The sequence below is a fragment of the Pseudoalteromonas sp. APC 3694 genome (assembly GCF_030407565.1).
Lineage (GTDB): Bacteria > Pseudomonadota > Gammaproteobacteria > Enterobacterales > Alteromonadaceae > Pseudoalteromonas > Pseudoalteromonas tetraodonis.
Genome location: NZ_JASDDE010000014.1, coordinates 1 through 48,697 on the forward strand (window position 1 = coordinate 1; position 48,697 = coordinate 48,697).

The following is a 48,697-nucleotide window of genomic DNA, read 5'->3' on the forward strand; positions in this document are numbered from 1 at the left end:
TTAAACCGCCCCTAGTTTGAACAAATTTTAATCCGCAAAGGTCAACAGACCCTAATAGGAGTGACTATGACAGAGCATAAAAAACCACTGGTATTAATGATTTTAGATGGCTGGGGATACAGAGAAGATGAGCAAAGCAATGCTATTTTAGCTGCTAACACCCCTGTATTAGATGAGCTTTGGGCCACACGTCCTCATACATTAATTTCAGCATCGGGTTTAGATGTGGGTCTTCCTGGTGGTCAAATGGGTAATTCTGAGGTTGGCCATGTTAATTTAGGCGCAGGCCGTATTGTGTATCAAGATTTTACTCGCATCACCAAAGCCATTGATGATGGAGAATTTGATACAACCCCTGCACTTGTTGAAAACATTGATAAAGCCGTTCATGCCAACAAAGCTGTACACATTATGGGACTGTTAAGTCCAGGTGGCGTGCATAGCCACGAAGATCATATTGTTGCCAGTATACAACTGGCTGCAAAACGCGGCGCTAAAGAGGTGTACTTTCATGCCTTTTTAGATGGACGCGATACACCACCGCGTAGTGCTAAAGCGTCTATTGAGCGTATAGAAGCCTTATTTAGCGAACTTAAATGTGGCCGTTTAGCCTCACTAATTGGCCGTTACTATGCCATGGACAGAGACAACCGCTGGAACCGTGTTGAAAAAGCCTATAATTTAATCACCTTAGGTGAAGGCGATTTTGATTATGAAGAAGGCGTAAGTGCACTAAATGCCGCTTATGAGCGCGATGAAAATGACGAATTTGTAGCAGCCAGCACGATCACTCCTAAAGGCAGCGAATCTGTAAAAGTAAATGATGGCGACACCATTATATTTGCAAACTTTAGAGCAGACCGCGCACGCGAAATAACCCGCGCCTTTGTAGAACCAGGCTTTGACGGCTTTAATAAGAAAAAATCGCCTGAGCTTAGCGGCTTTGTGATGATGACTGAATACGCAGCCGATATAGATGCGCCTGTTGCTTTTGGCCCCACACCGCTTAATAACGTACTTGGCGAATGGTTTGAAAAACAAGGTAAAACTCAACTGCGTATTTCTGAAACTGAAAAATATGCTCATGTTACCTTTTTCTTCAGTGGTGGACGAGAAGATGAGTTTGACGGCGAAACTCGCGAGCTGATCCCATCTCCTCAAGTAGCAACGTATGATTTACAGCCAGAAATGAACTCAAAAATGCTTACCGATAAGCTAGTAGAAGCAATAAAAAGTGGAAAATACGATGCCATTATTTGTAACTACCCTAATGGCGACATGGTCGGTCACTCAGGTGTATTTGAGGCTGCAGTTAAAGCCTGTGAGGCAGTAGATAACTGTATTGGCCGTGTAGTGGATGCATTGAAAGAATATGGCGGCGAAGCACTTATTACCGCCGATCATGGCAATGCAGAGCAAATGGCAAACCTTAAAACAGGCCAAGCGCACACAGCACATACCAGTGAGCCCGTGCCGTTTATTTATGTAGGTCGCGATGCGCAAGCTTATTCAGGTAAAGCCTTGAGCGATGTTGCCCCAACCATGCTGCATTTAATGGGGTTAGAGCAACCTGCAGAAATGACAGGGTCGCCAATTATGGTGTTGAAATAACCTATGAAAAAAAGCGCATACCGCGTCATTGCGTGTATCTGTGTACTGCATTCATTAGTCACTGGCGTTGCCGTGGCTAATGAAGATCGTACTAAAAAAGACCTATCCCAAGTTCAAGTGGCTTTAGAGCAAAGCCAAGCTGAATATCAACAACAGCAAAAAGAAATAGCTAAACAGCAGCAAAAGCTAAAAGCACATGAACTCGCTATAGCGAAAAACGCTAAAGCACTCAATATGGCTGAGCAATCTGTTAAAAAAACACAACAACAGCAAGCAGAGCAACAACAACGCGCGGTAAAGCTTGAAAAACAACAAGCCCAATTTCAGCGTGTGTTAGCAGCACAGTTAAAAAGTGCTTATATGGCAGGTAGTGATGACTATTCAAAAATGCTGCTTAACCAAGAAGATACCGCTAAATTTGAACGTACGCTTAGCTATTACAACTACTTAAATAAAGCCCGCATAAAGCAGCTTGATGAACTTAAAGCGCTGCAAATAGAAATTGCGAAAAACCAAGCTGAGCTTGAAAAAACAAAAGAAAAGCTAGTTGCTTTATTTGATGAACAAAAAAGGCGACAAGCAGCGCTTCTTGACGCTAAAAATGAGCGCCAAGCCAGCCTAAAAAATCTAAAAAAGCAGTTAAATAAAACAAAAAATTCAATTAGTTACTTAGAAGAGAACGAACAAACGCTGATCGCAACTATTAAAGAACTTGAAGAAGAAAAAACCACAAAAATTGAGCTATTGGGCCTAAATAAAAATAAAGGAAGATTAAGCTGGCCGAGTAAAGGCAAACTAACGCACAAGTTTGGCCAACGTAAGCACGGCGGAATTAACTGGAAAGGCGTGTTAATTTCTGCTGCAGAGGGCACTTCAGTAAATAGCATTCATAACGGTCAGGTGGTATTTGCAGATTGGTTAAAAGGTTACGGCTGGGTGATTGTTGTGGACCACGGAGAAGGCTTTATGAGCTTATACGGGCATGCACAAACCTTACTCAAAGATGTGGGTGATATGGTCAGAGAGGGTGAAAGTGTTGCTTTAGTTGGGCAAAGCGGTGGACAAGCCGATTCTGGTCTATACTTTGAAATACGCCACAAAGGGCGTGCTGTTAATCCCATAAAATGGTGCAGACGTATTTAATCTTAAAATAACTGCATCCTAGTAGAGGCAGTTATGATAAACACACACATTTGCCAAAAAAAAGTATCGCAAGCAAAACCAATGTTTTGGTTTTGTTTGCAGTTATTTTTTTTATTGGCACTTTTTGGCTTTATAAATAATGCTCATGCCAGTTCGGTCAAAGATTTAGAAAGCCAAAAAATAAATGAAATACTGTTTAATATCCATACCTACTACGTTGATGATTTGGCACTGCATAACAGTGAATACATTGAATACAACACCTCTCAATTTGAACGCTTATACTCTAAACTCGATCCCTACTCTAAATATTTAGATAAAAATGAGCTAAATGCGTTATTTGATAATACCAATGGTCGCTATACTGGCTTAGGCATTGAGGTCAAAAATATTGAGCAGCGCACCACGATTGTTAAAGTAATTAATAATTCGCCTGCTAAACAAGTCGGCCTGCGAGCTGGCGATATTATTACAGCAGTTAATAATCAGCAGATTAAAAATAGTCCTATTGATATAGTCGCGCAGCAAATTAAAGACAGCCCCAACAATAAAGTACAACTAAGTATTATCCGAAATAACAATCTAACACCGCTTATATTTAACCTCAGCAGAAAACAAATAAAACTGGCCAGTGTAACTAAGCAACTACTTGATGCGGGTAGCGGTTATATTGCTATAAATACCTTTTCAAACCACACCTTGCATGAAGTTGCCTTACAAATAGCCGCTATGCAAAACCATTACGGCCACGCATTAAAAGGCTTAATTATTGATTTACGAGACAACCCTGGCGGGACTTTAAAAAGCGCGGTTGCTGTGGCAGATCTCTTTTTACAAGATGGTCTAATAGTAACGACCAAAGGGCGCTTTTATGATTCTAATCAGTCGTTTTACGCTAAACGCGGCGATATTTTAAAAGGCGCACCTATTGTTGTACTGATTAACGAAAACTCAGCCTCTGCAGCAGAAATACTGGCTGCAGCACTAAAAGAAAATATGCGTGCAAAAATAGTGGGGAGTCAGTCATTTGGCAAAGGGTCGGTACAATCACTCATTCCATTAGGCGATGGTGATACCGCCTTAAAACTAACTACCGCACGTTACTTTACGCCATCAGGTGAATCGATTGAAGGGATTGGCGTGACCCCGAATGTGGCGATTAATCAAACAACGCTTCCACAAACAAATAAAGCCGTTATAATAAAAAATGAACAATTAGAACATAACTCCGTTTTTAACGCTGAAGAATTAGCCGATATCCAGTTAGTAAAAGCAAAACAGCTACTTAGCATGCACTAAATTCGGTAAATTATTTTAAACACGACAAAGATAATAAAAATTATAAAACGTGAAAACTATAAATTTAATGGTGTTAGCTGGGCTGTTTTTAGCCTTATTTGCAACATCGAGTGCTGTTAAAGCCAAGCAAATAGCCATAGTGATCGATGACATAGGTTATCATCAACGTGATTTAGAATTCCTGAGTTTACCTGGGCAGTTGTCCTATTCAATATTGCCCCACACCCCCTATTCTCAAATATTTGCAACCCTTGCTAGTCAGTCAAATAAAGAGCTCCTGTTGCATGTTCCTATGCAGGCTTTAAATGATAAAAAACTCGGGCCTGGTGCGCTCACTTTAAATATGGATAAAGCACAACTTCAACAAACGCTCGGGAATGCGCTGGCCAGTTTACCGCAAGTTAAAGGAGTTAATAACCATATGGGCTCTGCGCTGACTCAACAAAGCCAAGCAATGAAGTGGACCATGGAAGTACTTAAAAAACGCCAGCTGTATTTTCTTGATAGCCGTACAACTGAATTAAGCCAAGCTCAGAATGCAGCCAACTTTTTGGGAGTGGAAAATATTAGCCGACATGTATTTTTAGACAATATAACGACCACAGAGCAACTACAATTAAGATTAGAAGAGCTAAAATCAAAAGCAACTAAGTATCAATTTGCCATTGCAATAGCGCATCCCTATCCCGAAACCATCGATTTTTTACGCCACGCTTTGCCGCAATTAAGTAAGCAAGGATTTGAACTGGTGCCAGTATCGCAACTGGTCGAACGTAAATATGTACAAATAGCCCAACAACAAGCTATTTCCTTAAACTGATGGGGTAAGTAAACACCCTACCCCGTCAGTTAATTTAACTCACTTAAACGCATTATATTTATAAAATAAACGTCGCTACTTTGGCATTTAAATCTGTAGCTCTGTCTTTTAATACTTCAGCTTGGCTTAAATGCGCAGTTGCTGAGGTAGTAATTTCATCGGTTACATCTTTAATGGCGACCGTATTTCTAGTAATTTCATTAGTCACTTGCGTTTGCTCTTCTGCTGCAACCGCTATTTGACCTGCCATATCAGAAATTTCATTCACTGCTAAGGTGATTTCCTCTAGTGCATGAGCTGCTGCATTAACATCATCCACACTATTGTTAGCATACCCCTTACTGCTGTCCATCAAGCTCACTGCTTTTTTAGTGGTGTTTTGTAAGGTTTCTATGGTGGTGTAAATTTCTGCTGTGGAGTTTTGCGTTCTTCTTGATAGTACACGCACCTCATCGGCAACCACTGCAAAGCCACGCCCTTGTTCACCAGCACGGGCAGCCTCTATTGCGGCATTGAGTGCTAAGAGATTTGTTTGCTCAGCAATTTCTTGAATGGTAGTCAAAATACTCGATATAGCCTGAGCATGTAAGCTTAGTTCGCCAATGACGGTGGTTGTTTGGTCTATTTCACCCGCAAGTGAATTAATCGTGTTTCTGGTTTTATCAACTAACAGCTTACCTTCACGGCTACTTTGCGCTGACTGCTGTGATGCCGTCGCGGTATTTTCGGCATTAGCAGCAATCTCATGGGTTGCACTCGCCATTTCTGTGACCGCAGTGGCAACCATCGCCACTTCTTGCTGCTGACGCTGCAACTCACTGACACTGTTTTGATTGGTGATTAAGCTTTTCTCTGCATCAAAATCTAAATCAGTAGCTAACTGGCGAATATGGCTTATAAGCTCATGCTGGCTGCTTACAAAGCGATTAAAACTATCAGCCAGTACCCCAACTTCATCTTGTGTATCAACACTAATACGCTGGGTCAAATCACCGTTACCATCAGCAATTGTTGATAAAGCTTGCGACACTCGGCTCAAAGGAGCGAGCAATACACCCAATAACCATGAAATAGCCAACACACTCAGTAAAAGTGCTACTGCAACCAGCACTAATTGGGTCAGCAATAAACTAATAAGCGGAGCCTCTAAAGTTTGTTTATCCAATACAAACAACAACTGCCAATTGGTATTATTTATATTTTCACCCCAAACAAGCTTCTCTCGGCCTTCATCTTTAAAATAAAGGGGAGTAAATTCACCGTTTTGACTATTAGATAAAATGAATTGGTGATTTATTTTCGAGTCAATATGCGTAATATCTGCCATTACTTTTTTAGTGTCTTTATAGGCAATCACAGTGCCATCTTGATGCATCATGATGGCATACCCATTTGCCGGTAAAGACATAGTATTAACATCATTAACTAAAGACTCAATCGATAAATCACCCGCTACCACGCCACGTTGTGTGGTTTTAGCAATAGAAACAACCAACTGATTAAACGCAGTATCTAAATAAGGTTTGGTAATTACGGCGCCATTTTTCAGCTGGCTTGTTTATACCATGGACGAGTGCGCGGGTCGTAGCCGGTTCGATCAATACTTGGATCAGAGTCAGTCATTTTCCCGATACTATCTCCAAAGTAAGTTAATTGAAAACCACCCGACACTTTGGCTTGCTGTAATGCGCTGAGCGTATTGCCCTCAACCTTACTCGCAACTGACTCTATGATCTGCTGACGACTAGCTAGCCAATCTTCAATACTCGCAGCTTGTTGCTTACCAGACTGACTTACATTATCAATACTGCTTTTTAACAGTAACGCTTTTTGAGAGGTGTAGCTATTCCACGATAGCAATACAATAATAACGGCTAGGGCAAGAACCACCGATAGCAAGATCTTTTTCTTTAGTGAATATGAGTTCATATTGAGTGTAAATACTCGCGTTAAATGAAATTGAAAGGCAATAAGCACAGCAATTAATAATTTAATTTAGGCTACGGTTTGAACGACAAGTCGCTCAGGTGCGCGAATATTTTCATATACCCAAATTAAAAACAAACTAAAATCATATATTTAAATTAAAACCAAACTTATTCATTAACTTGAACTAGGGTATATTTAATTAAAAGATATACAGATGTGACTAGAGGTAAGCAAAATAAGAAAAACGATACTTTTTGTTAACCTCTTTTTTTTAACTAAAAAAAAGCCCCGCATTTTCATGCAGGGCTTTATAACTTTTTAAGTACGATTAACTCATCGCGCTTTGTAATTTTTTCATTGCTGTTTTTTCCAGCTGGCGAACACGCTCTGCTGATACGCTGTATTTTTCAGCCAACTCTTGCAGTGTTGCTTTATCATCTGACAACCAGCGTGCGCTAACGATATCTTGAGAACGCTCATCGAGGGTTTTCAAAGCGCTAAATAATCGCGTATGCGACTGCTCTTGCCATTGTTGCTGCTCAATATCATCGGCTAAGTCAGCAGAACCATCCGTTAAGTATTGCACTGGTGAGTAAGTACTGGTTGGCGCATCGTCGTTATCGTCGCCCGTTAAGTCAAAGCCCATGTCTTGGCCGCTCATACGCGATTCCATTTCACGCACTTCTTTTTCACTCACACCTAGCTCGCTCGCTACTGTGCTAACTTCAGCTTGATTAAACCAGCCTAAACGTTTTTTGTTTTTACGAAGATTAAAAAACAGTTTACGTTGCGCTTTGGTTGTCGCAACTTTTACGATACGCCAGTTTTTAAGCACAAACTCATGAATTTCGGCTTTGATCCAATGAACCGCAAATGAAACCAAACGTACACCCACTGATGGGTCAAAACGTTTTACTGCCTTCATCAGTCCAATGTTACCCTCTTGAATTAAATCAGCTTGTGGTAACCCGTAACCCGAGTAGCTTTTAGCTATGTGCGCTACAAAGCGCAAATGCGACATAATGAGTTGCTTTGCAGCACTAAGATCGCCTTCTTCCTGAAGTTTTTTTGCAAGTTCCTGCTCTTGCTCAACTTTAAGCATAGGAATAGTACTAACAGCTTGAAGATAGCCATCCATACTTGCGCTTTGTTGCCCAACTGTAAGTGCCATTGCGTATAAATCTTTACTCATTTTTCACCTCGGTGATAAACATTTGAAACCATCTTAGCACTCTTTTAGTAAGAGTGCTAACTTGAATTTAAAACTTTTTTGAATCATAAATCAAGTGGTTTTTTTAGTGTTAAGTCAGTCTACACTAAGCGACTGAATAACCTATGAATTGATTTAGCCAAAGCAAAGATTAATCTTTTTGCTTTGGCTTTTTTATAATTTTAAACTTAAAACATGACAGTTTTAAGAATTATATTAGTGCCCTAAACCTTATCGGGTTCTATTTCTGAGATGTAACGGTTAACCGATAAGTAAGAACCAATAAAGCCTAAGCTAGTGGCCAACAATACCAACGCGCCAAATTCATTAAGGCTAAGCCCTATTAGCGTAAAGCTGGTTTGATATACCCCTGCAACACTGCTTACTGCAGCAGATAGCCACCACATCATTAATGCTACACAAATAAAGGCAAACAATCCGCCTATCACGCCATACCAAATGCCAGTCCATAAAAAGGGGGCATGAATAAAGGTATTAGTTGCCCCTACGAGCTTCATTACCTGTATTTCTTCTTTTTTATCCATAATAGATAAACGAATTGTGTTGCCTATAATAAGCGTCACTGAGGTAAGTAATAATAGCGCAATCGTAATTACACTTTCTTTTAGTAAACTGAGTAATGCATTTAAACGTTCAAGCCAAGCAATATCAAGCTTACCAAAATCAACTTCGCGTTCACCTTCAAGTTTTTTAAGCAATAGCTTAGCCGCATTAGGTTGGCTATGTCGCTGGGTTGGTGTAACTAAAACCACATTCGGTAATGGGTTACTATCTAGGTATTCTAAAGCCTGACCAAACCCAGACATTTCTTTAAATTCATCCAAAGCCTCAGTGCGAGAAATAAAAGTCACACGTTGTATTTCAGGATATAGCGCTAAGCGTTTAACTAGAGTTTGCGTTTCTTGCTCGCTCATATCCTCTTTTACAAACAAGGATATTTCGCTGGCTTGCTCAAAACCACTACTCACTTGCTGCACATTTTTAACCACTAAATATAACGTTGCGGGCAACGTTAAACTCAAACCCAGTACAGCAATGGTCATCATAGAGGCTAATGGCGTGCGCCACATTTCCCCAAGACTGTACACACCTTGGCGAAAAATATTAATAATGAAAAAGTAACCGCCAGAGAATACGGATTTTTTTTGTTTATCATTACTATTTTGACGGCTTTTGAACAGTAAACTCATAATACACCCTCAGCCAGTGGATCTTGGCTCATCCGCCCATCATGAAGCGTTAAGCTACGATACTTCATTCGTGATACTAACCCCAAGTCATGGGTGGCAATTAAAACCGTGGTGCCATGCTTATTAAAGTCTTCGAACAGGCGTAATATTTCCATTGATAACTCAGGATCAAGGTTACCGGTAGGTTCATCAGCTAATAGTATAGGAGGAGAATTAACAATGGCTCGTGCAATCCCTACACGTTGCTGCTCACCGCCAGAGAGCGTGGAGGGATGACAGCGTACTTTATCTAACAAGCCCACTTTATCGAGCGCGCCATGCACACGCTTGGCAATTTGCTTGTGGTGAGTCCCTTCAATAATTAAGGGCAAAGCAACGTTATCGAACACCGTGTATCGTTCTAATAGACGATGATTTTGAAAAATAATACCAATGTCGCGGCGTGCATACGGAATTTGTCGTGAATTTAACTTATTTAAATCCACGCCATTGATAAACACATTGCCCGCAGAAGGGCGTTCCATCATGCTAATAAGCTTTAAAAGTGTACTTTTACCGGCACCACTGTGGCCCGTTAAAAAAGCCAGTTCGCCTGATTTTATATGAAAACTCACTTTTTCAAGCGCGCGATGACCACCGGCATAGGTTTTACTTACTTGCTGAAAATTTATCATTTTTTTATTATGCCAACCTCATTAAACGTCCTAACGCAATTGGTATTCCTTGCAATTAAAAAGGGAGCAGGCTCCCTTTTGGTAAATTAAACGTCGTCCTCATCTTGGCTAAATAGCGCGTCAATAAAGTCATCGCTCTTGAAGGTGCGTAAATCATCAATACTTTCACCTACGCCAATGTAACGAATAGGAATATTAAACTTATCAGCAACGGCAAAAATAACCCCGCCTTTAGCGGTGCCATCAAGCTTTGATAGTGTGATACCCGTTAGGCCTACACATTGGTTAAATAAGTTTACTTGGCTAATAGCATTTTGGCCTGTGCCAGCATCAATTGTCAGCATCACTTCATGCGGTGCATCTGGGTCTACTTTTTTCATCACACGGGCTATTTTTTCAAGCTCTTGCATTAAGTTATCTTTATTTTGCAAGCGCCCTGCTGTATCGGCAATTAACACATCAACATTACGCGCTTTAGCGGCTTGAAAGGCATCAAATACCACTGAGGCGCTATCAGCACCAGTGTGCTGAGCTATAACAGGAATACTATTACGCTCACCCCAAACTTGAAGCTGCTCTACTGCTGCGGCTCTAAATGTATCACCGGCAGCAAGCATTACCGATTTACCTTGGTTTTGAAATTGTTTCGCCATTTTACCAATGGTGGTGGTTTTACCTACGCCGTTTACACCTACCATAAGGATAACGAAAGGTTTTTTGTCTGCTGGTATTTCTAAAGGCTGCTCTGCTGTTTTCAGCATAGTTGCCATTTCTTGCTTCATTAACTCATAAAGCGCATCACCATCTTTAAGCTGCTTGCGATCAGCGGCGTCGGTCAGGTTATCGATTAGCTTCATGGTGGTATCAACACCAAGATCGGCTGTGAGTAACTGAGTCTCTAATTCTTCAAATAACTCATCGTCAATTTTTTTACCGCTGAAAATTGAGGCAAAGCCAGAACCAATATTAACGCGTGTTTTCAGTAAGCCTTTTTTGAGGCGAGAGAAAAAACCTTCTTTTTTAGGTTTTTCCGCTTTTATAGCTTCTTCCTTTGCAAGCTCTGCGGTCAGTCGCTCTTGCTCTAGGCGTTCAGACTCCTCTTCAGCAGCCAGACGCTCTTGTTCTAAACGCTCGTTCTCAGCTTGCTCTGCTGCAATGCGCTGTTGCTCTAAACGCTCATGCTCAGCTTGCTCTGCTGCAATACGCTGTTGTTCTAAACGCTCATTCTCAGCTTGCTCTGCTGCAATACGCTGTTGCTCTAAGCGCTCATTCTCAGCTTGCTCTGCTGCTATGCGTTGTTGTTCTAAGCGCTCATGCTCAGCTTGCTCTGCTGCAATACGCTGTTGTTCTAAGCGCTCATTCTCAGCTTGCTCTGCTGCAAGACGCTGTTGTTCTAAGCGCTCATTCTCAGCTTGATCTGCTGCAATACGCTGTTGCTCTAAACGCTCATGCTCAGCTTGTTCAGCCGCGATACGCTCTTGCTCTAACAACATTTTCGCTTCTTGTTCAGCTAAACGTTTAGCTTGCTCTTGTCTTTGCTGCTCTGCATCCGCCTGTTGTTTAGCTAATAGCTCAGCGTTAGCTTGTTCAATCGCTCGTTTTTCTGCCTCCGCCGCGCGTTGTGCTTGCGCCTGTTTTTCTTGTTCTAAACGTTCAGCTTCTGCTTTTTCTGCTGCAATGCGCTCTTGCTCTAACTGCATTTGCGCTTCTTGTTCTGCTAAACGTTTGGCTTGCTCTTGTCTTTGTTGCTCTGCATCTGCCTGCTGTTTAGCTAATAGCTCTGCGTTAGCGTGTTCAATCGCTTGTTTTTCTGCTGCCGCTGCACGCTGTGCTTGCGCCTGTTTCTCTTGCTCTAAACGCTCTGCCTCAGCTTGCTCTGCCGCTAAACGTTCTTGCTCAGCTTTTTCAGCTTGCTCTTGTGCTAAACGATCTTGTTCAGCTGCAATTCGGGCTTGTTCTATACGCTCGGCTTCTGCTTCAGCTTGTAAGCGCTCTGCCTCAGCTTGCTCTGCAGCTAAACGCTCTTGTTCGGCTTTTTCTGCCTGCTCTTTTGCTAATGCTTGTTGTTTATCAGCTTCTGCTTGTTTTTTATCTGACTTGCCAAAACCGAGCCACGACATGAATTTACTTTTTTTTGCCATACTTGCTAATAACCACTTATAAAAATCTGATAAACTAACGATAATGATAGCGTGCTTTTAAGCCTAAATAATTGCTTTTAGCAACACGTTATCCTCGAGGGTGCATAATAGTAACACTTTTAGCGCAGTTGAAAAATGACACGCCGTGATATGATTGCAATATTATCTGAGCTAGATCATAGATACCAATTTTTAGTGAGTTAAATGAGAAAAAAAACCACACAAAATAACACCACTCATAAATCAGCTGATGGGGTTATTAGAATCATTAGCGGCCAATTTCGCGGTCGAAAACTGCCAGTAAAAGATGTTCAAGGTCTGCGTCCTACAACCGACCGAATTAAAGAAACGGTGTTTAATTGGTTGATGCACGATACCCGCGATGCGCAAACTCTCGATTGCTTTGCCGGTTCCGGTGGATTGGGATTTGAAGCATTGTCGCGTTTTGCAAAACACACCACATTCATAGAGCTTGATTCACAAGCAGCAAAACAATTAGAGCAAAACATTGCGACGCTTGATGCACAAAACGCGCAAGTCGTTAATACTAATACACTGACGTTTTTAGAGAGAAAAAACACCAGTGACACATTTAATTTGGTTTTTATTGACCCGCCATTTCGCAAAAATTTAGCTCAATCATGCTGTGATTTATTGGAAAATAATCAATGGCTCGACCCCGAAGCATTGATATATGTTGAAGTAGAAACCGAGCTAACCTCGTTCAAAGCACCTAATAACTGGTTGTTAATTAAAGAGAAAAAGGCAGGTCAGGTTTTTTGTAGGCTGTACCAACGCCATATAAATTAACACTGTTTTAGCTGCTGTGTTTCTGTTAATATTATCCTTTACATGTGGTGTTGCTTCGGATTACAATACCGCACCATTTTTGAACCACTTGATCAATGTTTGATCAACTTGAGCAACGCTCATAATTTAGGTAGGTGAATTTTTAATGCCAGTAATTAAAGTAAGAGAGAACGAACCGTTTGACGTAGCACTTCGTCGCTTCAAGCGTTCATGTGAAAAAGCAGGTATCCTTTCAGAAGTTCGTCGTCGCGAGCACTATGAAAAACCAACAGCTGAGCGTAAGCGTAAAAAAGCAGCTGCTGTTAAACGTCACATGAAAAAACTTTCTCGTGATAACGCTCGTCGCGTTAAATTATACTAATATATTAGGTCTTGTATAAATGAGCCTTTTAATAACGCTAAAAGATGCGCAAAAAGATGCGATGAGAGCCAAAGACAAACAACGTCTTAACCCTATTCGTATGGTACTTGCTGCAATCAAGCAACGTGAAATTGACGAGCAAATAACACTAGACGACGCAGGTATTACCTCCGTTATAGTGAAGCTTGTTAAACAACGTCGCGACTCTTACACTCAGTACAAAGATGCTGGGCGTGATGATTTAGCTGATATTGAAGCCAATGAAATTACAGCACTTGAAGCTTTTTTACCTCAACAATTGAGTGAAAAAGAAATTATTGCTCTCATTGACGCGGCTATTGCTGATACTAACGCAGCAGGTATGCAAGACATGGGTAAAGTAATGGGTATAATCAAAAGCAAAGCCGAAGGTCGTGCCGATATGGGCAAAATCTCAGGTTTAATTAAGCAACGATTAACTGCCTAATACCCCCCCACATACATTTAGTATGATTGAAGTAAACCGAGCCTTGAGCTCGGTTTCTTCGTTTAGAGATTTAGTACTTCAAAAAATTATGCATTTGTGTTCAAATCTTTGCGTATTATAATTCGTTTTCATCACTTTTCTATTTATCTTAGGGCTGTACTTTAAACAATGGCTGGAAAGATCCCACGCAACTTTATCGATGATTTATTGGCACGAACCGATATTGTCGACCTGATTGACTCAAAGGTAGGGTTGAAAAAAGCGGGCAAAGACTATCAAGCTTGCTGTCCTTTTCATAATGAGAAGTCGCCTTCATTTACCGTATCGCAAGATAAACAGTTTTATCATTGCTTTGGCTGTGGCGCTAACGGCAATGCTATTTCTTTTGTAATGGAGTATGACAAACTCGAGTTTGTTGATGCAATTGAGGAACTAGCCAGTTTACTTAACCTTAACGTTCCTCGCAAACAAGGGAGCAGTAATGGACCAGAGCGCACAGCGGCACAAAAACGTTCAGACTATGATCTAATGCTGCATGCAGCACGCTTTTATCAACATCAGTTAAAACATCACAGTAACTCTGAAGCGGTAATCGATTACGTTAAAGGTCGCGGCTTAAGCGGTGCAACCGTTAAAAAGTTTATGATAGGTTATGCGCCCAGCGAATGGGAAGGGCTCTGCCAACAACTTGGGCGAAACCAAGAACAAAAAGAACAATTAGTTGAGCTTAAACTCGCATCTGAGAAAACCCCAGGCAAACAGTTCGACTTTTTCCGTGATCGCTTAATGTTTCCAATTCGTGATAAACGCGGCCGCGTTATTGCTTTTGGTGGGCGAGTAATGCAAGCCGATCAAGGGCCTAAATATTTAAACTCTCCGGAGACGCGCATATTTCATAAGGGCTTTGAACTCTATGGCCTTTATGAAGCTAAGCAAGCACACAAGAAGCTTGACCATGTACTGATTGTTGAAGGCTACATGGACGTAGTAGCGCTGGCAGAACAAGGTATTGAATATGCCGTAGCAGCCCTTGGTACAGCGACAACCAGCGAGCACATGCACACTTTATTTAGAACCACAGATAAAGTTATTTGTTGTTACGATGGTGACCGTGCAGGTAAAGATGCTGCGTGGCGCGCACTCGAAAATGCGTTGCCTTACTTAAACGATGGCAAAGCACTGCATTTTGTATTTTTACCCGATGGTGAAGACCCTGATTCACTCGTACAACAAGAAGGTAAAGCAGCTTTTGAGCAACGCCTTGAAAACGCAGATGACTTCACTAAAGTGCTGTTTAATAAACTAAGTAAAGAGATTGATTTAACACTAGATTCCGGTAAGGCTAAGTTACTCAGTGCGGCACTGCCCCTGATTGAAAAGATCCCAAGTGAGTTTTACCAAGAAAATATCCTAGAGCAACTTGGGCGATTGATTGGCCGTACCCGTGAGCAACTCAATAATCACTTAAAAACGCCAAAACAGCAGCAAGCAATTGAACGAAAATTTAAAATTACACCCATGCGCCAAGCAATAGGGATTTTAATTCAGCACCCTAACTTGGCTAAAAGTGTGCCCTATTTACCCGATTTAGCTCAAATGAATATTGCAGGTATTGGCTTATTATTGCGACTACAACATCAAGCATTACAAAAAGATGGCATTACCACCGCACAAATTCTTGAATCATTTCGGGGCACCGATGACTACGAGCCATTAACTAAGTTAGCGACATGGCAACATCAAATAAATGAAGAGCGTTTAGAGACTGTTTTTCAAAATACTTTTAAATTTATTGAAGATCAGTGTTTAAATTATCGACTAGAGACCCTATTAATAAAAGACAAGACACAGGGCCTAAATAGCGACGAACGACTAGAATGTCATTTACTAATGACAGCGTTAAAAGCAACGAACAGCTAGTCAGATTTGATTTAGGCTGTTATACTGTGCTATTCACTGCGTCACATTATTCTGGTTAGCCTTTGAGCAAACTCCATGATGGCGCCTGTTGTATCAACTTATCAGAGTGGAAGAAACAATCTCTATGGATCCAACTCCTCAGTCACAATTAAAACTTCTGATTCAAAAAGGTAAAGAGCAAGGTTACTTAACTTTTGCAGAAGTTAATGATCACCTTCCACAAGATATTATCGACTCAGATCAAGTAGAAGATATCATTAGCATGATTAATGACATGGGTATCAAGGTTAGCGAAAACGCGCCTGATGCCGATGAATTAATGATGCAAGAAACCACGACAGACGAAGACGCAGCGGAAGCTGCCGCTGCAGCCCTTGCTACTGTAGAAAAAGAAATTGGCCGTACAACTGACCCTGTTCGCATGTATATGCGTGAAATGGGTACTGTTGAACTTCTTACCCGTGAAGGCGAAATTGTTATCGCTAAGCGTATTGAAGAAGGCATTAACCAAGTTCAAATTTCGGTTGCTGAATACCCTGAAGCGATCACTTACCTACTTGAACAGTGGGATAAGTTTGAAGCAGAAGAGATGCGTCTTAGCGATATTATCTCTGGCTTTTTCGATCCTGATGCAGAAGAAGCACCACCTATTGCTGCCACCAACATTGGTTCTGAATTAAGTGAAAAACAGCTTGATGATAGCGACGATGATGACGATGACAGCGATGATGAAGACGAAGAAGAAGTAGATACAGGTCCAGATCCTGAAGAAGCGCGCATCCATTTCGAAAATTTACGTAATTTATACACCAAAGCACGTGAAACATTCGATAAGAAAGGTCGCTCTCATCCAGAGTCTCAAGCCGCTATTTTAGAAATTGGTGAGTTGTTCAGAACCTTTAAACTTGTGCCTAAACAGTTTGATCGCATGGTTAATAACATGCGTGAAATGATGGACCGAGTTCGCGTTCAAGAACGTCTTATCATGAAGCATGCAGTACAAGTTTCAAAGCTGCCAAAGAAAACCTTTGTTAAGCATTTTGCAAACAACGAAACTGACACAGCATGGCTTGATATTGAAATTGCAGCAAACGAAAAGCATTCAGCTAAACTTGAAGAAGTTAAGCCTGAAATACTTCGTTGTATTAGCAAACTTACTTCAATGGAAGAAAGCACTGGCTTAAGCATTGAACGTATTAAAGATATAAACCGTCGCATGAGTATTGGTGAAGCGAAAGCGCGCCGTGCTAAAAAAGAGATGGTAGAAGCAAACTTACGTCTTGTAATTTCAATCGCTAAAAAATACACCAACCGTGGTTTACAGTTCTTAGATTTAATCCAAGAAGGTAACATTGGTCTGATGAAAGCGGTTGATAAGTTTGAATACCGTCGTGGTTATAAGTTTTCAACTTATGCTACGTGGTGGATCCGTCAAGCAATTACGCGCTCTATTGCTGACCAAGCAAGAACAATCCGTATTCCAGTACATATGATTGAAACGATCAATAAATTGAACCGTATTTCACGTCAAATGTTACAAGAAATGGGTCGTGAGCCAAATCCAGAAGAATTAGCTGAACGCATGATGATGCCTGAGGATAAAATCCGTAAGGTACTTAAGATTGCAAAAGAGCCAATTTCAATGGAAACACCAATTGGTGATGATGAAGATTCGCACTTAGGCGACTTCATCGAAGATACCACTATTGATTCGCCAATCGATTCGGCAACAATGGAGTCTCTTCGTGGCGCAACTAACGACGTGCTCGCTGGCTTAACAGCCCGTGAAGCGAAAGTACTACGTATGCGTTTTGGTATTGATATGAATACCGACCACACGTTAGAAGAAGTAGGTAAACAGTTTGACGTAACACGTGAACGTATTCGTCAAATTGAGGCGAAGGCACTGCGTAAATTACGTCACCCTTCTCGCTCTGATTTACTGAAAAGCTTTTTAGACGCTAAATAATCTAGCGTTACATTATAAGTTAATTTAAAAGGCCGCTGTAGCGGCCTTTTTTCTATTTCAAGGAAATAAACATGGCTTGGATCCAAATCCGTATCAATGCCAATGCTGCAACCGCTGATGCAGTAAGTGACCTATTAATGGAAGCAGGCAGTGCTTCTGTTACTTTTATTGATGCTAAAGACACGCCTATCTATGAGCCTAAAATTGGCACTGTTGTATTTTGGGCTGACACCACAGTAATTGGCTTGTTCGAAGCTAATCACGATATGAACGCAGTGGTTGCGTTATTAAAACGCCATGATGAGCTAAAAGACAATTTAGTTTACAAAATTGAGCAACTCGAAGATAAAGACTGGGAACGTGAGTGGATGGATAATTTTCACCCTATTCAATTTGGCGAAAAACTCTGGATTTGTCCTAGCTGGCGCGACATTCCAGACCCAGACGCAGTCAATGTACTACTTGATCCAGGTCTTGCTTTTGGTACTGGCACACACGCCACCACGGCACTGTGTTTAAAATGGTTAGAAAGCCAAGACTTAACTGGTAAAACCGTGGTCGATTTTGGCTGTGGCTCAGGCATATTGGGTATTGCAGCAATAAAATTAGGTGCTGAGCGCATGATTGGGATAGACATTGACCCACAAGCGCTGGAAGCAAGCCTTGATAATGCTAATCGCAATGGTGTTGCTGACAAGCTTGAAGTGTACCTGCCAGAAAACCAACCTGAGTTTACTGCTGACATTGTGGTGGCAAATATTTTAGCGCAACCACTGCGTGAGCTTCATAGTGTTATTTTAGGATTATTAAAGCCAGGCGGTAAAATTGCCATGTCTGGCATTTTAGAAGAACAAGCACAATCGGTTGCTGACATATACGCGCCCTTTATTGAGCTCGATGAAATTGCCATTGAAGGCGATTGGACCCGAGTAAGTGGCATTAAAAAAGCGTAATAGTGCGTTATTAAAAAATTTAGAGTATTAACTCAAAAGTCGTATCTAAAGCCTGTATTTAACAGGCTTTACTATTTTTTTACATAATAAAAAATAAAGATTTTTTATTATAAAAGTAACAGCCGTTCAAAATTCACACAAATAAACCGCTTCGTCATACGGTTATCAAATGTCAATACGGAAAGAGCAAAAAAAAGTCACTTTTGTTCAATTTATAGCCTTTGATTTTTGCATAAAAAGCCGTAAACTTAGCGCCCCTTGAAAAGAGGCCTATTGAATATCGTGCGTATCGGTTCATACCAACTTGAGAATAATGTCATTGTCGCGCCTATGGCGGGCATAACGGACAGACCATTTAGACAGCTATGTCGTCGTTTAGGCGCTGGCCTTGCTGTGTCTGAAATGCTGTCGTCTAATCCGAAGGTTTGGAAAACCGAAAAGTCGATGAACCGAATGGATCATTCTGGTGAGTCGGGTATACGTGCGGTGCAAATTGCAGGAGCAGACCCTGAGCTTATGGCACAGGCCGCACAATTCAATGTTGCAAACGGTGCACAGATCATAGATATCAATATGGGGTGCCCAGCAAAAAAAGTGAATAAGAAACTTGCAGGCTCAGCCTTATTACAGTTTCCAGAACTCGTGGAAGAGATTATTGATGCCGTAGTAAACGCGGTTGATATACCTGTAACACTTAAAATCCGTACCGGATGGGATCAGGACAACCGTAATGGTGTAGAGATTGCAAGAGTAGCTGAACGTTATGGCATTGCATCACTGGCTGTACATGGGCGCACGCGCGCATGTATGTATAAAGGTGATGCTGAGTACGCCACAATTAGGGATATAAAACGTTCAGTGTCGATACCTGTCGTTGCTAATGGTGATATTACATCACCTGAAAAAGCAAAGCAGGTTTTGGACTATACGGGTGCAGATGCCATTATGATTGGTCGAGCCGCCCAAGGTCGCCCTTGGATATTTAGGGAGATAGACCACTATTTGCGAACTGGTGAACATATGCAGCCACCTGCTATAGCAGAGGTGCGCAGTATTTTAATGGAGCATTTAACTAACCTCCATGTGTTTTACGGTGAGCCAATGGGAGCACGAATCGCTCGCAAACATGTATCTTGGTATTTGCAAACCCATGACAGTGACGGTCAGTTTAGGCGAGTATTTAATGCGCTCGACAATTCAGAGGCACAGGTCGTCGCATTAGAGCAATACTTTAAAACACTAGCAGCTAACTAAGAAAGAAAGAGACTTTATAATGTTCGAACAAAACGTGACTTCTCCATTTATCACTAACCCTCATGTTCAGTCACACGAGAAACCGCAGCCATTGCGTGATGCAGTGAAAAAAGCTGTTCACCACTACTTAAAGCAGCTTAACGGTCAAGATGTGCAAGACGTTTACGACCTTGTTCTTTCTGAGCTAGAAGCGCCATTGCTTGAAGAAGTAATGACTTACACACGTGGCAATCAAACTCGTGCGGCAATTTTACTAGGTATCAACCGTGGTACTTTACGTAAAAAGCTTAAAAAATACGGTATGAACTAATACCAGCTATATTGAAACCGTAATCATTCTAACGAGCTAAATAAGCCCCTAACTGCGTTAAAAATTTTTTATGTAGAATAACTACACAGCAAAATTTTTGCCTTGTTATTGACTTATTTCTCTGTCGTTATAATTGCTTACTAATCCAATACAGCTGGTACAAAGTATTTTGAGTAAAAAGCACCTTAGGGTGCTTTTTTTTATTTGTAAAATTTATTAACGAAATTGCAAAATGCTCACGCTTTATGGGTCGTTATAAGTCGTTTTTTGAGTCGTAATCAGTTAAAATACGCGCTTCTAAGCTAGCTCATTAACTGAGGAAATCAAACTACAATGGATACACATCGTCCTATACGTCGCGCACTTTTGAGTGTGTCAGACAAAACCGGTATTGTTGAATTTGCCCGTGCACTAGAAGCACAAGGTGTTGAAATACTTTCAACTGGCGGCACGTGTAAACTACTTGCTGACAATGCAATTAAAGTTACCGAAGTATCAGATCACACCGGTCACCCTGAGATCATGGATGGTCGCGTAAAAACCCTACATCCAAAAATTCATGGCGGCATTCTTGCTCGTCGTGGCCAAGATGAAGACGTAATGGCAGATAACAATATCTCTGCTATCGACATCGTTGTAGTTAACTTATACCCCTTTGCGAATACTGTCGCTCAAGAAAACTGCAGCCTTGAAGATGCTATTGAAAACATCGATATTGGTGGCCCAACCATGGTACGTGCGGCAGCTAAAAATCACAAAGATGTGACGATCGTTGTTAACGCAAGCGACTACGACCGTGTTATTAGCGAAATGCAAAATAACAACGGCTCAACAACCTACAAAACACGCTTTGACTTAGCTATTGCAGCGTATGAGCATACAGCGCAGTACGATGGCATGATTGCTAACTACTTCGGTAAAATGGTTCCTGATTACACAGAAGAAGCCGCTGAAGATACTAAGTTCCCACGTACTATCAATATGCAATTCACTAAAAAACAAGATATGCGCTACGGTGAAAATTCGCATCAAGATGCCGCGTTTTATGTTGAGAACGACATCACTGAAGCGTCAGTGGCAACAGCGACTCAACTGCAAGGTAAAGCATTATCGTTTAACAATATTGCCGACACCGATGCTGCACTTGAGTGTGTAAAAGAATTTGATGTACCTGCGTGTGTTATTGTAAAACACGCTAACCCATGTGGTGTTTCAATTGGCGAAAATATCTTAGAAGCATACGAACGCGCCTTTAAAACTGACCCAACGTCAGCATTTGGCGGTATTATTGCTTTTAACCAAGAGCTTGATGCTAAGACTGCACAAGCGATTGTTGAACGTCAATTTGTTGAAGTTATTATTGCACCAAGCGTAAGCCCTGAAGCGGCTCAAATAGTCTCGGCTAAGCAAAACGTTCGCTTATTAGAGTGTGGTGAATTCTCAGCTAAAGGCACAGGTCACGACATTAAGCGTGTAAATGGCGGTGTACTTATTCAAGACCGTGATTTAGGCATGGTAACGCAAGGCGACTTAACGGTTGTCTCTAAGCGCCAACCTTCTGAGCAAGAGCTTAAAGATTTATTATTCTGCTGGAAAGTGGCTAAATTTGTTAAATCAAACGCCATTGTTTATGCCCGCGACGGTATGACTATAGGTGTAGGTGCAGGCCAAATGAGTCGCGTTTACTCAGCTAAAATTGCCGGTATTAAAGCCGCTGATGAAAGCCTTGAAGTAAAAGGCTCAGTGATGGCATCAGATGCATTCTTTCCATTCCGCGATGGTATTGATGCAGCTGCAGAGGCTGGCATTACTGCTGTTATCCAACCAGGTGGTTCAATGCGCGATGAAGAAGTGATTGCGGCCGCTGACGAGGCTGGAATGGCAATGGTGTTTACCGGTATGCGCCACTTCCGTCATTAATCGCATAAAGAGCTAACGGGTTCAGTTAGCTCTTTTTGTTTGCACCAAATTCACGTATTCTGCTTATTCTATAACCATGACTAACAATTATAATGTGAAGGATTAGACGATGAAATTTGCACTAAAATCTCTACTGGTTGCCACACTGTCATTAAGCTCAACAATGGCGTTGGCACATAACCATGGCCACGACTCAGCATTAACAAATGCAGTTAAAGCAAGCGAGCGTAGCAGTGAACGCGATCAATACCGCAACCCTGTAGAAACACTCGAATTTTTTGGCTTTAAACCATCTATGACCGTGGTAGAAATTGCCCCAGGTGGTGGTTGGTACAGTGAAATTTTAGCGCCAGCGCTGAAAGAGCAAGGCACCTATTATGCTGCGCACTTCCCTGCTGATTCATCGGTTGGTTATTACCAACGTTCTCTTGCTGGCTTTAAGGCTAAAATCGCTGAAGATGCCCGCTTTAGTCACGTTAAACTCACTGAGTTTGCCCCATCTACACATTTAGATATTGCTCCTGCGGCTAGCGCCGATATGGTACTGACTTTTCGTAATGTCCATAACTGGTACATGAGCAAAGATAAAGAAGCTGCAAGCAATGCGTTTAAGTCTTTTTACAAAGCACTTAAACCAGGCGGCACTTTAGGTGTGGTTGAACACCGCCTACCAGAAGAGCAAGATGATGAGATGCAAAAATCATCAGGTTATATGAAGCAAAGTGTGGTTATTGCACTTGCTGAACAAGCTGGTTTTGAACTTGAAGCAAAAAGCGATATTAATGCAAACCCTCTTGATACAGCCGATCACCCTAAAGGGGTATGGACCCTTCCACCGAGCCTTAGACTTGGCGAGCAAGATGCCGCTAAATATAAAGCCATAGGTGAAAGCGACCGTATGACGCTGAAATTTAAAAAACCGCTTTAAATAGGATATTCGCCATGAATGTATTAGTCATTGGCAGCGGCGGCCGCGAACACGCACTTGCGTTTAAGGCCGCTCAAAATACAAAAGTTAACACTGTTTATGTTGCTCCAGGTAATGCGGGCACAGCTCTTGAGCCAAAACTTGAGAACGTAGCAATTAACGTTGAAGACCTTGATGGACTGCTAAGCTTTGCACAACAAAATAATGTTGAGCTAACCATTGTTGGCCCTGAAGTACCGCTAGTATTAGGGGTTGTTGATAAGTTCCGTGAACACGGCTTAGCTATTTTCGGCCCAACCGCCGGTGCTGCCCAGCTTGAAGGGTCTAAATCGTTCACTAAAGACTTTTTAGCACGCCATGCTATTCCAACCGCTGATTACCAAACGTTTGAACAAATCGACCCTGCGCTTGCCTATTTAAAAGAAAAAGGCGCACCGATTGTTATTAAAGCCGATGGTTTAGCGGCTGGTAAAGGCGTTATTGTTGCTATGGACGAACGCGATGCTGAAGAGGCTATTCGCGATATGCTTGCGGGTAATGCCTTTGGTGACGCCGGTAGTCGTGTAGTCATTGAAGAGTTTTTAGAAGGTGAAGAAGCGTCGTTTATAGTCATGGTTGATGGTAAAAACGTACTGCCGTTTGCAACCAGCCAAGACCATAAACGCGCTTACAATGGCGATCAAGGTCCTAACACTGGCGGTATGGGTGCATACTCACCAGCGCCTGTAGTAACCGATGAAATTCATCAGCGCATTATGAACGAAGTGATCTACCCAACGGTAGAAGGTATGGCTAGCGAAGGCCATCCGTACACTGGCTTTTTGTATGCAGGCTTGATGATAGATGAGACAGGCACACCAAAGGTTATTGAATATAACTGTCGTTTTGGCGACCCTGAAACACAACCTATGATGCTACGCTTACAATCAGACTTAGTTGAATTGATTGAAGCTGCTAACCGTGTAGAGCTTGATAAAACCACCATTGAGTTTGATTCACGCGCTGCAGTAGGTGTTGTTTTAGCCGCTAAAGGCTACCCAGATAGCTACCCGAAAGGCGATGCGATTAGTGGCTTGAAAGTAACTTACCCTGAAGGCGAAAAAGTCTTCCATGCAGGGACTAAGCAAGACGGCGATAGCATAGTGACTGCCGGTGGTCGTGTACTGTGTGCTACTGCACTGGGTAATACAGTTACACAAGCGCAGCAGCGTGCCTATAAACTGGTTGATGAAATCAACTGGGATGGCATGGAATACCGTACTGACATTGCTTATCGCGCAATTGCTCGTGAACAATCATAACGATTGATAACTAACGAGTAAATTTTATAAAAGCGCAGATTATCTGCGCTTTTTACTGCTACACTATAAAAAAAGTAATCTGGACATAGATTAATATTGGAATTTAAAACCTTGCGCTACCATGCGGTAGCAGTTGTAATACTTATTTTTATCTTTTTTATTATCAGCACATTGGCAACAAACTTTGTGATGCCATCACGCTATACCATAGATAAAATAACCCCTGCTTACCTCGATCATGCTTATTACATAGACAAAAGCAAAACACAAAGTTTTGCAGAAGTAATGACCAAGCAGGCACTATTTACACAGCAAGAATTTAACGATATACCTTGGAGCTTTGAACAGCAAAATTATTGGTTACGCCTCGATTTAGAAAACAAAAGCAGCCAACAAGAAGATGTGGTTGCCCACTTTGATAACCCGATGGTAGATCATCTCACCATATATAGGCTCAATAGTAACAACCAACTACTCGACATTTATAAGCTTGGCGATAAAGAGCCACGTCTTACTTTATTTAAGTACAGCGTGCCCCACATTCGCTTTAACCTCGATGGCCAATCTACACAACGACTAATTATAAAAATAGATACCGTGGGGATCAGTAAAACCCCAATTCACTTGTATCGCCATAATGTATTTGTTGACTTAGTTCGCTCACAAACAGGCATTTGGGGAATTTTCACGGGTGTATTGTTAATGGCCTCACTATATAACCTATTACTCTATTTTGGCATTAAAGACCGCGTGTACTTAGTTTATATTGGCTACATTATTAGTGCTATAGCATTAATGGGCACCGTTCTGGGGTTTGGTTTTTATTTATGGCCGCTAGAATGGCAGTTGTTTATTCACGAAAAAATAATTGTCGTTAATTACACTATTGCGTTTTTCACTCTCGCTTTTTGCACCATGTTTTTGCGATATCATAAAGACCGTTGCTGGCGTTATAGATTAAGTGTTGGTTTACTCTGGCTAATGCTAGTGCTCGGTACATTAAGCTTTTTTATTCCCGAAAATATAGCTGCCCCCATATTTTTTGTAATTTTGGGATTACTTTATATCGTCTGCTTTATTTTAATTTATAACAAATTAAAAAGTGGCTTTAGATGGGCTAAGTTTTACGTATTTTCATGGGTGCCATTGATTATTGGTGCAGCCATTCAGCCTTTAGAGCTTACAGGCATTATCACTTATAGCTTTTCAATACGTCATGCTTTTTTAATGGCCATCTTATGTGAAATTGTCCTCATGGCCATGGCACTTGCCGATCGGGTTCGTTATCAGCGTGAGCGCGCTTTATATCATGCCACGCATACCCAGCAAACAAAACTGCTCAATAGCGCAAAGTTAAAGTATGCCTTTATGGCACTCAAAGCCCAGCAACGTTCCACCACTTTATGTTTGGTTAAAATACGTCATTTTAACTCGCTAAATACCATTATTACGCCCTCCCAAGGATATGAATTAATTAAGCATGTTGCGCACGAATTAGAATGCCAATTGAGCTTTGAGAGAGAATTTTTTAACTTAAGTAGTGGCATTAATCAACCCACTAAAATTGCTGATTTAGGTAGCGGTGTTTTTGCCTGTATCTCGACTAAAAACCAAAGCCCACACACGCTCGAAGAGTTATTAAAAAGGGTAGTAAATAAGTTACCAAAAACTTATCAAATCAAAGGGCTAGACTTACAACTCAATTACAGCGTGGGGATTAGTGCCTTTGGTAAACGTGATGACTTTGAATTTTGGTTGAAACGAGGCTACTTGGTATTACATAACGCTAAACATAGTCTAAGTAAAGTAAGCTCATCATCTGCGAACAGCAGTTTAGCTATGGACGTTGCGCTTGCTGCTAAGCTTCAACAAGCGATAAGAACAGATCAGCTCGCTCTGTTTTATCAACCACAAATTAATTTAAAAGATAACAGTGTCAATGGTGCCGAAGCTCTACTACGCTGGCCTAATACTGAGTTTAAAAACATTTCCATAGAAAAACTAATTCTACTTGCCGAACACACTGGTATTATTAATGAATTAACAATTTGGGTTATTGAACAAGCCTGTAAAGACATTGCAAAGCTGGCATCCGATGGCATAAGCAATCATAGTATTAGTATTAATTTAAGTGCAAAGAATCTAGCCATTACTAATTTGACCGAAAAAGTAGAGAATATTTTGATTAAGTATCAGGTTGCTCCTCACTTATTAAAGTTTGAACTGACTGAGTCTGCTTTTGTCGAAAATCAAGATGCATTAGTCACCTTAGTTGATGAGCTTGCTACTTTGGGCGTTAAAGTAGTACTAGACGACTTTGGCACTGGTTATTCATCGCTTAGCTACTTGGTTAACTATCACTTTAGCGAACTTAAAGTAGATAAGTCATTCGTGTTTGATTTAACTGATAACCGTGCGCATCAGGTTATTGTGCAAACAGCCATAGATATGGCACATAACTTAGGCCTTACTATCACGATTGAGGGCGTAGAAACTCAAGAAGTTCACCAGCTGCTCAACACTATGAAAGCCGACCGTACCCAAGGCTACTTGTACGCAAAAGCACTCTCTTATGATAATTATTTAGACTTCTTGAACAGCCAATACCGTCTAAAAATGTTAAGCTTCCCTTTTTAACATCTTTGGGGCCAAGTAAAGATGCAAGGTACACTGCGTAAATTAAAGTCGAGCTTAACAGAGCCGGTTCAATACCACCTACCTATAGGTGATGAACTGGTTGATTTAAATGCCTTAATTGGCAAACAGCTGACCCTTACTTTTAGTGGCACAATTTTGTGCTCTAACTGTGGTAAAAAAACCAAAAAGAGCTATTCTCAAGGGCATTGCTTTGTATGTATGCGCAAGCTTGCAAGTTGCGACATGTGTATCATGAAACCTGAAACCTGCCATTACGATCAAGGCACCTGTCGCGAGCCACAGTGGGGTGAAGAAAATTGCATGATCCCGCATTATGTGTATCTAGCTAATACATCAGGGTTAAAAGTAGGCATTACTCGCTACACACAAATACCTACCCGTTGGATTGACCAAGGGGCAACCCAAGCATTACCTATTTTTAAAGTACAAACTCGTTTACAGTCGGGCTTAGTGGAAGTGGCGCTCGCGCAGTTTATTGCTGATAAAACCAATTGGCGCAATATGCTCAAAGGACAAAACGACGTTCTTGATTTAAAAGCAGCGGCTGCTGAGCTTATTCCACAAATTAGCGAAAAACTAACCGAGCTGAGTGAATTATTTGGCGCAACCGCTATTGAACAGCTTGACCAAGACGTTGTGCATCTTGATTTTCCAGTTAGTGAATACCCAACTAAAATTAGCTCATTTAACTTTGATAAAAACCCTGTTGTTAGCGGTATTTTACAAGGTATAAAAGGTCAGTACTTAATTTTTGATACCGGTGTGATTAATATTCGAAAATTCACCTCTTATGAAGTGAGCGTAGACTCAGAATAACCTTTTGCTGCTTGGTTATAAAATGCTATCCATTGCTGTCGTGTTAATGGATAGCAATAATGGTAACCCTGAATAATATTGCAGCCTATTGTTGCTAAGTGTGCCTCTTGCGAGGCATGCTCAACTCCCTCAGCAACCACATCTAACCCTAAACTTGTCGCCATGGCTATAATAGCCGCTACAATTTGGCTATTGCCGTATTCATCAGGAATTTTAGCAATAAAACTGGCATCAATTTTTAACGTGTTAAAGGGCAGTTTAGTTAAATAGCTTAATGCCGAATACCCCGTGCCAAAATCATCAAGCGCAATATGTACACCTAACGTTTTAAGCTGTTGTAACTGTTCTTTTGCCTGTGAAAAAGAACCTATAAAGCTACTTTCGGTCAGCTCTATTTCAAGTAAACTCCCAGGTAATTGATAGCGAGTAAGCATGGCCTTAATGTTATCAGCTAGCTTACCTTGGCTTAGGTGGCAAGCAGATACATTAATCGCTAAACGTCCGGGATTCATTCCTTGTGCTTGCCAAAGAGTTAACTCCTTACCGGCTTGGTTTATAACCCATAAATCGAGACGAACAACTAAACCTAACTCTTCAGCAAGCGGGATAAACTGCGCTGGTGAAATAGTGCCTAAATCAGGGTCTTTCCAACGCAGTAGTGCTTCAGCCCCCATAATCGCCCCTGTTTTTAAACACTGTTTAGGCTGAAAATGAAGCTCAAACTCATCATTTTCAAGCGCATGTTGAAAGCGGCTCATCATCGCTAAGCGCTCAAGGGAGCGGGCATTCATTGAGGGTTGAAACAACTGAAACGAATTACGCCCCACATCTTTTGAGCGATACATGGCAATATCAGCATGCTTTAATAATGTTTCACTGTCTAAGCCATCATCTGGATAAACCGCTGCACCTATAGAGGCGGTAACACCCACTTCAAATCCTTCCAATTTAAAGGGGGTATTTAAGTGATTTAAAATACCCTCTGCAAGTCTGATAACAGCTGCTACGCTTTCAACCTCACACAAAACAATAAACTCATCTCCCCCTAATCGTGCCAGTGTATCCCCCTCATTAAGGGTGTTAATAATGCGCTCAGAGACTAATTTTAATAAGGTATCACCGGCGTTATGGCCCAAGCTGTCATTTACCTCTTTAAAACGGTCAAGGTCAATAAACATTACCGCTAGCATTTGTTTATCTCTGTGAGCAGAGGCTAGGGCCATAGAGAGCCTATCGTTAAATAAGCGCCGATTAGGTAAACCGGTTAGTTCATCAAAATATGCTAGCTGCACTACTTTTTCTTCTGCACTCTTTCGCTCTGTTATGTCACTAAAAATAGCGGCATAAGTAACATCACTATGACTTGGCTCTTTTATTTCTATAATACTGAGCCACTCAATATAAATATCGCCAGATTTTTTACGATTATGAATTTCCCCCTGCCATACCCCTGTTTTGGTCAGTGAATCCCACATTTTTATGTAAAAGTTTTTATCATGACGCCCTGAACTCAACATATTGGGTCGCTTACCTATCACCTCATATTCTTTGTAACCGGTTAGATGAGTAAATGCAGGGTTTACTTGCATAATCACTCCATTCGAGTCGGTGATCATGATGCCATCTAGGGAGGAGTCGATAATTTTATTGGCTAAAAATAAGTTACGCTGCGAATGCTGCAATGCAATGTCACGCTGCTGAAGTACTTTTTCAAGCTCACAACAATAAGCCGTTTCAATTTCATTAATTAAGTTTTCAAGCGATAATACACCGTTAATTTGATTATTTTCGCTTACTACTAAATGTCGAATGTTACTTTCAGACATCAACCTGTAAGCATCAAAAAGGCTGTCTTGGGGGCTTATCTGATAAAGGGGGCGACTGGCTAAATCCCAACAAACAAGATGATTGTGCTGCTCGGTGATGAGCTTTAGTAAATCGCGCTGGGTAATAATGCCATGAACATTTTCATCCTCATTAAACACCAAAATCACTTTCTCTGCATATTCACGCATCATGCTCACCGCGTCATTGATTGCCAATGAACTCGGTACTATCCGTATGTTTTTATTATATTGATCATTAATAGGTCTAAATTGTAAGTAATGCTCTAGCCCTTGATTGTTTACAATATCTGTAATGCTGATCACGCCGCTGGGAATGTCATTTGTATCAGTGACCAACAAATGCCTTACACCCTGCTTATTAAACACCATGGCCGTCTCGGTTAATAATTGTTGGCTGGGCACACTTAGTACAGGGCTCGACATAACGCTTTCAATCGCTAACTGCCTAAGTGAGTGATTAGAAAAGTTAAGTGTTAAACAATCGGTTTCAGTCCATACGCCTATTATTTGTTGCTGTTGTTTTACAAAAATAGCGCTAACATTGTGCGCTCGCATTAGTTTCACCGCTTCAATTAAAGGGGTATCCTTAGCGCAGGCGATCACCTTATTGGTAAAAACATCGCATACTTTTTGATAGCGGCTAGTGTGAGGCATTGCTTCTACTTCCAAAATTAAACCAATTAATGATTATAAATTATTCAGTAAAAAAACAATTTGATTTAGGACAATAGATGAGCATCAGTTACCCACAAATTATTATTTATAATAATGAAATTGAGCTAATAGAGCACGCCAATGATTTACACGACTTTATTTACACTATGGAAGCAAGTGAACAGCAAAAAGTCATTATTTTAGATAAGGTTAGTGGCTATCAAAGCTTAAGCGGCCATTCGCTCACGGCGCTCAGTGCAAGCCAATTAGCAGAGCTAGTAAAAGAATATTTAGCAAAAGAAGGGCAATGCTGCTTAAGTAAAATAGAGCAGCTCACACCAAGCCAAGCGTTTGCGTTACTCGCCGAAATCAACTAACGCTTTAACGTGTGCAATCGCGCTGCGCCCGAGGGCCGACAGTGAGTACCCTCCCTCTAAATAAGAAATAATACCTAAACAATGATGCTGTTGGCTAAATTGCGCTAACTGCTCAGTAAGCCATATATAATCACTTTCAACAAACTTAAGACTGGCCATGTCATCTTCTAAATGTGCGTCAAATCCCGCGCTTATAAAAAGTAGCTCAGGCTTAAATTCTGTTAATTTTGGTAGCCATTGTTGCTCATAAAGTGCTTTTAAATCAGCACCATCACTAGCTATCGGTAAAGGTGAATTTACCAGTGTGGCATTATTTTTAATGGCGGTATTAGGATAAAATGGATATTGAAATAACGAGCACAGCAACACATTTTCATCATCCATAAAAATATCTTGAGTACCATTGCCATGGTGTACGTCAAAATCAACAATGGCAATGCGTTTTACCCCTTTGCTTTGTGCATATTTAACTGCAATCGCAAGGTTATTAAACACACAAAAACCAGAAGAGCTATCTCGGTTAGCGTGATGCCCTGGCGGGCGTACTGAACAAAACGCAGCGTCTAACTTACCCTCTAAAATCTCATCAACAGCGAGTAAGCCTGCTCCGACTGCACGCTCAATGGCCTTTAAAGAGTCGGGGCATAACCACGTATCTCCATCTAGATCGCTGAGCCCCTCAGTGGGGATCATGTCTTCTACATGCTTAATATGCTGCTCACTGTGCGCCAATAAATAATGTTCGCGCAGTGCTTTAGGGGCTTGTTTTTGCTCTATAGCCACATCCAGTCCACTAGCAAGTAAACGGTCATTAATCGCATCTAAACGCTCAGGGCACTCTGGATGATCTTCTATCATTTTATGTTTACGACAGTGAGGATGAGAAATAATCGCAGTGCGCATAGCTAACTCCAAAAATAAGTTGCTTAACGAGTATAACAAAGCCACCTTGTGGTGGCTTTGCGACTTTGGTTGATACTAAACGACTCTTTAACCAAAGTTATGGTTATTTAGCTTTTAAGTCGAGGTTTCTAAAATCAAAGCTAAAGTCGGTTACCTGCGTTGAAACTGCATTCATTTTCGCTGATTCTACGCGGTTATCGGCGCTCATAGAAAAGCGAATAAAGGCATCTGCCTCTAATAACTTTTCATCCCACTTAACAATAAAGGTATTGCCTGTGTAATGCTCCAGTTCACCTTTAAGGCGTTTTGTATGGGTAAAATCAATACGTAATTTACCATCCAGCTCTTCAACGATTACATCGCCATACCACTCATCATGCAATGTACCGGTGTAGTTTATATTAGGTAATTGCGGTTGAGTGTCTATTGGCGCTTTTGGTGCGGCATTAGCATAGGCTTTTTCTTTTCCTGCAAAATGTTTTTTAGCTAACTCTTCAACCCAATCTTTATCTTCAAGCTCGAGTACATCTTCAAGTACTTCATGGGTCACCGCCGATAATGCAGAAAATGCTTGTTGGTTGCTTAATATCACAATCCCCACGTTTTTTTCTGGCAGTAAAGTCACCTGCGATACCATACCTAAAATGCCGCCACCATGTGCCAGCTTTTTAACGCCGTGGTAATCTTCTATACTCCAACCTAATCCATAACCTCTAAATTGCTGATGATACGCTTCATAGGCACTTTTAGATGCCATTGATGTAATATGTGGATGCCACATTTGTGCTTGCTGCTTTTCACTAAATAGCTGCTCGCCATTAGGCATTTTGCCACCCGCAAGTTGAGTACGGAGCCATTGGCTCATATCATTTACGCTTGATGCAATGGCGCCTGCCCCTCGAAAGTCTTCAAGGTAATTAACAAAAAAAGGATGCAATTTGCCATCCATTGGGATGTGTCCAATCGCCCAGTTTTTGTTATTTTTTGCGATACGCGAAAAGCCAGCGCGCGAGTTAGTCATGTTAAGTGGCTGTAGAATATTTTTTTCAATGTAGTCGTTCCAGCTCATACCCGATATACGCGCAACAACTTCACCAGCGGTAACAAACATTAGGTTGTTGTAAGCATATTGGCTACGAAAACTGCTCGCGGGTTTTAAATATTTCAGCCCAGATAAAATATCGGCTACCGATTTATCGGTACTTGGCCAAATCATTAAATCGCCTTGACCAAGCCCTAAACCGCTACGATGACTAAGTAAATCGCGTATGCGCATTTCACGAGTAACGTAAGAGTCGTACAATCTAAACTCAGGAAGATGGTCAATTACGCGGTCATCCCAGCTTAACTTACCTTCATCCACCAGCTTAGCCAATGCTGCACTGGTAAATGCCTTGGTATTTGAAGCAATGCCAAATAAAGTGTCTTTATTCACCTTGCTATTCGTATCAAGGTTGGCAACACCAAAGCCTTTAGCGAATACGACTTTGTCATTTTCAACAATGGCAACGGCCATTCCGGGTACATCAAAACGTGTCATTGAGGCGTTGATCACCTCTGAAATTTTATCGGTATCAACCGCTGCAGAGCTCGTAAATGCCCAGCCAGCCAATAATGCGGCTGTGGCTAATTTTTTCAGTTTCATAGTGTTACCTTAGGTTATTATTTTTGTTTAGTCTTGATGAACCGCAAATTCTATTTCGGCGCGCGCTTTATTAGTATCTTGCTTACTCGGGTAAGCTAAAATGCGTTGACTGTAGTGTTCGGGTACGCCCGCCTCAAGTGCGCCGCGGTATACATGCTGCACGTACCAATCATAAGGTAGCAGTGTGTCGTCATGTGTGTTTGCGATGTAGCAGTGTACATTAATGTCACCGTCATCTAGAAGGCTCACGGTTAAATCAACACAGTCGTAATTAGGGCCTTCAATTTTATCTAAGATCTCTTTTTCGGCTTCATTAAGCTGATACACCACCCCATATACCACAGCATCGGGTTCATTGGTGGGCACAATAGTGCATTTACCTGAACCATCTGAAAAGGCCATATTAAAGGTTAACTTATAGCCCTTTAAAAGTGCCGTACCCACACGTTTTGCATTAGGTAAACGTGCCAATAAACGATTAGATGACATATTAGAGCCAAACGAAAAATTATATAACGCCATACTATTCCTTCTTTAAATAACAACTCGCACAGCCAGTGCGATTAAAATAATGCCAATGCCGCGGTCGAACCAATAACCACTTTGCTGAAAAAAATCACGTACACGCGCTTTTGATAACAATAGCGACAAAATAGAAAACCAAGCCCAGGTAGCAAGCGCCATATAAACGCCGTATCCCATTTGTATTATTACCGGCGTAGTTGGGCTAATCACTAAGGTAAACAACGACATAAAAAATAACGTAGCCTTAGGGTTAAGTGCATTGGTAAAAAAGCCACGTCGAAACGCGCGCCATGGTGACTCAGCTGCAAGGCTGGGTTTTGCAGCCGGTTCTGATGAGGTATTTGTAGGTTTAGCAGCGCGCAGTGCCTGCACGCCTAAATACGCTAAATACGCGCCCGCTATATATTTAAGCGCCATAAACAACGCAGGTGATTGAGTTAACACCAGCGCAACTCCCAATATACAATAGGCTATGTGTAATAAAATAGCCACACCAACACCGGCACTTGTCCATAACGCATTGCGCCTGCCGTGTTGTACACTTTGTTTAAGGACTACCGCAAAGTCGGGCCCAGGGCTTGCCACCGCAAAAAAATGAGCCACTGCAATTAATAAAAATTCATCGATATAGTTCATACTTAACTGGCTTGCTCTGGCGAAAAAGCCAATAATAATGGGTTAGCCGATTGATTAATCAAGGCTTTTATTTCTTTTTGCGCTTTTTTAAATTGGCCTCGTAAATGCGGTTTTAAATGTTTTTTGGAGTGTTTATCTTGCTTAAAGTAGCTCACTAACGCATGCATAAATACGGTATGCGTTTCACTGAGCGTCGCTTCGCGATTTGCATACGGGTTATAACATGAGCCACAGCCACCTTTAAACTGGTACACGGTATTGCTCATCATTACCCCAAAGCCTAAAAAACACGCTAAAGCATCAGTGGCTTGCGGTAAATACTCTTTACCACCTGGGGGTAATACCCCTACGTGATGAATTAATATGGTGGCAAGCGTACCGGCAAAACTCGCCACTAAATCTTGCGGTTGATTAATTTGATTAGGGTTAAACGACACATTAATAGTATGACTGGCTGGTACTATTAAATGACACTCTTCGCCACGTAAATGCTGACTAAATTCAAAGTGTGGAAACACCTGTGGTTGTAATTGTTGCGGTGCAACCAAGGTTACTGGCCATTCATTCATACCAGCGTATTGCTTAACACGCGCAAACACTTTGCTGGCCATTTCCTCAATACTTGAAACCGAGTCAGGAAAAAACTCAACCGTTGGTAAAATAACTTGGCTGTGTTTGGTAAAAAAATCCAAATCAAAGTTTTCTGCTGCCCAAATAAAGGTATCAATCAGCCATTGTTGTTCTTGTTCTGCCAATAAGGGCTTTGATTTAAATAGAGCTAACATAAACTACTCTTGCCCCTTCGCCCATTGCCATGCTTGTGTATTGTATAAAGGCACCGTAGAGAGCGCATGATGATGACTGCCCGTAGACTCTTTCGTTGAGTATGATAAATATAATAATGTATGGGTTTTAGCATCATAAATACGGCGCACTTTTAATGACTTAAACAAAATACTCTTAGATGATTTAAACACGACTTCACCGGATTTACTGCGGTCGATAGACTGTAATTGGTCTGGCGTTATTGGCCCCGTTTGACGACAGGCAATCGACATATCTGAGGGGTCTGAAAAATCTAAATTCGCCTCAATATGGCTAATATGACAGGTTACACCGGTCACTAGCGGGTCTTGCTGTGAATTAACCACCACATCTTTAGTGGTAAATAGCCCAAGACTTACTGAAGCAACATCATCAGAGCACCCTGCAAGCCCTGCTAAGCATACAATTAAACCACCCATTTTGAGATACTTCATAGCAAGTCCTTCGTTCATATTAAAAATTAAGTTACGCCTTATACTAAACGCTTTCACCGCGATAAAACAAATTTTATCCACCAACTCAATACTGTAATGGTTTAAAGGGTATCTCGCAGCAAGATACACAATAAAAAAGGCGCGCCCGAGGGAGTGCCTTTGCAAACAAATACAGCTAAAGGTTATTAAAAGCTATATTGTGCACCTAGATAAACATAACGACCGGCACCGCCGCCGTAGCCACTATAAAAGTTACCACGACCACTTGGGTAAAATGCCCCTTTGTCGTCAAATACATTGTTAATACCGCCAAATACACGTAAGTCACTTTTATCAGTCAGTGCCAGAGTGTAAGACGCTGATAAACTATGCTATAAAAATGAGCCATAATCTTGATACGCAAGTGGCTCTGGGTTTGCAATACAACCGGCATCGCCCGCAGCACAGCGCTCATCGTTTGCAGCAACATACTCAAGGTAGTCTTTCTCATCTTCTTGGCTTGCTTTAAACGCGCCTACGTAATTTGTACGCCAGCGGATACGTAAATCATCCATTTTCCATACAATCGACATAGCGGCTTTATCTTTTGAGCGCCCATAACCTGCATACTGTGAAGTAACACTGTTACCAACTAACCCTTCATAGGTTTGCGAGTTTTCAATAATGTGATTGTAATAAAGCTTAAATAACAAGTTGCCATAGCTGCCGATGTCATATTTGTAAGTTGCAACGACATCGTAACCGCGCGCAGTTAACTCATCCAAGTTATGTTCACGCTGTAGAGTTTTTACAATGTTACCTTCGTCGTTACGGGTAATATCGCTACAGTATTCGTTATCACTGCCCCACGCAGCCTCTGAGTCATAACATTCGCGCATGATGTTTTCGTTACTTATTTCATCAATTGCAATTACAAATACCAACTGGCTTGTGTGCTCTTCGTATAAGTCACCACAAATTGACATAAAACGTATCAACCAAAAATATTTGCCATAATAAATCTAAAATTAAACACGCTACAGGTCTTGTAATTGCTTAAATAGTTTATTGCTAAAAATATGTTCAAGCCACATTTTTAAAAATTAAGCGTTATGGGGTTAGCGTGTACAAACCCGTTTGGTATAATTAAATGAACCAATCTAAAGAGGATACGTTAAATGCCACACATTATTATTGAACACTCAGAAGATCTGCCTTTACTACCTCAAGTTCTTGTGGAAAAAATCCATACAACAACGTTTGAAAGTGGCTTATTTGATTTAGAAACAATAAAGACTCGCGCTATTGCTTATCAGCATTATCAGTTAGGTGTGGGTAAAGAAGGGTTTATTCATATTGCGGTGCATATTATGGCTGGGCGTTCCATTGAGCAAAAGCAACTACTAAGTGAGCAATTACTAGCCTGCTTGCAAACGTATTGCAGAGCCTCTGACAGTTTAAGCGTAAATATTTACGAAATGGATCACGAGATTTACCGTAAAAACTAACCGCTATTACAACATCATAGTTATAGGCGAGAGCGCTATAACTATGATGGTTTCCTCGCTCAACTGATTTTTAATTAAATCGTGTTTAAAGCGTAAACTTACCCAGTAAATCCCTTAAAATATTCGATTCTTTATTTAAACCATTACAAAGCTGCTCTGACTTTTTCATATTTTCTTTGGTTTGCTCTGCCGAATCGGAAATCATCACAATATTTTGGCTAATTTCTGAGGTTGCTAGTGTTTGCTCTCGCGTTGCAGTAGCCACTGAGTTGTTTAACTCGCTTAGTAGTACAATTTCCTGTGAAATACCATTTAATGTATGGCCGGTTTCTTTTAAGCGCTCGGCATTTTCTAGGGTGTTTTTGCTGCCCAATTCAATCGCTGTTACCGTGCTTGACGCTTTAGCATTTAACGAATCAATCATCTCATTAATTTGCTCCGTAGACTCCGCGGTACGTTGCGCAAGCGTTCTTACTTCGTCAGCAACTACCGCAAAGCCACGGCCCTGCTCACCCGCTCTAGCAGCCTCAATAGCCGCATTTAACGCCAATAAATTAGTTTGCTCGGAAATCCCTTTAATTACATCCAATACATGAGAGATTGATTTAATCTTTTATATGTTTGAGGTAATCAATAAATTTACCTCGGCTTTGCGCATCTTCATTATTATTCATCCATTGCTGCACAAATAAGTTTTGCGCTATTTCTTTGCCTACAACAATAGGTGTAGAAAGTTCCAGCTCTATTTGGCTTTTAACTTCACTAAGCGCAGTCGGTAAATCTACTTTTGCTAGTTTTTCTTCTGTATTTGAGCGAATACTATTGGAAAAGATGAGAGTAGATATTGCTAAAGGAGCAGCAACAGCCAGAATAAGGCTGAGGTATACTTTTCGTTTTAATAACATAGAACACCTAAGGAATAACTAAGCAGTATTTTATATACTGCACACAATTAACAGTAGCGACATTAAAGGGCATAAAGTAAAGATTTTTATAATAAAGCCCCATAACACTTTAATAGTAGATTCAACTGTGTTTATTACAATGTATTCAATAAAATTAATACAGAAATCAGTGCACTGGTGAAAAATACAATAGAAATAACAAAAGCGAATTTTATAAACTAAGAAAATGAGTTTTTATGTACTTGGAAAGCGTGTAAAAGTGGTGGCCCCTCCCAGACTCGAACTGGGGACCTAACGATTATGAGTCGTGTGCTCTAACCAACTGAGCTAAGGGGCCATCTTTGTATAACTGTAAGCAGTTAATTTTTTGAAGCGTTTAGCCACAGAGCGACTAAAGCGGGTTGCAGTATAAAAAGTTTTTAGGGGCTTGTCACTAGCAAAAAGCTTTATTTTAACAATCAAAGGGCTAACTGCTCAAATTGTAAGCTTTTAGATTTATTGATGGTGACGTTGAGGAAACGAACTCATTAAATAATAGTAGTCTGAGTAACTAATACACATACCTTACGATGACAATTAGCAACTCAGTATTAAATGTATTACTGCGATAGGGTGTTATTTTTTGGCGATAATATAAATCGCATGAATTAATCCAGGGAAATAGCCGAGTAAGGTTAGCAAAATATTTAACCAAAAATGCATCCCTAGTCCTACCTGTAAAAACACACCCAGTGGTGGTAATAAAATAGAAAAAATAATTCTAATGATATCCATAATTTAATCCTTATAATGTTAGCAAAGCAAAAAGCCCAGCAGGGCTGGGCTTTAGTATAGTGTATTATTCTGCAATAACAGTTAATTCATCCACTACCTTGCGAACATCTTCAGCGTTTTTAGCAATTTCCATCGCTAATTGCTTTTCAGCATCAGACTCAACTGTACCTTTTAGAGTTACCACACCATTATCGGTATCAACATCAATGTCTGTACCACCTACTTCAGAATCAAATAAGTAACGTGTTGTAATCACTGTAGTGATTTTAGCATCTGTTAAATCACTTTCAGTGTCGTTACCCATCATTTTAGAATCATGCTTCTTCATGTCGGTGTTTTTTACCACAGTTAGACTGTTTTCAACGTCAGTTACACCATCTAGGCTTAGCACGAGTTCTTCAGCAAGCTCTTTATCTAATTCGCTGTTTACTTTACCTGTTAGCATTACCTTGCCGTTTTTTACGTCCGTGTTGATATCAAAGTTATTTAGATTGGTGTTCATAAGCAATACTGTTTCTGCTTTCCCATCAATCCAAGCATCTTTGCTTTCGTTTTCCCAACTGCTTGCCTGAGCGCCCATTGCGGTTGTTCCTAATACTAGGGCTGCAATCATAGACTTATTAAATGTTTTCATAATCGTTCTCCTTTTGATTAAAGACACTTAAGCTAATGCGAGCATCGGGCCAACATTTTTTAACCTTTAATTTCAATAGGTTACTTTAAAATAGTAGATATTGGCTTAAACCTACTAAGTAAACATTTACAGACTATTGCGTAAAAGTTTCTCGAATAGCGAAACTTACTAAATAATTGTATATTTGGTTAATCTGTCGTTAATATAATAAAGAATCAAAAACCAAAAATCATAAACCACTGAATTTAAACAATTTAGTATTTGGTATAAGGCTTGCTTTGAAATAACCAGCAACCATAAAAGGATAATTTAAATGTCTGTTAAAATTGAAGACCGCCCTATTGAGCAAGTTCGTGAGCAAGTGATTGATCAGCTCATTTATAACTACAGCCATGGTGTTATTTCTGTAGAAGCATTTGAAAGGCGCTTAGACGACGCCATGGCAGCGAGTGACAATAAAGCACTTATGGATCTCGTTGAAGATTTAACCTTAAATACTGACCAGCAATATAAGGCGCAAAAGCACTCTCAATTTGCACCTAATTATAGCGCGCAGCATGAGACTGATGAAGAGCCACTTACATTAAGAAGCATTCTTGGTTCGAGTGAACGAAGCGGCCAATGGGTAGTTCCTCAAAACATTTACATAGAAAACTACATGGGGTCAGTCAATCTTGATTTTACGGATGCTATTTTTACCCACCAACATGTCACTATTCACGTTAATTGTTATTTTGGCAGCGAAGAAATATATGTACCAGAGCACGTTAATGTAGTTTCTAAAATGTTTTGTATTTTAGGCAGTTTTGAAAATAAAACAGTGTCACTAAATAAGCGCCAAGGGCCAACGATTCACATTGAAGGAAAAACTGTTTTAGGCTCTGTGGAAGTTAAAGTTAAACGCACTATTAAAGAAAAATTTATTAACTTTGCAAATGATCTAAAAACTCAACTTGGTATGAATGGTAAACATTATTAAATATGCTAAACATTGAATGAAGCCATAATAGTTGGCTTCATTCATATTATAAGTCGTTATTTCGTTCACTAGGTACATCACTCATGTACTCTACAAACTCAACCTCAAACCCTGCAGGGTCAATATAATAAAATTTTTTTCTAAATGGATTTACAGCACCTTCTTTACTTATTGCAAAGCCCGCATGTTTTAGGCGCGCTATTACTGCATTTAAGTTATTGGTTACATAGGCAAAGTGTGCCAAACCAACTTGATGTCCTGATAGGTCGCAGTTTCCCCTTCCCCCACACTTCTAATTGACCAATAGGGAAACGCTGCTTGGTAAAACTTAAGCATGGCGTTTATGTCACTAACAACTAAATTTACGTGTTCTAATTTCATAACTTTCTTCCTATTAATTGAATATAGAACATCATAAAACCTCAAGTTAACTTTAGGTAAAGCGCTAATTTACAAATTTATTGCCTGTTTTCGTTCCAATAAATATATTGAAAGATCATGCCTGTACAAAAAACACTCACAAGTATTTAGGCTTTATGGTTTACTTTATGGCAAAAACCGCTAAAATACGCCGGCTTAAATATATAAACGTTCTTTTACAACCCAAAGGTAATACCATGCATCCAATGTTAAACATTGCGGTTCGCGCTGCGCGTAACGCAGGCAAGCTTATTCTTCGTGCAAGTGAAGACTTATCAAAAGTTGAAGTGCAACAAAAAGGCACTAATGATTTAGTTACGAACATTGATAAAGAAGCCGAAGCCGTAATTCGTGACACTATTTTACGTTCTTACCCTGATCACTGCATCGTTGGTGAAGAGTTAGGCGAACACAAAGGTAAGGATGCTGATTACCAATGGATTGTTGACCCACTTGATGGCACAACTAACTTCATCAAGGGTATCCCTCATTTCGCAGTATCTATTGCACTTAAAGTTAAAGGTCGTTTAGACCAAGCCGTAATTTACGATCCAATTCGAGGCGAACTTTTCACCGCTTCTCGTGGTCAAGGCGCACAGTTAAATAGCAAACGTTTACGTGTATCTAAAACGGTTGAACTTGCAGGTTCTATTCTTGCAACAGGTTTCCCTTTCAAACAAAAACACCACTTAGATGCCTATTCTGAAGCGTTTAAAGCATTATTCGTACATACCGCTGATATTCGTCGAGCAGGTTCTGCAGCACTTGATATGGCGTATGTTGCAGCGGGTCGTGTTGATGGTTTCTTTGAAATTGGTTTAAAACCGTGGGATACAGCAGCAGGCGAGCTATTAGTTAAAGAAGCTGGCGGCATGGTTGTTGATTTTGCTGGCGGTAATAACTACAACGTGAGCGGTAACGTTATTTGTGGTGCACCTAAGCTAACACAAGCGATTGTTCGTGAAATGCGCCCAGTATTATCTGAGTCGTTATTACGTTAATTCGTAATACCGCACTTAAAAAAAGGAGCCTAGGCTCCTTTTTTGCTTTTTGTTAGCCACTTTTTTACTATTGGATAAACGCACAAAAACGGGTGCTGGCCTTTTTCGATTACAAATAAATAAGTAGCTGTGACGATAACGTTTTGCTTTTTTTAGCATCTGTGGCTAATGCCGCTACTTGATGGCTATTTTTACACTGCTGCAGATCCGGCTCAACTAAACCTATCAATAGTGTAAGTAAAAGTACAAACTGCTTTTCGCCCTCTCGATTAGTTGTCCAATCCCCTTTTTCAGCAATATGCTCTGGCGTAAAAAATACGCATGACTGCAGTTTAAATTGCGTGATAATGGTATTACAAACCTCCACCGCATCTTTTTTTTCAAACACCACCATAAAGTCATCGCCACCAATATGCCCGACAAAGTTAGCGCTGTGCGCACACGCTTTTACAGTCACATCGGCCAGAAGTTTTATCACGCTGTCCCCACTGGCGTAACCATACAAATCGTTAAATTGTTTAAAATGATTTAAATCGATATAGGCTAGTGAAAATGGCTGTTTATGTTGCAGACGCTGCTCTATTATTTCACTAATTGCCACATTACCCGGTAACATGGTTAGAGGGTTAGCATGTTGGGCGTGGCTAATAGGCTATCAAAGAGATGTCGAGTCTATTAGCGATATCCCAAACGGTTTCGTTTCGGAATAAACTCATTCCAATTACAGACCACATAACAGCTTCTAGCGGTAATCGCCTTTTACGCACAGTAGCAACACCTGCATGTTTAAATGCTTGTTCAAGAATATCAGGGTCAAGACCCTGTTTAAGTTTATCTAGTGTATGTACATCATTTAAAAATGAAGACATGTTATCGAAGTGCTGAATGAGAGACATAAAAAAATCCGATATTATTTCTAATATCGGATTTTGAAGCCATGGAAAGATCAGTCAAGTGATCATAAAAATATTCTTAACTGATCTGCATTACTCACAAGGAGCGGCTTTTTAAAAAGGATAATTTAATCTCAATTAAGGCATTGAGTCTAAATCGGCACCTTCTTTTTCAATCACCTCTGGTATTAAATCTTCTTTACTTACGCCCATGGCAATAGCCACCGAGCTGGCAACGTAAACTGAAGAATAAGTACCAATAAATACACCAAATAATAATGCGGTAGCAAAGCCATGAATAGTTTGGCCGCCCCATACAAAGAGTGCAATCAATACTAAAATAGTGGTAATTGATGTAACTAAAGTACGATTAAGTGTTTGCGTAAGTGACAGGTCAATAATTTCAATGGTGTCGTCAATACGTACTTTACGGAAGTTTTCACGGATACGGTCTGATACAACAATGGTATCGTTTAGTGAGTAACCTATCACGGCAAGTATTGCAGCCAAAATAGTTAGGTCAAACTCTAAACCAAGCACCGAGAATAAACCAATCGTAATGATTACATCGTGTAATAGTGCCCCCACTGCACCCACAGCAAAGCGCCATTCAAAGCGAAATGCCACGTAAATTAAGATACATATAAGCGCAGTTAACATGGCAAGGCCACCCTGCTCTTTTAAGTCTTCACCTACACTTGGGCCTACAAACTCAATACGGCGCATTACTACGCTATCATCAGCTTGTTTAAGGGCAGCAATTACTTGGTTACCAATCACTTCTGCTTTTACATCATCACCGCGAGGGGCTAAACGGACCAGTATTTCTTGGCTTGAGCCAAAAAGCTGTACCGATGCATCAGCAAAGTCGTTTTCGGCCAGTACATTACGTACTTTTTTCAGATCGGCAGGTTGTGAAAAACCTACCTCAACTGCTGTACCGCCGGTAAAATCTAAACCGAAATTTAAGCCTTTAACAAAAAGTGACGCCAGCGACGCTATGATTAATAACGTAGAAAAGCCCATTGCCACTTTTCGAAGAGACATGAAACGAAGGGTTTTTCCGCCCAATCTTAAAATTTGCATGTCTGCTCCTTAAATTGAAAGTTTATCAACACGTTTACCACCAATAAATAGGTTGATCACCGCACGGGTACCTACAATTGCTGTAAACATAGAGGTTAAAATACCAATTGCTAGGGTTACCGCAAAGCCTGCAACAGGACCGGTACCAACAGCAAACAAGATAATCGCCGCAATTAATGTGGTGATATTGGCATCAAAAATAGTACTAAAGGCGCTATCGTAACCAAAATGAACCGCTTGTTGAGGGCTGCGGCCATCAGCGAGCTCTTCACGAATACGCTCAAATATAAGTACGTTCGCATCAACAGCCATACCAACGGTTAATACAATACCTGCGATACCCGGTAGAGTAAGCGTTGCACCTGGAATTAACGACATTACACCAATAATAAGTACTAAGTTGGCAGCCAGTGCGATATTAGCAACAAGACCAAAACCTTTGTAGTAAATAAGCATAAAGGCCAGTACAAACGCAAAGCCAAGAGCTACAGCGGTCATACCTGCTTCAATGTTTTCTTGACCTAGGCTTGGCCCAACCGTACGTTCTTCTACAATTTGAATAGGCGCAACCAGTGCACCCGCACGTAGTAGTAAACTTAAGTTATGTGCTTCAGCAGGGTTATCAATGCCAGTAATGCGGAATGAACGGTCAAGACGCGCTTGAATGGTTGCTACGTTAATAACTTCTTCCACTTTAATTGGCGGAAGTGCTTTACCGTCACTGTCTTTTTTACCTGATGGCTTGTATTCAATAAACACGGTAGCCATACGTTTACCGATAGCACGCTTGGTAAAGGCATTCATTTTTGCCCCACCTTTACTATCGAGTTTAATGCTTACTTGTGGACGCTGATACTCATCTGCACCTGACTGCGCACCAGTAATATGGCTGCCTTCAAGAATAATGCGTTTTTTTAGCACCACAGGATAACCATCACGGCTCATGATCATTTCAGTACCCGGTGGGATACGACCTTGAGCAGCGGCGCTTATGTCAGCATTTTCGTCAACCTCACGAAACTCAAGCGTTGCCGTAGCACCTAAAATTTCTTTAGCGCGAGCGGTATCTTGAATCCCTGGTAATTGCACAATAATACGTTCAGCACCTTGACGCTGTACGTTTGGCTCTGCAACCCCAATTTGGTTGATACGGTTACGAATAATAGTTTCGTTTTGCTTGATAGCATAGTCACGAATTTCTTTTAGCTTTAGCTCACTCATAGTGGCAAAGAATGCGTTATCGTTACTGCTATCATCAATGTAAACGTTTAATGGGTAACGGCTTTCTAAAAAGCGCTCTGCAGCATCTTTATCTTCTTCGTTACGCATTTCTACACGCATGCGCTCAGTGCCAGCTACACGGCGCACACTACGATAACGTAGTTTTTCTTCACGCAGGTCGCTACGGAAATCTTGCTCCATTTGCTCTAACTGATTATCCACCGCAGTGACCATATCGATTTCCATGGTGAAATGTACACCACCACTTAAATCTAGGCCTAACTTCATAGGATTACCGCCCAACGACTTTAACCAAGCCGGTTGTGCAGGAGCCATATTAATAGCTGAGATATAATCGTTACTTAGCGAGTTACGCAGTAAGTCTTGTGCTTTTAGTTGGTCTTCAACATTTTTAAAACGAACAAGAATTTGCCCATCTTCGAGCTTTGTCGATTTAGCGCTTACGTTATCTTTTTTGAGGATTGCGTTTACTTTGTCTACAACACTGAGGTCAACATCGGTGCCTTTAGCGCCAGAAACCTGTATGGCCGGATCGCGGCCATACAGGTTTGGTGAAGCATATAAAAGGCCAATGGCTAACACAGCTAAAACAAGTAAATACTTCCAAATTGGAAACTTGTTTAACACGGGGCCGTCCTTATTATTTTTATAGCGACTTCATTGTGCCTTTAGGCAGTACAGCAGATACTGCTGATTTTTGTACAGTTACTTCTGCTTGCTCATTTAATGAGATCACGATGAAGTCTTTATCTTCAGCAATTTTTACGATTTTACCCACTAAACCACCTTGGGTTAGCACTTCATCGCCTTTTGCCATCGCGCTCATTAAGCTTTTATGCTCTTTTACGCGCTTTGCTTGCGGGCGGTAAATTAAAAAGTAAAAAACCAAACCAAAAATCGCTAACATAATTAGCATTTCCATACCGCCGCCTGCTGCAGGTGCGCCAGCGCTTGCATGTGCGTTTGAAATAAATAAACTCATAATACTTCCTCTTTAATTTTTAAATTTTAATTTGTTGTATCAGCTAGCTCTGGCACTTTTTGGCCTCGGCGAGCGTAAAAATCGTGTACAAATGTCTCTAGTTGACCTTCGCTAATAGCATTACGCAAACCTTCCATAACACGTTGATAGTATCGTAAGTTATGGATAGTGTTTAGTCGTGCGCCAAGAATTTCGTTACATTTGTCTAAATGATGCAAGTAGGCACGCGAATAATTCTTACAGGTATGGCAATCACACTCTGGATCAAGTGGGCCAGTATCTGTTTTATGCACTGCGTTACGGATTTTTATGATGCCAGTTGTAATAAATAAGTGACCGTTACGTGCATTGCGTGTTGGCATTACACAGTCAAACATATCTATACCACGGCGAACCGACTCAACTAGGTCTTCTGGCTTGCCAACACCCATTAGGTAACGCGGTTTGTTTTCTGGCATTTTATAAGCACAATGATCAAGAATATTAATCATTTCATGTTTAGGTTCACCCACCGATAAACCACCGAGTGCATAACCATCAAAACCAATCTCTTCAAGGCCTGCTTGTGATTGTGCACGAAGCTCAGGATACATACCGCCTTGAATAATACCAAACAATGCTGATGGGTTGTCGCCATGCCCTTCTTTTGAACGCTTAGCCCAACGAAGAGAAAGCTCCATAGAGTCTTTGGCTTCTTTTTCTGTGGCAGGGTACGGCGTACATTCGTCAAATATCATCACGATATCTGAGCCAAGATCACGCTGCACTTCCATTGACTTTTCTGGCGACATCATAATTTGGTCACCATTTACAGGCGATTGGAACATTACGCCTTCTTCAGTGATTTTACGCATTGCGCCAAGGCTAAATACTTGGAAACCGCCTGAATCAGTAAGAATTGGGAAGTCCCAATTCATAAAGTCGTGTAAATCACCGTGCTGTTTGATGATTTCAGTGCCAGGGCGCAACATTAAGTGAAATGTATTGCCTAAACAGATTTGTGCACCCGTTGCTTTAACTTCATCAGGCGTCATACCTTTAACCGTGCCGTAAGTACCTACAGGCATAAACGCTGGGGTTTCTATTACACCTCGGTCAAAAATCAAGCGACCGCGGCGTGCTTTGCCATCGGTGCAGTCTAATTCAAATTTCATAATATCCTCTGTGTCGGAAAAACAGTCCAACAAGCTATAATTTAACCGCTCGATTCTACCCTTTTTACCACCCTATTACTATTAGCAGTGAAAAATTCACTGTGCTTAGGAGTAAAATAAAAACCGACAACGCTGTAAATTATTTACGGGTCAAAAACATCGCATCGCCATAGCTAAAAAAGCGATACTGTTGTTCAATCGCCGTATTGTAGGCACCCATAATATTGTCTTGCCCTGCAAAGGCACTGACCAGCATAATTAGAGTTGATTCAGGTAAATGGAAGTTGGTGACCATGGCATCAACAACATTAAATTGATAACCCGGAAAAATAAAGATATCGGTATCACCAAAGTAAGTATCTAACTTGCCGCCATGTATTTTTGCTGCCGACTCTAGTGAGCGAACTGAAGTTGTACCTACCGCAATCACACGCCCGCCTTTGGCTTTAGTGCTTGCAACCGCATCAACCACAGCTTGCGGCACTTCAATATATTCAGAGTGCATGATGTGCTCATCAACACTCTCAACTCTTACAGGCTGAAAGGTGCCAGCACCAACGTGCAAGGTTACAAACGCCATTTGCACGCCTTTATCTTTGAGCGCAGCCATGAGTTTATCGTCAAAATGAAGACCTGCCGTAGGTGCAGCAACAGCGCCTGGCTTTTCGCCATATACCGTTTGGTAACGCTCACGGTCGGCTTCGTTATCTGGGCGGTCAATATAAGGAGGAAGCGGCATGTGGCCCACATCATTTAAAATATCGAGCACATTTTCACTGCGGTCAAACTCAAGCTCAAATAAGGTATCATGGCGTGCCACCATAATAGCTTTTGCTTTGCCCTCTAAAATGAGTACATTACCTGGCTTTGGGGATTTACTCGCACGAATATGCGCAAGTACGCGGTGTTCGTCTAATACGCGTTCAACGAGTACCTCAACTTTACCACCAGACTCTTTTTGACCAAACATACGCGCAGGTATAACCTTGGTATTATTAAAAACCAGTAAATCGTTTTCGTTTACAAGCTCAAGTATGTCACTAAATATTTTATGCTCAATCTCACCAGTTGGCCCGTTTAGGCTCAATAAACGGCTACTCGTTCTATCTGCTTTAGGAAAACGAGCAATTAATTCATCAGGTAAGTCAAAGCTAAAATCAGCTACGCGCATTGTTAGAATTCCACATCATTTAAAATCGCGCCAAGTGTATACCCAAACCACCTCAAAATGCGAGTTTCAGTTGGAATTAAAAGCGATTTAGGCAAGGCATTGATAGCAAATAATAGTGGTTCTATTATTAATATCAATAACGCAGTATAAATCGCTTTTAAGCCAACCCGTGGGCGTTTCACAGGGGCATACTCTCATCGTTGCTACTTCTTGAAAGGGACTACCATTACTGCAAAGTATCGCCTTGATATTAAGCCCCTGTGAAGCGCTGAATTCTGCATTTTGAGGTGGTTTGGGTATATTTAAACCACCTCAAAATGCGAGTGTCGTTGGAATTAAAAGCGATTTAGGCAAGGCATTGATTGCAAATAATAGTGGTTCTATTATTAATATCAATAACGCAGTATAAATCGCTTTTA

Annotated in this window: 43 protein-coding genes, 1 tRNA gene and 3 pseudogenes; 21 read left to right on the top strand and 26 right to left on the bottom strand. The window is 40.9% G+C overall.

Annotated elements, in window-relative coordinates:
* The first annotated feature begins 66 nt into the window (after positions 1–66).
* The 4 genes from gpmM (at position 67) to QMA00_RS07150 (ending at position 4,873) form a co-directional block, all read left to right on the top strand.
* The gene (gpmM, locus tag QMA00_RS07135; RefSeq protein WP_076921893.1) at positions 67–1,611 is read left to right on the top strand and encodes a 2,3-bisphosphoglycerate-independent phosphoglycerate mutase; all 1,545 of its coding nucleotides are present in this window, start codon (positions 67–69) and stop codon (positions 1,609–1,611) included.
* Between the two features lie 3 nt (positions 1,612–1,614).
* Positions 1,615–2,754 carry a peptidoglycan DD-metalloendopeptidase family protein gene (locus QMA00_RS07140; protein ID WP_058155283.1) on the top strand — a complete coding sequence of 380 codons (1,140 nt, stop codon included), beginning with the start codon at positions 1,615–1,617 and terminating at the stop codon, positions 2,752–2,754.
* A 33-nt stretch (positions 2,755–2,787) separates the two neighbouring features.
* The gene (locus tag QMA00_RS07145; RefSeq protein ID WP_076921892.1) at positions 2,788–4,053 is read left to right on the top strand and encodes a S41 family peptidase; all 1,266 of its coding nucleotides are present in this window, start codon (positions 2,788–2,790) and stop codon (positions 4,051–4,053) included.
* A 67-nt stretch (positions 4,054–4,120) separates the two neighbouring features.
* Positions 4,121–4,873: a divergent polysaccharide deacetylase family protein gene (locus QMA00_RS07150; RefSeq protein WP_076921891.1), complete on the top strand. Its 753-nt coding sequence runs from the start codon at positions 4,121–4,123 to the stop codon at positions 4,871–4,873.
* Between the two features lie 58 nt (positions 4,874–4,931).
* Here QMA00_RS07150 and QMA00_RS07155 read toward each other — a convergent pair.
* The 5 genes and pseudogenes from QMA00_RS07155 to ftsY form a co-directional block, all read right to left on the bottom strand.
* Positions 4,932–6,802, bottom strand: a pseudogene (locus tag QMA00_RS07155) (methyl-accepting chemotaxis protein).
* A 328-nt stretch (positions 6,803–7,130) separates the two neighbouring features.
* On the bottom strand, positions 7,131–7,994 hold the full coding sequence (rpoH, locus tag QMA00_RS07160; RefSeq protein ID WP_013465954.1) for an RNA polymerase sigma factor RpoH: 864 nt from the start codon (positions 7,992–7,994) through the stop codon (positions 7,131–7,133).
* A gap of 242 nt (positions 7,995–8,236) precedes the next feature.
* Positions 8,237–9,223: a permease-like cell division protein FtsX gene (ftsX, locus tag QMA00_RS07165; protein WP_036980252.1), complete on the bottom strand. Its 987-nt coding sequence runs from the start codon at positions 9,221–9,223 to the stop codon at positions 8,237–8,239.
* Positions 9,220–9,897, bottom strand: coding sequence for a cell division ATP-binding protein FtsE (gene ftsE / locus QMA00_RS07170; protein ID WP_076921890.1), 678 nt, complete (start codon positions 9,895–9,897; stop codon positions 9,220–9,222). The genes ftsX and ftsE overlap by 4 nt, the downstream gene beginning before the upstream one ends.
* Before the next feature lie 86 nt (positions 9,898–9,983).
* Positions 9,984–12,038, bottom strand: coding sequence for a signal recognition particle-docking protein FtsY (gene ftsY / locus QMA00_RS07175; RefSeq protein ID WP_290156634.1), 2,055 nt, complete (start codon positions 12,036–12,038; stop codon positions 9,984–9,986).
* Positions 12,039–12,242: 204 nt separating this feature from the next.
* Here ftsY and rsmD point away from each other — a divergent pair, with 204 nt between their 5' ends.
* The 13 genes from rsmD to QMA00_RS07240 all read left to right on the top strand — a co-directional run bounded on the left by rsmD (position 12,243) and on the right by QMA00_RS07240 (position 27,704).
* Positions 12,243–12,848 (top strand): 16S rRNA (guanine(966)-N(2))-methyltransferase RsmD, encoded by a 606-nt coding sequence (gene rsmD, locus QMA00_RS07180; protein ID WP_076921888.1) that lies wholly within the window; start codon positions 12,243–12,245, stop codon positions 12,846–12,848.
* A 145-nt stretch (positions 12,849–12,993) separates the two neighbouring features.
* Positions 12,994–13,209: a 30S ribosomal protein S21 gene (gene rpsU / locus QMA00_RS07185; RefSeq protein ID WP_002957797.1), complete on the top strand. Its 216-nt coding sequence runs from the start codon at positions 12,994–12,996 to the stop codon at positions 13,207–13,209.
* 19 nt (positions 13,210–13,228) lie between these two features.
* The gene (locus QMA00_RS07190) at positions 13,229–13,675 is read left to right on the top strand and encodes a GatB/YqeY domain-containing protein (protein WP_076921887.1); all 447 of its coding nucleotides are present in this window, start codon (positions 13,229–13,231) and stop codon (positions 13,673–13,675) included.
* 168 nt (positions 13,676–13,843) lie between these two features.
* A complete protein-coding gene (gene dnaG / locus QMA00_RS07195) occupies positions 13,844–15,595 on the top strand; it encodes a DNA primase (protein WP_076921886.1) in 1,752 nt (583 codons plus the stop codon).
* Between the two features lie 124 nt (positions 15,596–15,719).
* Positions 15,720–17,564 (top strand): RNA polymerase sigma factor RpoD, encoded by a 1,845-nt coding sequence (gene rpoD / locus QMA00_RS07200; protein WP_076921885.1) that lies wholly within the window; start codon positions 15,720–15,722, stop codon positions 17,562–17,564.
* A gap of 71 nt (positions 17,565–17,635) precedes the next feature.
* Positions 17,636–18,517, top strand: a complete 882-nt coding sequence (gene prmA / locus QMA00_RS07205; RefSeq protein WP_008114871.1) for a 50S ribosomal protein L11 methyltransferase — start codon at positions 17,636–17,638, stop codon at positions 18,515–18,517.
* Between the two features lie 282 nt (positions 18,518–18,799).
* Complete coding sequence (gene dusB / locus QMA00_RS07210; protein ID WP_175610039.1) at positions 18,800–19,771, top strand: tRNA dihydrouridine synthase DusB; 972 nt, start codon at positions 18,800–18,802, stop codon at positions 19,769–19,771.
* Between the two features lie 19 nt (positions 19,772–19,790).
* Positions 19,791–20,081, top strand: a complete 291-nt coding sequence (gene fis, locus QMA00_RS07215) for a DNA-binding transcriptional regulator Fis (RefSeq protein ID WP_002957804.1) — start codon at positions 19,791–19,793, stop codon at positions 20,079–20,081.
* 333 nt (positions 20,082–20,414) lie between these two features.
* Positions 20,415–22,001, top strand: coding sequence for a bifunctional phosphoribosylaminoimidazolecarboxamide formyltransferase/IMP cyclohydrolase (purH, locus tag QMA00_RS07220; RefSeq protein WP_076921883.1), 1,587 nt, complete (start codon positions 20,415–20,417; stop codon positions 21,999–22,001).
* A gap of 109 nt (positions 22,002–22,110) precedes the next feature.
* Positions 22,111–22,929 carry a class I SAM-dependent methyltransferase gene (locus tag QMA00_RS07225; RefSeq protein WP_013465965.1) on the top strand — a complete coding sequence of 273 codons (819 nt, stop codon included), beginning with the start codon at positions 22,111–22,113 and terminating at the stop codon, positions 22,927–22,929.
* Between the two features lie 14 nt (positions 22,930–22,943).
* Positions 22,944–24,230: a phosphoribosylamine--glycine ligase gene (gene purD / locus QMA00_RS07230; RefSeq protein ID WP_076921882.1), complete on the top strand. Its 1,287-nt coding sequence runs from the start codon at positions 22,944–22,946 to the stop codon at positions 24,228–24,230.
* Positions 24,231–24,326: 96 nt separating this feature from the next.
* Positions 24,327–26,867 carry an EAL domain-containing protein gene (locus QMA00_RS07235; RefSeq protein WP_290156639.1) on the top strand — a complete coding sequence of 847 codons (2,541 nt, stop codon included), beginning with the start codon at positions 24,327–24,329 and terminating at the stop codon, positions 26,865–26,867.
* Between the two features lie 21 nt (positions 26,868–26,888).
* Positions 26,889–27,704: a DUF2797 domain-containing protein gene (locus tag QMA00_RS07240; protein ID WP_290156640.1), complete on the top strand. Its 816-nt coding sequence runs from the start codon at positions 26,889–26,891 to the stop codon at positions 27,702–27,704.
* On the opposite strand, the gene QMA00_RS07245 is transcribed toward QMA00_RS07240, so the two are convergent.
* Positions 27,677–30,205 carry an EAL domain-containing protein gene (locus QMA00_RS07245; protein ID WP_290156641.1) on the bottom strand — a complete coding sequence of 843 codons (2,529 nt, stop codon included), beginning with the start codon at positions 30,203–30,205 and terminating at the stop codon, positions 27,677–27,679. The genes QMA00_RS07240 and QMA00_RS07245 overlap by 28 nt on opposite strands.
* Before the next feature lie 77 nt (positions 30,206–30,282).
* On the opposite strand from QMA00_RS07245, the gene QMA00_RS07250 reads away from it, so the two are divergent.
* Positions 30,283–30,582 carry a DUF4144 family protein gene (locus QMA00_RS07250; protein ID WP_024601707.1) on the top strand — a complete coding sequence of 100 codons (300 nt, stop codon included), beginning with the start codon at positions 30,283–30,285 and terminating at the stop codon, positions 30,580–30,582.
* Here QMA00_RS07250 and QMA00_RS07255 read toward each other — a convergent pair.
* The 7 genes from QMA00_RS07255 to QMA00_RS07290 form a co-directional block, all read right to left on the bottom strand.
* Positions 30,562–31,485: a histone deacetylase family protein gene (locus tag QMA00_RS07255; RefSeq protein ID WP_024601706.1), complete on the bottom strand. Its 924-nt coding sequence runs from the start codon at positions 31,483–31,485 to the stop codon at positions 30,562–30,564. The genes QMA00_RS07250 and QMA00_RS07255 overlap by 21 nt on opposite strands.
* A 103-nt stretch (positions 31,486–31,588) precedes the next feature.
* A complete protein-coding gene (locus QMA00_RS07260) occupies positions 31,589–33,130 on the bottom strand; it encodes a serine hydrolase (protein WP_290156643.1) in 1,542 nt (513 codons plus the stop codon).
* A 27-nt stretch (positions 33,131–33,157) separates the two neighbouring features.
* Positions 33,158–33,652 (bottom strand): gamma-glutamylcyclotransferase family protein, encoded by a 495-nt coding sequence (locus QMA00_RS07265; RefSeq protein WP_036980263.1) that lies wholly within the window; start codon positions 33,650–33,652, stop codon positions 33,158–33,160.
* Positions 33,653–33,664: 12 nt separating this feature from the next.
* The gene (locus QMA00_RS07270) at positions 33,665–34,291 is read right to left on the bottom strand and encodes a LysE family transporter (protein WP_290156645.1); all 627 of its coding nucleotides are present in this window, start codon (positions 34,289–34,291) and stop codon (positions 33,665–33,667) included.
* Between the two features lie 2 nt (positions 34,292–34,293).
* A complete protein-coding gene (locus QMA00_RS07275; protein ID WP_290156647.1) occupies positions 34,294–35,076 on the bottom strand; it encodes a hypothetical protein in 783 nt (260 codons plus the stop codon).
* Between the two features lie 3 nt (positions 35,077–35,079).
* Positions 35,080–35,550, bottom strand: coding sequence for a CreA family protein (locus tag QMA00_RS07280; protein WP_013465976.1), 471 nt, complete (start codon positions 35,548–35,550; stop codon positions 35,080–35,082).
* 371 nt (positions 35,551–35,921) lie between these two features.
* On the bottom strand, positions 35,922–36,515 hold the full coding sequence (locus tag QMA00_RS07290; protein WP_290156649.1) for a hypothetical protein: 594 nt from the start codon (positions 36,513–36,515) through the stop codon (positions 35,922–35,924).
* Between the two features lie 192 nt (positions 36,516–36,707).
* On the opposite strand from QMA00_RS07290, the gene QMA00_RS07295 reads away from it, so the two are divergent.
* Entirely contained in the window at positions 36,708–37,037 is a 330-nt protein-coding gene (locus QMA00_RS07295; RefSeq protein ID WP_013465979.1) for a 5-carboxymethyl-2-hydroxymuconate Delta-isomerase, read from the top strand.
* An 85-nt stretch (positions 37,038–37,122) separates the two neighbouring features.
* On the opposite strand, the gene QMA00_RS07300 is transcribed toward QMA00_RS07295, so the two are convergent.
* The 5 genes from QMA00_RS07300 to QMA00_RS07320 all read right to left on the bottom strand — a co-directional run bounded on the left by QMA00_RS07300 (position 37,123) and on the right by QMA00_RS07320 (position 39,350).
* On the bottom strand, positions 37,123–37,626 hold the full coding sequence (locus tag QMA00_RS07300) for a methyl-accepting chemotaxis protein (protein ID WP_248474240.1): 504 nt from the start codon (positions 37,624–37,626) through the stop codon (positions 37,123–37,125).
* 16 nt (positions 37,627–37,642) lie between these two features.
* Positions 37,643–37,942 carry a hypothetical protein gene (locus QMA00_RS07305; protein WP_254843648.1) on the bottom strand — a complete coding sequence of 100 codons (300 nt, stop codon included), beginning with the start codon at positions 37,940–37,942 and terminating at the stop codon, positions 37,643–37,645.
* Between the two features lie 260 nt (positions 37,943–38,202).
* A tRNA-Ile gene (locus tag QMA00_RS07310) sits at positions 38,203–38,279 on the bottom strand.
* 278 nt (positions 38,280–38,557) lie between these two features.
* Positions 38,558–38,716: a YqaE/Pmp3 family membrane protein gene (locus QMA00_RS07315; RefSeq protein WP_008466367.1), complete on the bottom strand. Its 159-nt coding sequence runs from the start codon at positions 38,714–38,716 to the stop codon at positions 38,558–38,560.
* A gap of 64 nt (positions 38,717–38,780) precedes the next feature.
* Complete coding sequence (locus QMA00_RS07320) at positions 38,781–39,350, bottom strand: BON domain-containing protein (RefSeq protein ID WP_036980268.1); 570 nt, start codon at positions 39,348–39,350, stop codon at positions 38,781–38,783.
* A 313-nt stretch (positions 39,351–39,663) separates the two neighbouring features.
* Here QMA00_RS07320 and QMA00_RS07325 point away from each other — a divergent pair, with 313 nt between their 5' ends.
* Entirely contained in the window at positions 39,664–40,329 is a 666-nt protein-coding gene (locus tag QMA00_RS07325; protein ID WP_036980269.1) for a LiaF domain-containing protein, read from the top strand.
* Positions 40,330–40,375: 46 nt separating this feature from the next.
* Here the strand turns inward: QMA00_RS07325 and QMA00_RS07330 are convergent.
* Positions 40,376–40,710 (bottom strand): annotated as a pseudogene (locus tag QMA00_RS07330) (VOC family protein).
* A 236-nt stretch (positions 40,711–40,946) separates the two neighbouring features.
* On the opposite strand from QMA00_RS07330, the gene suhB reads away from it, so the two are divergent.
* Entirely contained in the window at positions 40,947–41,750 is an 804-nt protein-coding gene (gene suhB / locus QMA00_RS07335; protein WP_069439886.1) for an inositol-1-monophosphatase, read from the top strand.
* Positions 41,751–41,765: 15 nt separating this feature from the next.
* Here suhB and QMA00_RS07340 read toward each other — a convergent pair.
* From QMA00_RS07340 to queA, 7 genes and pseudogenes are all read right to left on the bottom strand, one after another.
* A pseudogene (locus QMA00_RS07340) lies at positions 41,766–42,393 on the bottom strand (GGDEF domain-containing protein); the annotation flags it as partial.
* Between the two features lies 1 nt (position 42,394).
* Entirely contained in the window at positions 42,395–42,646 is a 252-nt protein-coding gene (locus QMA00_RS07345; RefSeq protein WP_290156655.1) for a transposase domain-containing protein, read from the bottom strand.
* A 135-nt stretch (positions 42,647–42,781) separates the two neighbouring features.
* Positions 42,782–43,729 carry a protein translocase subunit SecF gene (secF, locus tag QMA00_RS07350; protein ID WP_013465987.1) on the bottom strand — a complete coding sequence of 316 codons (948 nt, stop codon included), beginning with the start codon at positions 43,727–43,729 and terminating at the stop codon, positions 42,782–42,784.
* A gap of 9 nt (positions 43,730–43,738) precedes the next feature.
* Positions 43,739–45,598: a protein translocase subunit SecD gene (gene secD, locus QMA00_RS07355; protein ID WP_008466352.1), complete on the bottom strand. Its 1,860-nt coding sequence runs from the start codon at positions 45,596–45,598 to the stop codon at positions 43,739–43,741.
* 19 nt (positions 45,599–45,617) lie between these two features.
* Complete coding sequence (gene yajC / locus QMA00_RS07360; RefSeq protein ID WP_010391747.1) at positions 45,618–45,953, bottom strand: preprotein translocase subunit YajC; 336 nt, start codon at positions 45,951–45,953, stop codon at positions 45,618–45,620.
* Positions 45,954–45,979: 26 nt separating this feature from the next.
* Positions 45,980–47,107 carry a tRNA guanosine(34) transglycosylase Tgt gene (gene tgt / locus QMA00_RS07365; RefSeq protein ID WP_076921874.1) on the bottom strand — a complete coding sequence of 376 codons (1,128 nt, stop codon included), beginning with the start codon at positions 47,105–47,107 and terminating at the stop codon, positions 45,980–45,982.
* 139 nt (positions 47,108–47,246) lie between these two features.
* The gene (gene queA / locus QMA00_RS07370; RefSeq protein WP_076921873.1) at positions 47,247–48,278 is read right to left on the bottom strand and encodes a tRNA preQ1(34) S-adenosylmethionine ribosyltransferase-isomerase QueA; all 1,032 of its coding nucleotides are present in this window, start codon (positions 48,276–48,278) and stop codon (positions 47,247–47,249) included.
* Between the last annotated feature and the right edge of the window lie 419 nt (positions 48,279–48,697).

Excerpts from the sequence above, each read along its gene's own strand:
- QMA00_RS07280 (WP_013465976.1), bottom strand. The coding sequence starts at position 35,550 with ATGAAGTATCTCAAAATGGGTGGTTTAATTGTATGCTTAGCAGGGCTT.
- QMA00_RS07145 (WP_076921892.1), top strand. The coding sequence starts at position 2,788 with ATGATAAACACACACATTTGCCAAAAAAAAGTATCGCAAGCAAAACCA.
- QMA00_RS07305 (WP_254843648.1), bottom strand. The coding sequence starts at position 37,942 with ATGTTATTAAAACGAAAAGTATACCTCAGCCTTATTCTGGCTGTTGCT.
- QMA00_RS07345 (WP_290156655.1), bottom strand. The coding sequence starts at position 42,646 with ATGTCTCTCATTCAGCACTTCGATAACATGTCTTCATTTTTAAATGAT.
- fis (WP_002957804.1), top strand. The coding sequence starts at position 19,791 with ATGTTCGAACAAAACGTGACTTCTCCATTTATCACTAACCCTCATGTT.
- QMA00_RS07295 (WP_013465979.1), top strand. The coding sequence starts at position 36,708 with ATGCCACACATTATTATTGAACACTCAGAAGATCTGCCTTTACTACCT.
- QMA00_RS07290 (WP_290156649.1), bottom strand. The coding sequence starts at position 36,515 with ATGTCAATTTGTGGTGACTTATACGAAGAGCACACAAGCCAGTTGGTA.
- QMA00_RS07190 (WP_076921887.1), top strand. The coding sequence starts at position 13,229 with ATGAGCCTTTTAATAACGCTAAAAGATGCGCAAAAAGATGCGATGAGA.
- yajC (WP_010391747.1), bottom strand. The coding sequence starts at position 45,953 with ATGAGTTTATTTATTTCAAACGCACATGCAAGCGCTGGCGCACCTGCA.
- rpoH (WP_013465954.1), bottom strand. The coding sequence starts at position 7,994 with ATGAGTAAAGATTTATACGCAATGGCACTTACAGTTGGGCAACAAAGC.
- QMA00_RS07270 (WP_290156645.1), bottom strand. The coding sequence starts at position 34,291 with ATGAACTATATCGATGAATTTTTATTAATTGCAGTGGCTCATTTTTTT.
- QMA00_RS07250 (WP_024601707.1), top strand. The coding sequence starts at position 30,283 with ATGAGCATCAGTTACCCACAAATTATTATTTATAATAATGAAATTGAG.
- purH (WP_076921883.1), top strand. The coding sequence starts at position 20,415 with ATGGATACACATCGTCCTATACGTCGCGCACTTTTGAGTGTGTCAGAC.
- suhB (WP_069439886.1), top strand. The coding sequence starts at position 40,947 with ATGCATCCAATGTTAAACATTGCGGTTCGCGCTGCGCGTAACGCAGGC.
- QMA00_RS07265 (WP_036980263.1), bottom strand. The coding sequence starts at position 33,652 with ATGGCGTTATATAATTTTTCGTTTGGCTCTAATATGTCATCTAATCGT.
- rsmD (WP_076921888.1), top strand. The coding sequence starts at position 12,243 with ATGAGAAAAAAAACCACACAAAATAACACCACTCATAAATCAGCTGAT.
- ftsE (WP_076921890.1), bottom strand. The coding sequence starts at position 9,897 with ATGATAAATTTTCAGCAAGTAAGTAAAACCTATGCCGGTGGTCATCGC.
- tgt (WP_076921874.1), bottom strand. The coding sequence starts at position 47,107 with ATGAAATTTGAATTAGACTGCACCGATGGCAAAGCACGCCGCGGTCGC.
- purD (WP_076921882.1), top strand. The coding sequence starts at position 22,944 with ATGAATGTATTAGTCATTGGCAGCGGCGGCCGCGAACACGCACTTGCG.
- queA (WP_076921873.1), bottom strand. The coding sequence starts at position 48,278 with ATGCGCGTAGCTGATTTTAGCTTTGACTTACCTGATGAATTAATTGCT.
- QMA00_RS07225 (WP_013465965.1), top strand. The coding sequence starts at position 22,111 with ATGAAATTTGCACTAAAATCTCTACTGGTTGCCACACTGTCATTAAGC.
- QMA00_RS07240 (WP_290156640.1), top strand. The coding sequence starts at position 26,889 with ATGCAAGGTACACTGCGTAAATTAAAGTCGAGCTTAACAGAGCCGGTT.
- rpoD (WP_076921885.1), top strand. The coding sequence starts at position 15,720 with ATGGATCCAACTCCTCAGTCACAATTAAAACTTCTGATTCAAAAAGGT.
- rpsU (WP_002957797.1), top strand. The coding sequence starts at position 12,994 with ATGCCAGTAATTAAAGTAAGAGAGAACGAACCGTTTGACGTAGCACTT.
- QMA00_RS07315 (WP_008466367.1), bottom strand. The coding sequence starts at position 38,716 with ATGGATATCATTAGAATTATTTTTTCTATTTTATTACCACCACTGGGT.
- ftsX (WP_036980252.1), bottom strand. The coding sequence starts at position 9,223 with ATGAGTTTACTGTTCAAAAGCCGTCAAAATAGTAATGATAAACAAAAA.
- gpmM (WP_076921893.1), top strand. The coding sequence starts at position 67 with ATGACAGAGCATAAAAAACCACTGGTATTAATGATTTTAGATGGCTGG.
- QMA00_RS07275 (WP_290156647.1), bottom strand. The coding sequence starts at position 35,076 with ATGTTAGCTCTATTTAAATCAAAGCCCTTATTGGCAGAACAAGAACAA.
- QMA00_RS07260 (WP_290156643.1), bottom strand. The coding sequence starts at position 33,130 with ATGAAACTGAAAAAATTAGCCACAGCCGCATTATTGGCTGGCTGGGCA.
- QMA00_RS07150 (WP_076921891.1), top strand. The coding sequence starts at position 4,121 with ATGGTGTTAGCTGGGCTGTTTTTAGCCTTATTTGCAACATCGAGTGCT.
- QMA00_RS07320 (WP_036980268.1), bottom strand. The coding sequence starts at position 39,350 with ATGAAAACATTTAATAAGTCTATGATTGCAGCCCTAGTATTAGGAACA.
- QMA00_RS07325 (WP_036980269.1), top strand. The coding sequence starts at position 39,664 with ATGTCTGTTAAAATTGAAGACCGCCCTATTGAGCAAGTTCGTGAGCAA.
- QMA00_RS07245 (WP_290156641.1), bottom strand. The coding sequence starts at position 30,205 with ATGCCTCACACTAGCCGCTATCAAAAAGTATGCGATGTTTTTACCAAT.
- secF (WP_013465987.1), bottom strand. The coding sequence starts at position 43,729 with ATGCAAATTTTAAGATTGGGCGGAAAAACCCTTCGTTTCATGTCTCTT.
- prmA (WP_008114871.1), top strand. The coding sequence starts at position 17,636 with ATGGCTTGGATCCAAATCCGTATCAATGCCAATGCTGCAACCGCTGAT.
- QMA00_RS07140 (WP_058155283.1), top strand. The coding sequence starts at position 1,615 with ATGAAAAAAAGCGCATACCGCGTCATTGCGTGTATCTGTGTACTGCAT.
- dnaG (WP_076921886.1), top strand. The coding sequence starts at position 13,844 with ATGGCTGGAAAGATCCCACGCAACTTTATCGATGATTTATTGGCACGA.
- QMA00_RS07255 (WP_024601706.1), bottom strand. The coding sequence starts at position 31,485 with ATGCGCACTGCGATTATTTCTCATCCTCACTGTCGTAAACATAAAATG.
- ftsY (WP_290156634.1), bottom strand. The coding sequence starts at position 12,038 with ATGGCAAAAAAAAGTAAATTCATGTCGTGGCTCGGTTTTGGCAAGTCA.